At 70.6% G+C, this 57,671-nt stretch carries 50 protein-coding genes (2 of these 50 cut by a window edge); 34 read left to right on the top strand and 16 right to left on the bottom strand.

The features are described 5' to 3' along the window. On the top strand, nucleotides 1-81 hold the end of the coding sequence (locus ACFC96_RS30335; RefSeq protein WP_227294242.1) for a DUF3040 domain-containing protein. It extends 339 nt beyond the left edge of the window; 81 of the gene's 420 nt are visible here — the last part of the coding sequence; the start codon falls outside the window, past its left edge; its stop codon occupies nucleotides 79-81. Nucleotides 82-282: 201 nt separating this feature from the next. Here the strand turns inward: ACFC96_RS30335 and ACFC96_RS30330 are convergent, their stop codons facing one another. The 4 genes from ACFC96_RS30330 to ACFC96_RS30315 all read right to left on the bottom strand — a co-directional run bounded on the left by ACFC96_RS30330 (nucleotide 283) and on the right by ACFC96_RS30315 (nucleotide 5,933). Next, on the bottom strand, nucleotides 283-2,700 hold the full coding sequence (locus tag ACFC96_RS30330; RefSeq protein ID WP_376615097.1) for a DUF3488 and DUF4129 domain-containing transglutaminase family protein: 2,418 nt from the start codon (nucleotides 2,698-2,700) through the stop codon (nucleotides 283-285). Between the two features lie 34 nt (nucleotides 2,701-2,734). Next, nucleotides 2,735-4,084, bottom strand: a complete 1,350-nt coding sequence (locus tag ACFC96_RS30325) for a DUF58 domain-containing protein (RefSeq protein ID WP_376615095.1) — start codon at nucleotides 4,082-4,084, stop codon at nucleotides 2,735-2,737. Then, nucleotides 4,084-5,103, bottom strand: coding sequence for an AAA family ATPase (locus ACFC96_RS30320; protein WP_376258696.1), 1,020 nt, complete (start codon nucleotides 5,101-5,103; stop codon nucleotides 4,084-4,086). The genes ACFC96_RS30325 and ACFC96_RS30320 overlap by 1 nt, the downstream gene beginning before the upstream one ends. A 218-nt stretch (nucleotides 5,104-5,321) precedes the next feature. Then, a complete protein-coding gene (locus ACFC96_RS30315) occupies nucleotides 5,322-5,933 on the bottom strand; it encodes a beta-class carbonic anhydrase (protein ID WP_376258694.1) in 612 nt (203 codons plus the stop codon). Nucleotides 5,934-6,188: 255 nt separating this feature from the next. Here ACFC96_RS30315 and rsmH point away from each other — a divergent pair, with 255 nt between their 5' ends. From rsmH to ACFC96_RS30235, 16 genes are all read left to right on the top strand, one after another. Then, entirely contained in the window at nucleotides 6,189-7,148 is a 960-nt protein-coding gene (gene rsmH / locus ACFC96_RS30310) for a 16S rRNA (cytosine(1402)-N(4))-methyltransferase RsmH (protein ID WP_376258692.1), read from the top strand. Between the two features lie 25 nt (nucleotides 7,149-7,173). Beyond that, entirely contained in the window at nucleotides 7,174-7,698 is a 525-nt protein-coding gene (locus ACFC96_RS30305) for a hypothetical protein (RefSeq protein WP_376615093.1), read from the top strand. A 4-nt stretch (nucleotides 7,699-7,702) separates the two neighbouring features. Continuing rightward, nucleotides 7,703-9,682, top strand: coding sequence for a peptidoglycan D,D-transpeptidase FtsI family protein (locus ACFC96_RS30300; protein ID WP_376615091.1), 1,980 nt, complete (start codon nucleotides 7,703-7,705; stop codon nucleotides 9,680-9,682). A 37-nt stretch (nucleotides 9,683-9,719) separates the two neighbouring features. After that, nucleotides 9,720-11,384, top strand: coding sequence for a UDP-N-acetylmuramoyl-L-alanyl-D-glutamate--2,6-diaminopimelate ligase (locus ACFC96_RS30295; protein WP_376615089.1), 1,665 nt, complete (start codon nucleotides 9,720-9,722; stop codon nucleotides 11,382-11,384). Between the two features lie 4 nt (nucleotides 11,385-11,388). Next, nucleotides 11,389-12,801 (top strand): UDP-N-acetylmuramoyl-tripeptide--D-alanyl-D-alanine ligase, encoded by a 1,413-nt coding sequence (murF, locus tag ACFC96_RS30290; protein WP_376258684.1) that lies wholly within the window; start codon nucleotides 11,389-11,391, stop codon nucleotides 12,799-12,801. Further along, a complete protein-coding gene (gene mraY, locus ACFC96_RS30285; RefSeq protein WP_376258682.1) occupies nucleotides 12,798-13,871 on the top strand; it encodes a phospho-N-acetylmuramoyl-pentapeptide-transferase in 1,074 nt (357 codons plus the stop codon). The genes murF and mraY overlap by 4 nt, the downstream gene beginning before the upstream one ends. After that, the gene (murD, locus tag ACFC96_RS30280; RefSeq protein WP_376615087.1) at nucleotides 13,853-15,301 is read left to right on the top strand and encodes a UDP-N-acetylmuramoyl-L-alanine--D-glutamate ligase; all 1,449 of its coding nucleotides are present in this window, start codon (nucleotides 13,853-13,855) and stop codon (nucleotides 15,299-15,301) included. The genes mraY and murD overlap by 19 nt, the downstream gene beginning before the upstream one ends. 87 nt (nucleotides 15,302-15,388) lie before the next feature. Then, nucleotides 15,389-16,702, top strand: coding sequence for a putative lipid II flippase FtsW (gene ftsW, locus ACFC96_RS30275; RefSeq protein WP_376258678.1), 1,314 nt, complete (start codon nucleotides 15,389-15,391; stop codon nucleotides 16,700-16,702). A 6-nt stretch (nucleotides 16,703-16,708) separates the two neighbouring features. After that, on the top strand, nucleotides 16,709-17,803 hold the full coding sequence (murG, locus tag ACFC96_RS30270; RefSeq protein ID WP_376258676.1) for an undecaprenyldiphospho-muramoylpentapeptide beta-N-acetylglucosaminyltransferase: 1,095 nt from the start codon (nucleotides 16,709-16,711) through the stop codon (nucleotides 17,801-17,803). Between the two features lie 139 nt (nucleotides 17,804-17,942). Next, the gene (locus tag ACFC96_RS30265; protein WP_376615085.1) at nucleotides 17,943-18,785 is read left to right on the top strand and encodes a cell division protein FtsQ/DivIB; all 843 of its coding nucleotides are present in this window, start codon (nucleotides 17,943-17,945) and stop codon (nucleotides 18,783-18,785) included. A gap of 285 nt (nucleotides 18,786-19,070) precedes the next feature. Beyond that, nucleotides 19,071-20,285 (top strand): cell division protein FtsZ, encoded by a 1,215-nt coding sequence (gene ftsZ, locus ACFC96_RS30260; RefSeq protein WP_376615083.1) that lies wholly within the window; start codon nucleotides 19,071-19,073, stop codon nucleotides 20,283-20,285. A gap of 35 nt (nucleotides 20,286-20,320) precedes the next feature. Then, the gene (gene pgeF, locus ACFC96_RS30255) at nucleotides 20,321-21,052 is read left to right on the top strand and encodes a peptidoglycan editing factor PgeF (protein ID WP_376258669.1); all 732 of its coding nucleotides are present in this window, start codon (nucleotides 20,321-20,323) and stop codon (nucleotides 21,050-21,052) included. Between the two features lie 6 nt (nucleotides 21,053-21,058). Continuing rightward, the gene (locus ACFC96_RS30250) at nucleotides 21,059-21,778 is read left to right on the top strand and encodes a YggS family pyridoxal phosphate-dependent enzyme (RefSeq protein ID WP_376615081.1); all 720 of its coding nucleotides are present in this window, start codon (nucleotides 21,059-21,061) and stop codon (nucleotides 21,776-21,778) included. A gap of 127 nt (nucleotides 21,779-21,905) precedes the next feature. Then, a complete protein-coding gene (locus ACFC96_RS30245; protein WP_376258665.1) occupies nucleotides 21,906-22,544 on the top strand; it encodes a cell division protein SepF in 639 nt (212 codons plus the stop codon). Between the two features lie 75 nt (nucleotides 22,545-22,619). Further along, on the top strand, nucleotides 22,620-22,904 hold the full coding sequence (locus ACFC96_RS30240; RefSeq protein WP_033318070.1) for a YggT family protein: 285 nt from the start codon (nucleotides 22,620-22,622) through the stop codon (nucleotides 22,902-22,904). A gap of 46 nt (nucleotides 22,905-22,950) precedes the next feature. Continuing rightward, nucleotides 22,951-24,126 (top strand): DivIVA domain-containing protein, encoded by a 1,176-nt coding sequence (locus tag ACFC96_RS30235; RefSeq protein ID WP_266565241.1) that lies wholly within the window; start codon nucleotides 22,951-22,953, stop codon nucleotides 24,124-24,126. 288 nt (nucleotides 24,127-24,414) lie between these two features. Here the strand turns inward: ACFC96_RS30235 and ileS are convergent, their stop codons facing one another. Further along, nucleotides 24,415-27,543 (bottom strand): isoleucine--tRNA ligase, encoded by a 3,129-nt coding sequence (gene ileS, locus ACFC96_RS30230; RefSeq protein WP_376615079.1) that lies wholly within the window; start codon nucleotides 27,541-27,543, stop codon nucleotides 24,415-24,417. A 383-nt stretch (nucleotides 27,544-27,926) separates the two neighbouring features. Then, a complete protein-coding gene (locus ACFC96_RS30225) occupies nucleotides 27,927-28,118 on the bottom strand; it encodes a DUF1059 domain-containing protein (RefSeq protein WP_266565245.1) in 192 nt (63 codons plus the stop codon). Between the two features lie 345 nt (nucleotides 28,119-28,463). Between ACFC96_RS30225 and ACFC96_RS30220 the strand changes: the two genes are divergently transcribed. From ACFC96_RS30220 to ACFC96_RS30195, 6 genes are all read left to right on the top strand, one after another. Then, entirely contained in the window at nucleotides 28,464-29,435 is a 972-nt protein-coding gene (locus tag ACFC96_RS30220) for a TraR/DksA family transcriptional regulator (RefSeq protein WP_376615077.1), read from the top strand. Between the two features lie 102 nt (nucleotides 29,436-29,537). After that, nucleotides 29,538-30,119, top strand: coding sequence for a signal peptidase II (lspA, locus tag ACFC96_RS30215; RefSeq protein ID WP_366119651.1), 582 nt, complete (start codon nucleotides 29,538-29,540; stop codon nucleotides 30,117-30,119). Between the two features lie 61 nt (nucleotides 30,120-30,180). Then, the gene (locus tag ACFC96_RS30210; protein WP_376258659.1) at nucleotides 30,181-31,122 is read left to right on the top strand and encodes an RluA family pseudouridine synthase; all 942 of its coding nucleotides are present in this window, start codon (nucleotides 30,181-30,183) and stop codon (nucleotides 31,120-31,122) included. A gap of 2 nt (nucleotides 31,123-31,124) precedes the next feature. Next, the gene (locus ACFC96_RS30205; RefSeq protein WP_376615075.1) at nucleotides 31,125-31,622 is read left to right on the top strand and encodes a GNAT family N-acetyltransferase; all 498 of its coding nucleotides are present in this window, start codon (nucleotides 31,125-31,127) and stop codon (nucleotides 31,620-31,622) included. A 166-nt stretch (nucleotides 31,623-31,788) separates the two neighbouring features. Then, entirely contained in the window at nucleotides 31,789-33,375 is a 1,587-nt protein-coding gene (locus ACFC96_RS30200) for a Na+/H+ antiporter (protein WP_376615074.1), read from the top strand. A 52-nt stretch (nucleotides 33,376-33,427) separates the two neighbouring features. Then, nucleotides 33,428-33,997, top strand: coding sequence for a dienelactone hydrolase family protein (locus tag ACFC96_RS30195; protein ID WP_376258654.1), 570 nt, complete (start codon nucleotides 33,428-33,430; stop codon nucleotides 33,995-33,997). Between the two features lie 18 nt (nucleotides 33,998-34,015). Here ACFC96_RS30195 and ACFC96_RS30190 read toward each other — a convergent pair whose 3' ends face one another. The 5 genes from ACFC96_RS30190 to ACFC96_RS30170 form a co-directional block, all read right to left on the bottom strand. Further along, nucleotides 34,016-35,014, bottom strand: a complete 999-nt coding sequence (locus ACFC96_RS30190) for a zinc metalloprotease (protein WP_376615072.1) — start codon at nucleotides 35,012-35,014, stop codon at nucleotides 34,016-34,018. Between the two features lie 318 nt (nucleotides 35,015-35,332). Beyond that, complete coding sequence (locus ACFC96_RS30185) at nucleotides 35,333-37,030, bottom strand: alkaline phosphatase D family protein (RefSeq protein ID WP_376615070.1); 1,698 nt, start codon at nucleotides 37,028-37,030, stop codon at nucleotides 35,333-35,335. 108 nt (nucleotides 37,031-37,138) lie between these two features. Next, nucleotides 37,139-37,948: a thioredoxin domain-containing protein gene (locus ACFC96_RS30180; RefSeq protein ID WP_376615068.1), complete on the bottom strand. Its 810-nt coding sequence runs from the start codon at nucleotides 37,946-37,948 to the stop codon at nucleotides 37,139-37,141. 61 nt (nucleotides 37,949-38,009) lie between these two features. Further along, nucleotides 38,010-38,696 carry a hypothetical protein gene (locus tag ACFC96_RS30175; RefSeq protein ID WP_376258647.1) on the bottom strand — a complete coding sequence of 229 codons (687 nt, stop codon included), beginning with the start codon at nucleotides 38,694-38,696 and terminating at the stop codon, nucleotides 38,010-38,012. An 83-nt stretch (nucleotides 38,697-38,779) separates the two neighbouring features. Beyond that, a complete protein-coding gene (locus ACFC96_RS30170; protein ID WP_376258645.1) occupies nucleotides 38,780-40,105 on the bottom strand; it encodes a DUF2252 domain-containing protein in 1,326 nt (441 codons plus the stop codon). A 283-nt stretch (nucleotides 40,106-40,388) separates the two neighbouring features. Here ACFC96_RS30170 and dnaE point away from each other — a divergent pair, with 283 nt between their 5' ends. Further along, nucleotides 40,389-43,928 carry a DNA polymerase III subunit alpha gene (gene dnaE / locus ACFC96_RS30165; RefSeq protein WP_376258644.1) on the top strand — a complete coding sequence of 1,180 codons (3,540 nt, stop codon included), beginning with the start codon at nucleotides 40,389-40,391 and terminating at the stop codon, nucleotides 43,926-43,928. A gap of 115 nt (nucleotides 43,929-44,043) precedes the next feature. Here dnaE and ACFC96_RS30160 read toward each other — a convergent pair whose 3' ends face one another. Then, nucleotides 44,044-44,223, bottom strand: a complete 180-nt coding sequence (locus ACFC96_RS30160) for a hypothetical protein (RefSeq protein WP_116502594.1) — start codon at nucleotides 44,221-44,223, stop codon at nucleotides 44,044-44,046. Between the two features lie 307 nt (nucleotides 44,224-44,530). On the opposite strand from ACFC96_RS30160, the gene ACFC96_RS30155 reads away from it, so the two are divergent. From ACFC96_RS30155 to ACFC96_RS30140, 4 genes are all read left to right on the top strand, one after another. Then, nucleotides 44,531-45,850, top strand: a complete 1,320-nt coding sequence (locus ACFC96_RS30155) for an NYN domain-containing protein (protein ID WP_376615066.1) — start codon at nucleotides 44,531-44,533, stop codon at nucleotides 45,848-45,850. Nucleotides 45,851-46,300: 450 nt separating this feature from the next. Next, on the top strand, nucleotides 46,301-47,323 hold the full coding sequence (locus ACFC96_RS30150) for an ABC transporter ATP-binding protein (RefSeq protein WP_376258639.1): 1,023 nt from the start codon (nucleotides 46,301-46,303) through the stop codon (nucleotides 47,321-47,323). Nucleotides 47,324-47,374: 51 nt separating this feature from the next. Continuing rightward, nucleotides 47,375-48,208: an ABC transporter permease gene (locus ACFC96_RS30145; protein WP_376258637.1), complete on the top strand. Its 834-nt coding sequence runs from the start codon at nucleotides 47,375-47,377 to the stop codon at nucleotides 48,206-48,208. 34 nt (nucleotides 48,209-48,242) lie between these two features. Beyond that, entirely contained in the window at nucleotides 48,243-48,893 is a 651-nt protein-coding gene (locus ACFC96_RS30140; protein ID WP_376615065.1) for an AAA family ATPase, read from the top strand. 146 nt (nucleotides 48,894-49,039) lie between these two features. Here the strand turns inward: ACFC96_RS30140 and ybaK are convergent, their stop codons facing one another. The 4 genes from ybaK to ACFC96_RS30120 form a co-directional block, all read right to left on the bottom strand. After that, nucleotides 49,040-49,540 (bottom strand): Cys-tRNA(Pro) deacylase, encoded by a 501-nt coding sequence (ybaK, locus tag ACFC96_RS30135; RefSeq protein WP_376258938.1) that lies wholly within the window; start codon nucleotides 49,538-49,540, stop codon nucleotides 49,040-49,042. Between the two features lie 36 nt (nucleotides 49,541-49,576). Next, nucleotides 49,577-50,359 (bottom strand): LON peptidase substrate-binding domain-containing protein, encoded by a 783-nt coding sequence (locus tag ACFC96_RS30130; protein ID WP_326713446.1) that lies wholly within the window; start codon nucleotides 50,357-50,359, stop codon nucleotides 49,577-49,579. 11 nt (nucleotides 50,360-50,370) lie between these two features. Continuing rightward, on the bottom strand, nucleotides 50,371-51,366 hold the full coding sequence (locus tag ACFC96_RS30125; protein ID WP_376615131.1) for a hypothetical protein: 996 nt from the start codon (nucleotides 51,364-51,366) through the stop codon (nucleotides 50,371-50,373). A 142-nt stretch (nucleotides 51,367-51,508) separates the two neighbouring features. After that, nucleotides 51,509-53,083 (bottom strand): oxidoreductase, encoded by a 1,575-nt coding sequence (locus ACFC96_RS30120; RefSeq protein WP_376615063.1) that lies wholly within the window; start codon nucleotides 53,081-53,083, stop codon nucleotides 51,509-51,511. A 217-nt stretch (nucleotides 53,084-53,300) separates the two neighbouring features. Here ACFC96_RS30120 and hisD point away from each other — a divergent pair, with 217 nt between their 5' ends. The 6 genes in view from hisD to priA are tightly spaced (at most 20 nt apart) and all read left to right on the top strand, a layout consistent with a single transcriptional unit that may run on beyond the window. Continuing rightward, nucleotides 53,301-54,623, top strand: coding sequence for a histidinol dehydrogenase (gene hisD / locus ACFC96_RS30115; protein WP_376615061.1), 1,323 nt, complete (start codon nucleotides 53,301-53,303; stop codon nucleotides 54,621-54,623). Further along, nucleotides 54,620-55,735 (top strand): histidinol-phosphate transaminase, encoded by a 1,116-nt coding sequence (locus ACFC96_RS30110; RefSeq protein ID WP_376615059.1) that lies wholly within the window; start codon nucleotides 54,620-54,622, stop codon nucleotides 55,733-55,735. The genes hisD and ACFC96_RS30110 overlap by 4 nt, the downstream gene beginning before the upstream one ends. Next, complete coding sequence (gene hisB, locus ACFC96_RS30105) at nucleotides 55,732-56,325, top strand: imidazoleglycerol-phosphate dehydratase HisB (protein WP_100592249.1); 594 nt, start codon at nucleotides 55,732-55,734, stop codon at nucleotides 56,323-56,325. The genes ACFC96_RS30110 and hisB overlap by 4 nt, the downstream gene beginning before the upstream one ends. 3 nt (nucleotides 56,326-56,328) lie before the next feature. Then, a complete protein-coding gene (locus tag ACFC96_RS30100; RefSeq protein WP_340460906.1) occupies nucleotides 56,329-56,493 on the top strand; it encodes a hypothetical protein in 165 nt (54 codons plus the stop codon). Nucleotides 56,494-56,513: 20 nt separating this feature from the next. Then, nucleotides 56,514-57,176 (top strand): imidazole glycerol phosphate synthase subunit HisH, encoded by a 663-nt coding sequence (gene hisH / locus ACFC96_RS30095; RefSeq protein WP_100592250.1) that lies wholly within the window; start codon nucleotides 56,514-56,516, stop codon nucleotides 57,174-57,176. Beyond that, nucleotides 57,176-57,671: the 5' portion of a bifunctional 1-(5-phosphoribosyl)-5-((5-phosphoribosylamino)methylideneamino)imidazole-4-carboxamide isomerase/phosphoribosylanthranilate isomerase PriA gene (gene priA, locus ACFC96_RS30090; RefSeq protein ID WP_376258627.1), read on the top strand. Its footprint extends 233 nt past the window's final position; the window shows 496 of its 729 coding nt (coding positions 1-496); its start codon is at nucleotides 57,176-57,178; its stop codon lies beyond the right edge, outside the window. Before hisH ends, priA begins: the two co-directional genes overlap by 1 nt.

Raw genomic sequence — 57,671 nt, 5'->3', positions numbered from 1 at the left:
AAGCACCGGTCGATGATGGACCGGATCGAGAAGCGCTGGCAGCGGCGCCGAGACGAACAGGGCGGCCAGGGCGGCCGTTGAGCCCCCGCCGGACGAGGTCCTCACGGGATCAGCAGTCCTTTGGGAAACAGATGTAGCCGAGGGGTGACCACTCACGGGTGGTCACCCCTCAGGCGTGTCCGCTCGTCTGCGTATCCGCGATCCGGCGCCTGCGCGGGCCGGCCTGTCCGCGCAGGCGTGGCCGCTTGTGCGGGAGGGGCGCGGCCCGCACCCTCCCCGCTGTCAGCCCTCCTGGCCGGAAGGCCGCCGCGCCCGCCGCAGGAGCGTCGGCGTCCGGGCCGTCCAGCGGGAGCCGAGCTCCGCCCAGTGCTGCGAAAGGCTCCACACCACTCGTACGGCCGAGCGCGGTGCGAGCGTCGCCCGCCACCGGCCCGGGCGGCTCGCCTTGGCGTGCAGGCCCTGCTCGAGGCGGCGCACATCGTCCCCGAGACCCGCCGTCGGCTGCGGCCTCGGCGCGTAGAGCACCTGCTCCACCGCGGCCGCCACCCGATGCACGGAGTCCGCGGCCGCCTGATCGAGCTCTCCGACGCGGACGATCCGCGCCGCCGCCTTCCGGGGCGTCTGTGAATCGTCCGGTGCGATGCCGTGGTCCCACGCCGTATCGGTCACTTCCAGCCATGCCGCGAGGGTGCGGGCCGCCGCGTCCCCGTCCGTGCGGCCGGACGAGCCGAGCCGCACGGCCCGTACCCGCCGCCGCCACAGCATCGGCGACAGCGGCACGAGCACCAGCAACAGCACGCCCAGCGTGACGAGGGCGATCGTGCCGAGGGGCGGGCCGTCGCCGCCGGACGCGCCGATCACCGCCGGCGCCGTGTTCGAGCAGCCTTCCAGCTTCCGCTCGGCCGCCGGGCAGTTGTCCGACGCGGAAGGCTGACCGGCCGACGGCTGGGACGAGGCGGCCTCGCTGGGCGCCGCCGGGTTGCTCGGGTTGCCCGCCGGGGTGTCGTCACGCGTGTAGTCGGGCGCCGTGCCGCGGTTCGGCGTCGGCTCGAAGCGGGTCCAGCCCACGCCCTCGAAGTACAGCTCGGGCCACGCGTGCGCGTCCCGCAGGCCGACCGACATCCGGCCGTCCGCCTGCGGAGAGCCCGGGGTGAAGCCCACCGCCACCCGCGCCGGGATCCCCAGCGTCCTGGCCATCGCGGCCATCGAGAAGGAGAAGTGGACGCAGAAGCCCTCCTTGTCCTTCAGGAAACGGGCGATGGCCGAGGAGCCGCTGCCGGGCCGGACCTCCGTGTTGTACGTGAAGCCGCCGCTCACGGCGAAGTAGTCCTGGAGTTTCACGGCCCGCTGGTAGTCATTCGCCGCGCCCTCGGTGACCCGCAGCGCCGTCTTCTCGACGATCTCCGGCAGCGACGACGGCACCTTGGTGAACTCCCGCCGCAGCTCGCTCGGCGCCGCGGGAGCGTTCGCCAGCTGCTCCGCCGTCGGCTGGACGATCAGGCTCTCGACGCTGTACCTCTTGCCGCGCGTGGTCTGCTCGTGGTCGCCGACGAGGGTCCGGCCCACCGGCTCGTACCGCCAGCGCCCCGAGATGTCGACCTTCGTCGCCGGGTAGGGGAGCGGCAGCCAGTCCTGGGCGTACCAGCCGGCCGCCGCGATGTTCGTGCGGATCTCCGTCCTGCGGACGTCCGCGCCGAGACCGCGGGGGCTCGGGAACGGCGAGGGCACGTCGATGATGCTGCGCTTGGCGGGCCGCCAGGTCGTCCCGTCGAACTCGTCGAGGGAGACGATCCGCAGATAGAGGTCCTGGGTGTCCTTCGAGTTCGTGCGGTACGACATCACCTCCCGGTCCTCCGGCTGGTTCAGGCTGTTCTGGAGGGAGACCAGGGGGTTCACGGCGGAGATGGTGCCGCCGCCCCCGGAGCCCACGCCCGCGCCCGTACCCGTCGGGCCGAGCAGGCCGCCGTTCAGCGCGGGCAGGGCGAGCGGCACCACCAGGGCGATGCCGAGCGCGAGCGCGCCGATGCGGCGGCCGGTGCGGATCGGGGCCACGGCGTCGGCCGTGCTCTCGGCCGGGCCGCCCGCGCGGCCCGGCGAGCGGGCCGTACCGCCGAAGACGCGTCCCCACTGCGAGAGCCGGTCCCGGCCCTCGGCGAGGAGCAGCATCAGATAGCCGCCGGCGGCGAGCAGGAACCAGAGCCAGTCCGCGGAGCCGTGGGAGAGGCCCGCCGCGACCGAGTACAGGGCGAGCAGCGGCAGCCCGGCGGGCGCCGCGCTGCGGAACGTCACCGCGAGCGCGTCCACCGCGAGGCCGATCACCAGGACGCCGCCCACCAGCATCAGCCGGATCCCGTCGGACAGCGGCGCGGGGATCGCGAACCGGCTCACGTCCTCGCCGCCCGCCTGGAGCAGTTCCCCGAAGTGACGGAACGCCTCCGGGCCCGGCAGCACCCCGCCGATCGCCTGCGCGTTCGCGAACAGCAGGGTGAGCAGCATCAGCGTCACGAGCGCCTGCACGGCCACCGTGAGCGGCCGCGCGAGAGGCACGCGCCGGGTCAGTGCGCCCACCCCGGCCTGGACGACCAGCAGGAACGCGGCCTGGAAGATCCAGGTCGCCAGATCGACCAGCGGCAGCAGAGCGCACGCCGCCATGAAAGTGGCCGCCGTCGCACACAGCGTCAGCCGAGCGCCTCCACTCATGAACGCGCCTTTCCCCCAGTGACATCACGCATGATCAAGAACCCCACCCCGTCACCGCCGGTCCGCTCTCCGCGCCGGTGGACGCCCGGTGGCGGTCGGCGTCGCGCCACAGGTCGGTCAGGGAGGCGCCGGGCGGGACCGCGAGGGCCGACCAGCCCGCCTCGCGCAGCATCCGCAGCCGCTCCTCGCAGCGCTCCGAAGGGGCACCGCGCGTCCAGGTCTCGCTGTCGAGCACGAAGGCGACGGCGCCGCCGGTGCGCTGCCGCATCCGGGCGGCGACCGCGGTCTGCTCCTCGTCGAGATCGCCGAAGAAGGCCACCAGCAGCCCCTCGTTCCCCCCGCGCAGCACGTCGTACGCGCGCGAGAGCCCCGAGCCGTCCGAGTGGTCGACGACGGCGAGCGTGTCCATCATCAGTCCTGCCGCGTCCGCCGACTCCTGGCTGGCACCGGCGAACCCGTCGGCCCCCTCGCCCGGCACCGAATTGCCCGTATCGGTCAACAGGCGTACGGAGAAGCCCCGTTCGAGCATGTGGAACAGCGTCGACGCCGTGCCCGACACCGCCCACTCGAAGGCCGAGTCGGGACCCGCGCCCCGGAAGGCGAGGCGCCGGGTGTCGAGGAGCACCGTGCAGCGGGCGCGCTGCGGCTGCTCCTCGCGGCGCACCATCAGCTCGCCGTAGCGCGCGGTCGAGCGCCAGTGCACGCGGCGCAGGTCGTCCCCGTAGCGGTACCCGCGCGGGATCACGTCGTCCTCGCCGGCCAGGGCCAGCGAGCGGTTCCGCCCGTCGCCGTATCCCTTGGCCTCGCCGGTCAGCCGCACCGCGGGCAGCGGCTCCACGCGCGGGACGACCGTGAGGGTGTCGTACGTGGAGAAGGAACGGGACAGCTCGCACAGGCCGAACGGGTCCGTCAGGCGCAGCTGGAGCGGGCCGAGCGGATAGCGGCCCCGCAGGTCCGAGCGCACGCGGTACGACACCTCGCGGCGCCCGCCCGCCTCCACCCGGTCCAGGACGAAGCGGGGGCGCGGCCCGAGCACGTACGGCACCCGGTCCTGGAGCATCAGCAGGCCCGTGGGCAGCCGCGAGACATTGTCCAAGCGGAGATGAACGCGGGCCTCGCTGCCCGCGGGCACGCGCGCGGGGGACAGCCGCCGGCTGCCCGCGACCCGGTAGCGCGTGCGGTAGAGCACGAACGCGCAGACCAGCGGCAGCACGGCGAGCAGCAGTCCGACCCGCAGGAGGTCGCTCTGCCCCAGGACGTACGCGCAGATCGCGGCCGCCACCCCGGCGGCCAGGAACGAACGTCCTCGGGTGGTCAGCCCCGAGAGCGCGACCCGAAGGCCGCCCTTGTCGTCGTCACCCCCGAAGCCTCCCCCCTCGGCCATCACAGCCTCCGGGCGCCGGGCGGCTGCTGGCCGTATATCGGGGACCCGTGGCCCGAGACGGCCGGGACCGACGTGTGCTGGAGGATCTCCAGGACGACCTGCTCGGACGTGCGCCGGTTCAGCTGGGCCTGCGCCGTGGGCAGCAGGCGGTGCGCGAGGACCTGCACGGCGAGCGCCTGCACGTCGTCGGGCAGCGCGTACTCACGCCCGCTCAGCGCCGCGGATGCCTTCGCCGCGCGCAGCAGATGCAGCGTGGCGCGCGGCGAGGCGCCGAGTCTGAGGTCGGGGTGGCTGCGTGTGGCGGCGACCAGGTCGACCGCGTACCGCCGCACCGAGTCGGCCACGTGGACCGAGCGGACGGCGTCGACGAGCTTCACGATGTCGTGGGCGTGCGCCACCGGCTGGAGGTCGTCCAGAGGGGAGGCCCCGCCGTGGATGTCGAGCATCTGCAGCTCGGCCTCCGGGCTCGGGTAGCCGATCGACACCCGGGCCATGAAGCGGTCGCGCTGCGCCTCGGGCAGCGGGTACGTGCCCTCCATCTCGACCGGGTTCTGCGTGGCCACCACCATGAAGGGGCTGGGCAGCTCGTACGTCTGCCCGTCGATGGTGACCTGGCGCTCCTCCATGGACTCCAGGAGCGCCGACTGCGTCTTCGGGGACGCGCGGTTGATCTCGTCGCCGATCACGATCTGCGCGAAGATCGCGCCCGGCTTGAACTCGAAGTCCCGCCGCTGCTGGTCCCAGATGGAGACACCGGTGATGTCCGACGGCAGCAGGTCGGGCGTGAACTGGATGCGACGCACCGAGCAGTCGATGGACTTGGCGAGCGCCTTCGCCAGCATGGTCTTGCCGACGCCCGGCACATCCTCGATGAGCAGGTGCCCCTCGGCCAGGAGCACCGTCAGCGAAAGCCGTACGACCTCCGGCTTGCCCTCGATCACACCCTCCACCGACCTGCGGACTCGCTCCACGGTGGTGGTCAGATCAGTGAGGCTCGCTCGATCGTCATAGGTCGTCACCCGGCCCTCCTCGGCCCGTACTTTCCGGGCCGACGCTCTTGGCTGCGGACCGGCCCACCCCGAAACACGGACACCACGCGCGAGCCGTTCCGTTCTCTCGCGCGGGGTGCCTCACCGCATTCTTGTTGCCGTTACCGGTTCGTGTCACTCGACTGTGGATAACTGGCAGCGATATGTCGGGGCTTACGACCTTTTGAGAGCATGGTCGAGTCCGTGACTCAGACGGGCCGGATCTCCCGCAGCCGACCCGACTTCACGTCGAAGACGAAGCCGCGTACGTCGTCGGTGTGCAGCAGGAAGGGCGAGGTGCGCACCTTCTGGATGGACTGGCGCACGTCCTGGTCGACATCGCGGAACCCCTCGACGGCCCAGGTCGGGCGCTGACCGACCTCCATCTCCAGGTCGTGCCGGAAGTCCTCGGAGAGTCCTTCCAGGCCACAGCCCGAGTGGTGGATCAGCACCACGCTGCGGGTGCCGAGCGCCCGCTGGCTGATGGTCAGCGAGCGGATGACGTCGTCGGTGACGACGCCGCCCGCGTTGCGGATGGTGTGGCAGTCGCCCAGCTCGAGGCCCAGGGCGGCGTGGAGGTCGAGTCGCGCGTCCATGCAGGCCACCACGGCCACCTGCAGGACGGGACGGGCGTCCATGCCCGGGTCGGTGAAAGCCTCGGCGTAGCGCTGGTTCGCCTCGACGAGGCGGTCGGTCACGGTGCCGTCGGCACCTATGGCGCTTTCGGACTCAGCAGGGAGGGATGCGGAAGTCGTCATAGCTATGACGGTAATGGTCACTCCTGGCGCAAGCCCGCTGTGAGAGCGGACAAAGAACGCCATCGGGGCTTGTTGTGAGGTAACCCACAGGGGCGGCTCCGGCTCGCCCGTACGGGTGAATTCTCCTGGTCCGCGGCATCGCGAGGGGGCGGCGCGCGGCGCGCAGGCCGGTTGATTGACCGGGCGACAGCGTGGACTAAAGTGACGCGGAAACCCCAGGAAACACCGAAGATCCCGGCACTTCACCGGACTCTTCACCACGTGCGCGACGGGCACCCCGGCGGTGCGTGGGCGCCGCGCCGGAACTGAGAGGGCCCCTTGAGCCAGACCCGACATGTCCCGGTGATGCTCCAGCGCTGCCTGGACCTGTTGGCCCCGGCCCTCGCCGAGCCGGGTGCGGTGGTCGTCGACTGCACGCTCGGCCTCGGCGGACACAGCGAAGCCCTCCTCTCCACGTTCCCCTCCTGCCGCCTCGTCGCTCTCGACCGCGACAAGGAGGCCCTGCGCCTGTCCGGTGAGCGCCTCGCCCCCTTCGGCGACCGCGCCACCCTCGTGCACGCCGTCTACGACGAACTCCCCGAGGTCCTCGACCGCCTCGGCATCCCGCGCGTCCAGGGCGTCCTCTTCGACCTGGGTGTCTCCTCCATGCAGCTCGACGAGGCCGACCGCGGCTTCGCCTACGCGCAGGACGCGCCGCTCGACATGCGTATGGACCAGACGACCGGAATGAGCGCCGCCGAGGTGCTCAACACGTACCCCCCGGGCGAACTGGTGCGGATCCTGCGCGCGTACGGCGAGGAGAAGCAGGCCAAGCGGATCGTCTCGGCGGTCGTGCGTGAGCGCGAGAAGGAGCCGTTCAGCAACAGCGCCCGGCTCGTGGAACTGATCCGCGACGCGCTGCCGCAGGCGGCCAAGCGCACGGGCGGCAACCCTGCCAAGCGCACCTTCCAGGCTCTGCGCATCGAGGTGAACGGTGAGCTCAGTGTCCTGGAGCGGGCCATTCCGGCCGCCGTGCAGGCGCTCGCCGTCGGCGGACGCATCGCCGTCCTGTCGTACCACTCGCTCGAGGACCGGCTCGTGAAGCAGGTGTTCGCGGCCGGCGCCGCGACGACCGCGCCGCCCGGACTCCCGGTCGTGCCCGAGCGCTACCAGCCACGGCTCAAGCTGCTCACGCGCGGCGCCGAACTCCCCACGGAGGAAGAGGTCGCCGAGAACCGCCGGGCGGCCCCGGCGCGGCTGCGGGGTGCGCAGCGCATCCGCGAGGAGGTCGCCGGGTGAGTTCCGGGCGCGCGAGGAGGGGTCGATGAGTCCCAGGCGCGAGCTGCGGGGGAGGGCCGCGCGACTCGCGCGGCTGCTGCCCTCGGGATCCGCGGGCGGCCAGGCGGCCCGCACACCGTTCGTGCTCCTCGTCGTGCTGCTGCTCGGCGGCGGGCTGATCACGCTCCTGATGCTGAACTCGGCGCTCAACGAAGGGTCGTTCAGGCTGAACGACCTCAAGAAGCAGACGACCGACCTCACCGATGAGGAGCAGGCGCTCCAGCGCGACGTCGACGCCTACGCGGCCCCCGACGCCCTCCAGCGCCGCGCCCGCGAGCTCGGCATGGTCCCCGGCGGTGACCCGGCCTTCCTCGACCCCGACGGCACCGTGCGCGGCGTCCCCGGCGCGGCAGTCGCGGCCCCCTCCGCACTGTGGCGGCCGACGCCGCCCTCGCCCGAGGCCGCCGGCCCGACCCCGAGTCCCTCGCCGACCCCGTCCGCGACCCCCAAGGTCACGCCGAATCCCACGTCCTCGCAGGTGACACCCGCGCCCTCGACCTCCGGCAGGTGACGGAATGACCGACAGGGAGCCCCCGCGACGCCGGGTCCCAGCCCCCGCGAGGCCCGCGAGGAACGGCCGCCCCGCCGCCTCCCGGCGCCCGAACCCCGGCCCCAGGCGCCCGCGTCCGGCCCCCGCCAAGGCGCCCGCCGCCCTGCGCCTCGGCAGTCCGCGCCCCCGGCTGCGCATGGTCAGCCTCGGTCTCACCCTCGTTCTCGTCGCCTTCGTCGTACGCCTGCTCCAGGTGCAGGCCGTCGACGCCAGCGCGTACGCGGCCAAGGCCGAACAGCACCGGTACGTCGAGCACGTCCTCGCGGCCGAGCGCGGCGGGATCACGGACCGCAGCGGGGTCGCGCTCGCCACCAGCGTGGACGCGTACGACATCACGGCCGACCCCACGATGTTCCGGCCGGCGGACACCGCGGCCGCCACGAACTCCACGGCGCCGGTGGTGCCGCGGGACGCGCCCGAGCAGGCCGCGGCGCTCCTCGCCCCGATCCTCGGCGCGGACGCCGACGTGCTCGCGAAGAAGCTGCGGACCCCCAGGACGCGCTACGTCCTGCTGGCACGCCGCCAGACCCCCCAGGTCTGGAGGCAGATCAAGGACCTCAAGAGCACGCTCTCCGAGAAGGCGGACCGGGAGAAGTCGGCGAGCGTCATCGCCGGAGTCTTCGCCGACCCCAGCAGCAAGCGCGTGTACCCGAACGGCGATCTGGCCGCCGGGATACTGGGCTGGGTCAACGCCGACGGCAAGGGCGGCGGCGGTATCGAGCAGCAGCTGAACAAGGATCTGGCGGGCAAGCCCGGCAAGATCAAGTACGCCCAGTCCGGCGGACGTCAGGTACCCACGGCCGGCAGCGACGAGCAGCCCGCCGTGCCCGGTTCACAGGTCGAGCTCACCATCGACCGCGACATCCAGTGGGCCGCGCAGAAGGCCATCACCGACCAGGTGAAGAAGTCAGGGGCGGACCGCGGCTACGTGATGGTGCAGGACACCAGGACCGGCGAGGTCCTGGCGATGGCCAACGCGCCGGGCTTCGACCCCAACGACCTCTCGCAGGCCAACGCCACCGCCATGGGCAACGCCGCGCTCCAGGACGCGTACGAGCCCGGCTCCACCGCGAAGGTCATGTCGATGGCAGCCGTCCTGGAGGAGAACGCGGCAACCCCCGACACGCATGTCACGGTGCCCAACCGACTGCACCGCGGCGACCGGCTCTTCCAGGACGATGTCGACCACCCCACCTGGCATCTCACGCTGAACGGCGTGCTCGCCAAGTCCAGCAACATCGGCACCATCCTGGCGGCGGGCCAGCTCGGCAAGACCCAGCCCCAGGCGAACCGGGTGCTCTCGTCGTACCTGCGCAAGTTCGGCATCGGCCGCCCCACCGGGCTCGGCTTCCCGGGCGAGACCCCGGGCATCCTGGCCCCCGCCGACAAGTGGTCGACCTCGCAGCAGTACACGATCCCTTTCGGCCAGGGTTTCTCCATCAACGCGATGCAGGCCGCCTCCGTCTACTCGACCATCGCCAACGGCGGCGTACGCGTGGAGCCCACCCTCGTCCGCGGCACCAAGGGACCCGACGGCAGGTTCACCCCGGCCCCAAGTCCCAAGAAGAACAGGGTCGTCAGCGCGAAAACGGCCAAGACGGTCGCGCAGATGCTCGAGTCCGTCGTGGACGACGAGGAGGGCACCGGCGCCAAGGCGCGCATCCCCGGGTACCGCGTCGCCGGCAAGACCGGCACCGCCAACCGAGTCGATCCGGCCACCGGCAGGTACAAGGGGTACACGTCGTCGTTCGCCGGTTTCGCCCCCGCCGACAAGCCCCGCGTCACCGTCTACTGCGCGATCCAGAACGCGACCAAGGGCGGCTACTTCGGCGGCCAGATCTGTGGCCCGATCTACAAGCAGGTCATGGAGTTCGCCCTCAAGACGCTCCAGGTGCCGCCCACCGGCGCCGAGCCCGCCCGGCTGCCCGTCAGCTTCCAGCCCTGATCCGAGCCCGAGCCCCGAGAGTGACCAGGTACAGCCCGTGACAACGATCACCCCGGACCCCGGGAACCAGCCCGCGCCACGCCCCTCGCTTCGCTCCATGGGGGGTGCGCCCGGTACGCTCACCGCCGTGCCACACGCTGATCAGTCCCTAAACACCCAGAAGGGCGTTCCCGTGACATATCCGGGACCGCCGCGACCGGTGCAGGTCACCGCGACACGACTTGCCGATCTCGCAGATCAGCTGGGTGTCCCCGCGCCCGAAGAGCCCTCGGCGTCGACGGGGAGCACCGGCATCACGCACGACTCGCGCGCCGTGCGCCCCGGCGACATCTACGCGGCCCTGCCCGGCGCCCGCTTCCACGGCGCCGACTTCGCCGCCCAGGCCGCGAGCCTCGGCGCCGTCGCGGCCCTCACCGACCCGTCGGGCGCCGAGCGCGTCGCGGCGGCCGGTCTGCCGGCCCTCGTCGTGGACGACCCACGCGGCCGGATGGGAGAGCTGGCGGCCACGATCTACGGCCACCCCGGCCGCGATCTGCTCCAGATCGGCATCACGGGCACGTCCGGCAAGACCACGACGGCCTACCTCATCGAGGGCGGGCTGCGCACGATGCACAGCACCGGACTCATCGGCACCGTCGAGATGCGCATCGGTGACGAGCGCATCAAGTCGGAGCGCACCACCCCCGAAGCCACCGACCTCCAGGCGCTGTTCGCGGTGATGCGCGAGCGCGGTGTGGACGCGGTCGCGATGGAGGTCTCCAGCCACGCCCTCGTGCTCGGCCGGGTCGACGGCTGCGTCTTCGACGTGGCGGTCTTCAACAACCTCAGCCCGGAACACATGGAGTTCCACTCCGACATGGAGGACTACTTCCGGGCCAAGGCGCAGCTCTTCACTCGTGCACGCAGCAAACAGGGCGTCGTGAACTACGACGACGAGTACGGCCGCCGGCTGATCGACGAGTCCGAAGTACCCGTCGTGACCTTCTCCGCCGAGGGCCACCCGGACGCCGACTGGCGCGCCGAGGACGTCGAGGTCGGCCCGTTCGACTCCACCTTCGTGGCCGTCGGCCCCAAGGGCGAGCGGATCACCGCCAAGTCCCCGCTGGCCGGGCCGTTCAACGTGGCCAACGCGCTCGCCGCGATCGTCGCCCTCGCCGTCGCGGGCATCGACCCGCACCAGGCCGCCGACGGTGTCGCCGCAGTGCCGGGCGTCCCCGGCCGCCTGGAGCGCGTCGACGAGGGCCAGCCCTATCTCGCCGTCGTCGACTACGCGCACAAGACCGACGCCGTCGAGTCCGTGCTGCGCGCGCTGCGCAAGGTGACGGAGAACAAGCTCCACATCGTGCTCGGCTGCGGCGGCGACCGTGACACGACCAAGCGGATGCCGATGGGCGCCGCCGCCGCCCGGCTCGCCGACACCGCCGTACTGACATCGGACAACCCGCGTTCCGAGGACCCCCTCGCGATCCTCGCCACGATGCTCGCGGGCGCCGCCGAGGTGCCTGCCCACGAGCGCGCCGAGGTGCAGGTCTTCGAGGACAGGGCGGCGGCCATCGCCGCCGTGGTCGCCCGCGCGCAGCCGGGCGACACCGTGCTCGTCGCGGGCAAGGGCCACGAGCAGGGCCAGGACATCGCCGGGGTGGTGCGTCCCTTCGACGACCGCCTGGTGCTTCGCGAAGCTATCCAGCAAACCCAGGGATGAAGTTGTGATCGCCCTCTCCCTCGCCGAGATCGCCACAGCCGTCGGCGGGCAGACGTACGACATACCGGATCCGTCGGTCCAGGTGACCGGACCGGTCGTCATCGACTCCCGGAAGGTGACGGACGGCAGTCTGTTCGCCGCCTTCGCCGGCGAGCGCGTCGACGGCCACGACTACGCGGCCGCCGTGGTGGACGCCGGAGCCGCCGCCGTACTCGCCTCACGCCCGGTCGGGGTGCCCGCCATCGTTGTCGACGACGTGCAGGCCGCCCTCGGCGCGCTGGCGCGCACCGTCGTCGAACGGCTCGGCGCCACCCTCGTCGCGCTCACCGGCTCCGCCGGCAAGACCAGCACCAAGGACCTGATCGCCCAGGTCCTGCGCCGCAAGGCGCCGACGGTCTTCACGCCGGGCTCGTTCAACAACGAGATCGGCCTGCCGCTGACCGCGCTGAGCGCCACCGACGACACCCGCTACCTCGTCCTGGAGATGGGCGCCCGCGGCAAGGGTCACATCCGGTACCTCACCGGTCTGACCCCGCCGAGGATCGGCGTCGTCCTCAACGTCGGCACCGCGCACATCGGCGAGTTCGGCGGCCGCGAGCAGATCGCCGAGGCCAAGGGCGAGCTGGTCGAGAGCCTGCCGGCCGACGGCACCGCGATCCTCAACGCGGACGACCCCCTGGTCCGCGCGATGGCCTCCCGCACCAAGGCGAGGGTGCTGCTCTTCGGAGAGGGCCCCGACGCCGAGGTACGCGCCGAGAATGTCCGTCTCACGGAGAACGGACAGCCTTCCTTCAGCCTTCGCACACCCTCCGGGTGCAGCGACGTGACCTTGCGCCTGTACGGTGAGCACCACGTGTCGAACGCGCTCGCCGCGGCCGCCGTCGCCCATGACCTTGGCATGTCCGTGGAGGAGATCGCCCTCGCGCTCTCCGAGGCGGGCACACTGTCCCGCTGGCGTATGGAGGTCACCGAGCGCCCGGACGGCGTGACGGTCGTCAACGACGCCTACAACGCGAACCCCGAGTCCATGCGAGCCGCTCTGCGAGCGCTTGCAGCGATGGGCAGAGGGCGCCGTACATGGGCGGTGCTCGGTCAGATGGCCGAGCTCGGGGACGAGGCGCTGGCCGAGCACGACGCGGTCGGACGGCTTGCCGTCCGACTCAACGTCAGCAAGCTCGTGGCAGTCGGGGGCAGGGAAGCGTCCTGGCTGCAACTGGGCGCCTATAACGAGGGTTCGTGGGGTGAGGAGTCGGTGCACGTGTCCGACGCACAGGCGGCTGTCGACCTGTTGCGCAGCGAGCTGCGCCCGGGTGACGTCGTGCTCGTGAAGGCCTCCAGGTCGGTGGGCCTGGAGAGCGTCGCGCAGGCGCTGCTCGCCGTCGACGGCGACAACGTGGGCGAGGTTGCTGCCCGATGATGAAGCAGATCCTCTTCGCGGGTGTGATCGGGCTCTTCCTGACCCTGATCGGGACGCCCCTGCTGATCAAGCTCCTTGCGCGCAAGGGCTATGGCCAGTACATCCGTGACGACGGCCCGCGCGAGCACCACGCCAAGCGCGGTACGCCGACGATGGGTGGTATCGCCTTCATCCTGGCGACGTTCATCGCGTACTTCATGAGCAAGATCATCACCGGTGCCACGCCGACCCTGTCGGGCCTGCTGGTGCTCGGTCTGATGGGCGGCATGGGCCTGGTCGGCTTCCTCGACGACTACATCAAGATCGTCAAGCGTCGCTCGCTCGGCCTGCGGGCCAAGGCGAAGATGGCCGGACAGCTGACCGTCGGTATCGCCTTCGCGGTGCTCTCACTCCAGTTCGCCGACAACCGCGGCAACACCCCTGCCTCCACGAAGCTCTCCTTCGTGCAGGACTTCGGCTGGACGATCGGCCCGGTCCTGTTCGTGGTCTGGGCGCTGTTCATGATCCTCGCGATGTCGAACGGCGTGAACCTCACGGACGGCCTCGACGGCCTCGCCACCGGCGCCTCCGTGATGGTCTTCGGCGCGTACACCTTCATCGGCGTCTGGCAGTTCCAGGAGTCCTGCGCCAACGCGCAGACCCTCACCAACCCCGCCGCCTGTTTCGAGGTCAGAGACCCACTCGACCTGGCGGTCGTCGCGTCGGCCCTGATGGGCGCCTGCTTCGGCTTCCTCTGGTGGAACACCTCGCCCGCGAAGATCTTCATGGGTGACACCGGCTCCCTCGCGCTCGGCGGCGCCCTCGCGGGTCTGGCCATCTGCTCCCGCACGGAGTTCCTGCTCGCCCTGCTCGGCGGCCTGTTCGTCCTGATCACCATGTCCGTGGTCATCCAGGTCGGCTCCTTCCGGCTCACCGGCAAGCGCGTCTTCCGCATGGCACCACTGCAACACCACTTCGAACTCAAGGGCTGGTCCGAAGTCCTTGTGGTGGTCCGCTTCTGGATCATCCAGGGCATGTGCGTGATCGTCGGACTCGGCCTCTTCTACGCGGGATGGGCAGCCGACAAGTGACCACTGCGTCCGACTGGCAGAACAAGCGGATCACCGTCGCCGGACTCGGCGTGAGCGGCATCAGCGCCGCCCGCGCCCTGGCCGGCCTCGGCGCGTCGGTCACGGTCGTGGACGGCGGCGACAGCGAGACGCACCGCGCCAGGGCGGCCGAGCTCGCGCAGCTCGGCGTCGCGGCCCGCCTCGGGGACGCCGACACGCTCCCCGAAGGCACCGAGCTCGTCGTCACGTCACCGGGCTGGAAGCCCTCGTCCCCGCTCTTCGCGGCGGCGGCCGAGGCGGGCGTGGACGTCGTCGGGGACGTGGAGATCGCCTGGCGCCTGCGCGGCCCCGGCGCCGCCCCCTGGCTCGCCATCACGGGCACCAACGGCAAGACCACCACCACACAGATGCTCGCGTCGATCCTGGAGGCGGCGGGCCTGCGCACGGCGGCCGTCGGCAACATCGGTACGCCGATCATCGACGTCGTGCTCGAAGGCGACGACGCCTACGACGTGTTCGCCGTCGAGCTCTCCTCGTACCAGCTCCACTGGGCGCCTTCGCTGCGCGCCCACTCCGCGACGGTCCTCAACCTCGCGCCCGACCACCTCGACTGGCACGGCTCCATGGAGGCGTACGCCGCCGACAAGGGCCGTATCTACGAGGGCAATCAGGTCGCCTGCGTCTACAACGCCGATGCCACCGACAAGCCGTCGACCGAGGACCTGGTCCGCGAGGCCGACGTCGAGGAGGGCTGCCGCGCGATCGGCTTCACCCTCGGCACGCCCGGCCCGTCCCAACTCGGCGTCGTGGACGGCATCCTGGTCGACCGGGCCTTCGTCGACAACCGGCACAAGAACGCCCAGGAACTCGCCGAGGTCGCGGACGTCAACCCGCCCGCCCCGCACAACATCGCCAACGCCCTCGCGGCCGCCGCCCTCGCGCGCGCCTTCGGCGTCGAGCCTGCCGCCGTACGCAACGGACTACGCGCCTTCACACCCGACGCGCACCGCATCGCGCACGTCGCCGACGTCGACGGCGTCGCGTACGTCGACGACTCCAAGGCGACCAACACCCATGCCGCGGAAGCCTCCTTGGCCGCCTACGAGTCGATCGTGTGGATCGCCGGAGGGCTCGCCAAGGGCGCGGTCTTCGACGAGCTCGTCACCAAGTCCGCGAAGCGGCTTCGCGGGGTCGTCCTGTTCGGCCAGGACCGCGCGCTGATCCGGGAAGCCCTCGCGCGACACGCCCCTGAAGTCCCGGTGGTCGACCTCGACCGGACCGACACTGGTGCGATGTCGCAGGCGGTCCAGGAGGCCGCGCGGCTCGCCCGGCCGGGGGACACCGTGCTGATGGCCCCGGCCTGTGCGTCGATGGACATGTTCACCAACTACAACAAGCGTGGCGACGCGTTCGCGGAAGCGGTCCGCGAACTCGGCTCCACGAGCGTCTGACGGGGGCCTTCGGGTGCCCGGTGACGCCGGGCACCCTCGGGAGGGGATCGTGGCAGCGTCATCGTCGTACAGCGGTGGGGTGCGCTGATGCCCGGCAGCAGCGCGCGGGCGGCCCGGCGGCCCCCGGCGGCGCGTCCCCCGAAGAAACCGGCCCGCCCGGCCCGCGTCAGCCCCGTACGACGCCTCTACACCCAGGCCCGCCGCGCCTGGGACCGCCCTCTGACCGCGTACTACCTCATCCTCGGCTCCAGCCTCCTGATCACCGTGCTCGGCCTGGTGATGGTCTACTCGGCCTCGATGATCACGGCGCTGCAGAACGGGCTGCCCAGTTCGTACTACTTCCGCAAGCAGTTCCTCGCGGCGACGATCGGCGGGGCCCTGCTGTTCGCGGCCATGCGGATGCCGGTGAAGCTGCACCGCGCGCTGGCCTACCCGCTGCTCGCCGTCAGCGTCTTCCTGATGGTCCTCGTGCAGGTGCCGGGGATAGGGGTCTCCATCGGAGGCAACCAGAACTGGATCTCGCTGGGCGGCCCCTTCATGCTCCAGCCCAGCGAGTTCGGGAAGCTGGCCCTCGTCCTGTGGGGCGCCGACCTCATGGCGCGCAAGCACGACAAGCGGCTGCTGACCCAGTGGAAACACATGCTGGTGCCGCTCGTCCCGGTGGCCTTCCTGCTGCTCGGACTGATCATGCTCGGCGGCGACATGGGCACGGCGATCCTGCTCACCGCCATCCTCTTCGGACTGCTCTGGCTGGCCGGGGCGCCCACCCGCCTGTTCGTCGGCGTGCTCTCCGTCGCGGCAGCCATCGGCGCCTTCCTCATCAAGACCAGCCCCAACCGCATGGCGCGCCTGTCCTGTCTCGGTTCCACCGACGCGGGCCCCGACGACATCTGCTGGCAGGGACTGCACGGCATCTACGCCCTCGCCTCGGGCGGATTCTTCGGATCCGGACTCGGGGCAAGTGTGGAAAAATGGGGCCAACTCCCCGAAGCGCACACCGACTTCATCTTCGCCATCACCGGTGAGGAACTGGGCCTTGCGGGGACGCTGTCGGTGCTCGCCCTGTACGCGGCTCTAGGCTATGCGGGTATCCGCGTGGCCGGACGCACGGAGGACCCCTTCGTGAGGTACGCCGCGGGTGGCGTGACCACCTGGATCACGGCCCAGGCCGTGGTCAACCTCGGTGCGGTGCTCGGTCTCCTGCCGATCGCCGGTGTCCCGCTCCCGCTGTTCTCGTACGGGGGGTCTGCGTTGCTGCCGACCATGTTCGCCGTAGGACTTCTGATCGCGTTCGCGCGGGACGAACCCGCGGCGCGGGCGGCCCTGGCCATGCGGCAGCCTCGGATGAGATGGAACACGATGCGACGGCGCGCCACGGCGCGTACGTCCGGAGAGCGGTGAATTTCGGTGCATGTCGTACTCGCCGGCGGGGGGACCGCCGGCCACATCGAGCCCGCGCTCGCCCTCGCGGACGCCCTGCGCAGGCAGGACCCGACCGTGGGCATCACGGCCCTCGGTACGGAGAAGGGGCTCGAGACGCGGCTCGTACCCGAGCGCGGATACGAACTCGCGCTGATCCCCGCCGTACCGCTGCCGCGCAAACCGACCCCTGAACTGATCACCGTCCCGGGCCGGCTGCGCGGCACCATCAAGGCCGCCGAGCAGGTCCTGGAGCGCACCAACGCGGACTGCGTCGTCGGCTTCGGCGGCTACGTCGCCCTGCCCGGTTACCTCGCGGCCAAGCGCCTCGGTGTGCCGATCGTCGTCCACGAGGCCAACGCCCGCCCCGGACTCGCCAACAAGATCGGTTCGCGCTACGCCGCGGGCGTCGCGGTCTCCACGCCCGACAGCAAGCTGCGCGGCGCCCGTTACGTCGGCATCCCGCTGCGCCGCACCATCGCCACGCTCGACCGGGCGCGCGTACGGCCCGAGGCGCGCGCCGCCTTCGGCCTCGACCCGAACCTTCCGACGCTGCTCGTCTCCGGCGGTTCCCAGGGCGCGCGCCGCCTCAACGAGGTCGTCCAGCGGGTCGCTCCGCTGCTCCAGCAGTCCGGCATCCAGATCCTGCACGTCGTCGGCCCCAAGAACGAACTGCCGCACGTCCAGCAGATGCCGGGGATGCCCCCGTACATCCCGGTACCGTACGTGGACCGGATGGACCTCGCGTACGCCGCGGCCGACATGATGCTCTGCCGCGCGGGCGCGATGACCGTCGCCGAACTCTCCGCCGTCGGGCTCCCCGCCGCCTACGTCCCGCTGCCCATCGGCAACGGCGAACAGCGGCTCAACGCCCAACCGGTGGTCAAGGCCGGCGGCGGACTGCTGGTCGACGACGCGGAACTGACGCCCGAGTGGATCATGGGCAATGTCCTGCCCGTGCTCGGCGACCCGCACCGGCTGTACGAGATGTCCCGCGCCGCCTCCGAGTTCGGCCGCCGGGACGCCGACGAGCTGCTCGTCGGCATGGTGCGTGAGGCGATCGCCTCACGCCACCGCCAATAACACACCGGCGAGTGAGGCGAAGGGGCGTGCCGGTGTCGAGAGGTCGAGCGCGCGCGGGTCCGAAGGGCTGAGCGCGCCCGGGCCCCCGACACCGGCCGAGGCGCCCCCGAGGTGAACCGAGCCAGGACAGGGAGTGCGCGTGGCCGGACCGACGACCGCAGACCGCGGTGAGCGGCACAAGTCGAAGTCCGGCCCGCCCCGGCCTCCACGTGGCCTCCGCCTGCGCCTGCCGCGCCCGCGCGTCCTGATCGTGACCGGGGTCGCGCTCCTGCTCGGCGCCGCCGCCGGCTGGCTCCTGTACGGCTCTCAGTGGCTGAGGGTGGAGCGCGTCACGACCTCGGGGACCAGGATTCTGACGCCCGCTCAAGTGCGCGCGGCCGCCGCCGTTCCGGTCGGCGCCCCGCTGATTTCCGTCGACACGGATGACATCGAGGACCGACTTCGCCGGAAATTGCCCCGGATCGACTCGGTCGAGGCCGTGCGTTCCTGGCCGCACGGAATCGGATTGAAAGTGACCGAACGCGAGCCGGTCCTGATTGTCGAAAACGGCACAAACGGTAAAAACGGCGAAAGTCGCGAAGGTGACCCCAAGGCGGGCAAGTTCGTCGAAATTGACGCCAAGGGTGTCCGTTTCGCGACCGTTCAGAAGGCCCCCCGTGGCGTTCCCCGACTGGAATTGACGCCGAATCAGTCGGGCGCCGCCGCAAGTCTCCGACGCTTCGGCCCCGACCGTCTGGTGCGCGAGGCGGTCCGCGTCGCGGGCGATCTGCCCCCGGCCGTGGCCCGTGACACCCGCGCGGTCAGGGTCCGTTCGTACGACGACGTGTCCCTGGAGCTGAGCGGTGGCCGCACCGTCGCATGGGGGAGCGGCGAGAAGGGCGACACCAAGGCGACCACCCTCACCGCCCTCATGAAAGCCGCCCCGAAGGCACGGCACTTCGACGTAAGTGTCCCCACCGCCCCTGCGTCATCGGGGAGTTGACGCACATCAGCGCAGGCCAGCACCCTGGTTGGGCACTGCTACGGCTGATCACATAGGGTGAAAAGAAAAACGGGAGGTTCGGCGTGTTCGTTGAACGTGCGCCACTTGTCGACTTAGTGTCCTGTTCGGAAGAGTCCAGGGAACAGGCACACTGGTAACCCTAAACTTCAGCGTTAGGGTTCGGGTCGGCAGACAAGTAGTCCGGGCCGCCCCAATTCGGCATCAGTCGTCGCAACGTACCAATGCGAGGCGGCGACACGTAACTCGAGGCGAGAGGCCTTCGACGTGGCAGCACCGCAGAACTACCTCGCAGTCATCAAAGTCATCGGTGTCGGCGGCGGTGGTGTCAATGCCATCAACCGGATGATCGAGGTCGGTCTCAAGGGCGTCGAGTTCATCGCCATCAACACCGACGCGCAAGCCCTGTTGATGAGCGACGCGGACGTCAAGCTCGACGTCGGCCGTGAACTCACCCGCGGACTCGGCGCCGGAGCCAATCCGGCCGTCGGACGCAAGGCGGCCGAGGATCACCGCGAGGAGATCGAGGAGGTCCTCAAGGGGGCCGACATGGTCTTCGTCACCGCCGGCGAAGGCGGTGGCACCGGCACCGGCGGCGCACCTGTCGTCGCCAACATCGCGCGCTCGCTGGGTGCCCTGACGATCGGTGTGGTCACCCGGCCGTTCACCTTCGAGGGCCGGCGCCGCGCGAACCAGGCGGAGGACGGCATCGCCGAGCTCCGCGAAGAGGTCGACACCCTCATCGTCATCCCCAACGACCGTCTCCTGTCCATCTCGGACCGGCAGGTCTCCGTCCTCGACGCCTTCAAGTCGGCCGACCAGGTCCTCCTGTCCGGTGTCCAGGGCATCACCGACCTGATCACCACCCCCGGCCTGATCAACCTCGACTTCGCCGACGTCAAGTCGGTCATGTCCGAGGCCGGTTCGGCGCTCATGGGCATCGGCTCGGCCCGCGGCGACGACCGCGCGGTGGCCGCCGCGGAGATGGCGATCTCCTCGCCGCTCCTCGAGGCCTCCATCGACGGCGCACGCGGCGTGCTGCTCTCCATCTCCGGCGGCTCCGACCTCGGTCTCTTCGAGATCAACGAGGCGGCGCAGCTGGTCAGTGAGGCCGCGCACCCCGAGGCCAACATCATCTTCGGTGCCGTCATCGACGACGCCCTGGGTGACGAGGTGCGGGTCACCGTCATCGCGGCCGGCTTCGACGGCGGACAGCCGCCGTCCAAGCGGGACAACGTGATCGGCGGCGCGTCCGCCAAGCGCGAGGAGCCGGCGCCGCGAGCCACCACCGAGGCCCGTCCGTCCTTCGGCAGCCTCGGCAGCGTCACCCCGCGCGACGAGCCGAAGGTTGTGGAGCCCGTCGAGGTCGCCCCGGCGAACGAGATGCCGTCCGCCCCGGTCGCCCAGCCCCAGATTCCGCCGGCCCGTCCCTACCAGGACAGCCAGGTCGAAGAGCTGGACGTGCCGGACTTCCTGAAGTGACCGGCACAAGTGACCTGCAGAAGTGACCTCCTGAAGTGATAGGACAGCGCGACCACGTGAGCGGCGCCCACTTCGCCTTCACCGACCGGTGGGGCGGGGTGAGCGCCGCTCCGTACGAGGAGCTCAACCTCGGCGGCGCGGTCGGCGACGACCCGGCCGCCGTCCACGCCAACCGCAGCAGCGCGGCGCGGTCGCTCGGCCTCGATCCGGCGCACGTGGTCTGGATGAACCAGGTGCACGGCCCGGACGTTGCGGTGGTGGACGCACCCTGGGGTCCGGCCGCCGACATCCCCTCCGTCGACGCGATCGTCACCACACGGCGCGGACTCGCTCTCGCGGTGCTCACCGCGGACTGCACACCGGTCCTGCTCGCCGACCCCGTCGCCGGAATCGCCGCCGCCGCCCACGCCGGACGTCCCGGCATGGTCGCCGGAGTCGTCCCCGCGGCGGTCGAGGCGATGGTGGGGCTCGGCGCCGAACCCGCCCGCATCGTGGCCCGCACCGGCCCCGCCGTCTGCGGGAAGTGCTACGAGGTGCCGGACGTGATGCGCGCCGAGGTGGCCGCCGTGGAACCCGCGGCGTACGCCGAAACCAGCTGGGGCACCCCCGCCGTCGATGTGACCGCCGGAGTGCATGCCCAGTTGGAGCGGCTCGGGGTGCGTGACCGGCAGCAGTCGCCGGTGTGCACCCTGGAGTCGCACGACCACTTCTCGTACCGCCGCGACCGCACCACCGGTCGGCTCGCTGGCTATGTCTGGCTGGACTGATGGGACATGACGGACCGTAAGGCTCAACTCGCAGCAAATCTGGCACGGGTGGAGGAACGCATCGCTTCGGCGTGCGCCGCCGCCGGCCGTGAGCGCGAGGAAGTGACCCTGATCGTGGTCACCAAGACGTACCCCGCGAGCGATGTGCGGATCTTGTCGGAACTCGGTGTGCGCGATGTCGCCGAGAACCGCGACCAGGACGCGGCGCCCAAGGCCGCGGAATGTGCGGATCTGCCGCTCCGGTGGCACTTTGTCGGGCAGTTGCAGACCAACAAGGTTCGCTCCGTGGTCGGTTATGCCGACGTCGTGCAGTCCGTCGACCGGTCGAAGCTCGTCACGTCACTGTCGACGGCGGCCGTGCGCGCCGAGCGTGAACTCGGCTGTCTGATCCAGGTCGCGCTCGACGCCGGGGAGAACGGGCGGGGCGAGCGCGGCGGCGTAGGGCCGGGCGGAATCGAGGAGTTGGCCGCAATTGTGGCGGACTCTCCCGGTCTGCGCCTTGACGGTCTGATGACGGTCGCTCCGCTCACCGGTCCGTACGCGGATCGCCAACGGGCGGCGTTCGAGCGGCTGATGGATTTGTCGACTGACCTGCGCCGGGCTCATCCGGCTGCGAACATGGTGTCAGCAGGGATGAGTGCGGACCTCGAACAGGCCGTGGCGGCCGGAGCGACACATGTGCGCGTCGGTACGGCGGTACTCGGAGTCCGACCCAGGCTCGGGTAACGTCGCCAAGAAGTCGGACCACAGCAGAAAATATGGTCATTCTCGCTGATGGGCGGGGAGATCGCGTGGATCGCAGGCACTTTGGTTGACGTCAGCCGATCCACCACAGAGCGGAGGACTCAGAGCAATGGCCGGCGCGATGCGCAAGATGGCGGTCTACCTCGGCCTCGTGGAGGACGATGGGTACGACGGCCGGGGGTTCGACCCCGACGACGACTTCGAGCCTGAGCTGGACCCCGAACCCGAGCGGGACCGCAGGCGCCACGAATCGTCGCATCAGTCGCACAACACCCATCAGCCACATCAGTCCCAACGGGACGAATCGGTACGAGTGGTGCAGCCTCCCGCCCAGCGCGAACCGGCTCCGCTGCCCGTGGAATCCGGACGTCCGGCGCGAATCGCCCCCGTGGCATCCATCACACCTGAACGCCAGAGCCTGGAGAAGAACGCACCGGTGATCATGCCCAAGGTTGTGTCCGAGCGGGAGCCCTACCGCATCACGACGCTGCACCCCCGGACGTACAACGAGGCCCGTACCATCGGGGAACACTTCCGTGAGGGCACTCCGGTGATCATGAATCTGACGGAGATGGACGACACCGATGCGAAGCGACTTGTCGACTTTGCCGCCGGTCTCGTCTTCGGTCTGCACGGCAGCATTGAGCGGGTGACGCAGAAGGTGTTCCTGTTGTCGCCTGCTAACGTCGATGTCACGGCAGAGGACAAGGCCCGCATCGCAGAGGGCGGGTTCTTCAACCAGAGCTGAGACGCAGCACCGGTGAAGTGCCGGTGCAGTAACTAGCCACGAAGCACGAGACACAGGGGAGAGGGAACCGCGGACATGAGCGTGGTTTTGGATGTTGTCTACATCGCGCTGATGTGTTTCCTCATCGTGCTGATCTTCAGGCTGGTCATGGACTACGTCTTCCAGTTCGCCCGCTCGTGGCAACCCGGCAAGGCGATGGTGGTCGTACTTGAGGCCACCTACACTGTCACTGATCCACCGCTCAAGCTTCTGCGGCGGTTCATTCCGCCGCTGCGTCTCGGGGGCGTGGCGCTCGACCTGTCCTTCTTCGTACTGATGATCATCGTCTACATCCTGATCTCCGTCGTGAGCCGGCTGTGAACGATACGGTCTTGCCGAATGCCGACGACTACGTTGAGGTGAAGAGATGCCGTTGACCCCCGAGGACGTGCGGAACAAGCAGTTCACGACCGTCCGCCTCCGAGAAGGCTATGACGAGGACGAGGTCGATGCCTTCCTCGATGAGGTCGAAGGCGAACTGACTCGCCTTCTCCGAGAGAACGAGGACCTGCGCGCGAAGCTCGCCGCAGCCACCCGCGCCGCTGCGCAGAACCAGCAGCAGGGCGGCATGCGCAAGCCTCCGGAACCGCAGGACCAGCGCGGTCCCGGGGCGCCGGTGCCCGCCGCAATATCGGGTCCGCAGCCGGTGCAGCCGCAGCAGCAGATGGGTGGCCCCATGGGCGGCCCGCCCCAGCTGCCCAGCGGTGCTCCGCAGCTGCCCGCAGGCCCCGGTGGACATGGTCCGCAGGGTCCCGGTCCGCAGGGCCCCGGCCCGATGGGCCAGGGTCCGATGGGCCAGGGTCACCCCGGCCAGAACCAGCTCGGTCAGGGCCAGATGGGCCAGGGCCAGATGCAGCAGCAGATGGGCGGCCCGATGGGCGGTCCCATGGGTGGCCCCATGGGCGGTCACGGTCCACAGATGCCGCAGCCCGGTCAGGGACCCGGTGGCGACAGCGCCGCCCGTGTCCTCTCCCTTGCGCAGCAGACCGCCGACCAGGCGATCGCGGAGGCCCGTTCCGAGGCCAACAAGATCGTCGGTGAGGCCCGCAGCCGCGCCGAGGGCCTCGAGCGTGACGCCCGTGCCAAGGCCGACGCCCTGGAGCGGGACGCGCAGGAGAAGCACCGCGTCGCGATGGGCTCCCTCGAGTCCGCCCGCGCCACGCTGGAGCGCAAGGTCGAGGACCTGCGTGGCTTCGAGCGCGAGTACCGCACGCGGCTGAAGTCCTACCTCGAGTCGCAGCTGCGTCAGCTGGAGACCCAGGCCGACGACTCGCTGGCTCCCCCGCGGACGCCGGCGACCGCGTCGCTGCCGCCGTCGCCCGCGCCTTCCATGGCGTCGGCCGGTGCGGGTGCCCCGTCCTACGGTGGCAACCAGACCATGGGCGGCAACCAGCCGCCGGCCGGTCCGTCCTACGGCGGTCAGCAGCAGATGTCGCCGGCGATGACCCAGCCGATGGCGCCGGTGCGGCCGCAGGGTCCCGCGCCGATGCAGCAGGCTCCGTCGCCGATGCGCGGTTTCCTCATCGACGAGGACGACAACTGACGGGCGTGACCACGCCTTAGGCGTCGGCAGCGTTCAAGGGCCGGGCCCCCGGATTTCCGGGGGCCCGGCCCTTTGCCGTGGTCAGAGTGCAGAAGTCGCCGTGGGCCGGCGGTGGATACCGCGGTGGGCCAGGGGCGGACGGCGGTGGGCCGGCGGCGGCAGCGCTGCGGGACAGGCACGGATGCTGCCTCGGACGTGGTGCAGAAACGTTCATCTGTGCGTGAGTACGAAACGCCGAAGGCCCGGTCCCGCCAAGATCTTTGGCGGGACCGGGCCTTCGGTCGTGGGCTACGCCTTGCGGAGGCGGAACGCGAGGGCGAGAGGCTCGTCCGTGAACGTCTCGCCGTAGGTGTCGTCGGCCTCGCCCTGGGCGAAGTCCGTGGCGAGGACCTCGTCCGCGATCAGCGTGGCGTGCTCGGACAGGGCCGTGACGACCGCGGGCTCCGTGGACGTCCACCGCAGGGCGATCCGGTCCGCGACGTCCAGGCCGCTGTTCTTACGGGCCTCCTGGATCAGGCGGATCGCATCACGGGCCAGACCCGCCTGACGCAGTTCCTCCGTGATCTCCAGGTCGAGCGCGACCGTCGCGCCGGAGTCCGAGGCGACGGACCAGCCCTCGCGCGGGGTCTCCGTGATGATGACCTCATCGGGCGCCAGCGTGATCGTCTCGCCGTCCACCTCGACCGACGCCGTGCCCTCGCGCAGGCCGAGCGAGAGCGCGGCGGCGTCCGCCTCGGCGACCGCCTTCGCGACCGCCTGGACGCCCTTGCCGAACCGCTTGCCCAGGGCGCGGAAGTTCGCCTTGGCGGTCGTGTCGACCAGTGAGCCGCCGACCTCGGAGAGCGACGCCAGCGAGGAGACGTTGAGCTCCTCGGTGATCTGCGCGTGCAGCTCCGGGTTGAGCGTCTCGAAGCCCGCGGCCGCGACGAGCGCGCGGGACAGCGGCTGACGCGTCTTGACACCCGACTCCGCGCGCGTGGCGCGGCCCAGCTCGACCAGGCGCCGGACGAGGACCATCTGCCGGGACAGGTCCGGGTCGACGGCGGAGAGGTCCGCCTCCGGCCACGTGGACAGGTGGACCGACTCGGGGGCGCCCGGGGTGACGGGAACCACCAGGTCCTGCCAGACCCGCTCCGTGATGAACGGGGTCAGCGGCGCCATCAGGCGCGTGACCGTCTCGATGACCTCGTGCAGGGTGCGCAGGGCCGCCTTGTCGCCCTGCCAGAAGCGGCGGCGCGAGCGGCGCACGTACCAGTTCGACAGATCGTCGACGAACGAGGAGAGCAGCTTGCCGGCGCGCTGGGTGTCGTACGCCTCCAGGGACTGCGTCACCTGGTCGGTGAGCGCGTGCAGTTCGGAGAGCAGCCAGCGGTCGAGCACGGTGCGGTCGGCGGGGGCCGGGTCGGCCTCGCTGGGCGACCAGTCCGACGTACGGGCGTACAGGGCCTGGAAGGCGACCGTGTTCCAGTACGTCAGGAGGGTCTTGCGGACCACTTCCTGGATCGTGCCGTGGCCGACGCGGCGCGCGGACCACGGGGAGCCGCCGGCGGCCATGAACCAGCGCACCGCGTCCGCGCCGTGCTGGTCCATCAGCGGGATCGGCTGGAGGGTGTTCCCCAGGTGCTTGGACATCTTGCGGCCGTCCTCGGCGAGGATGTGGCCGAGGCACACGACGTTCTCGTAGGACGACTTGTCGAAGACGAGCGTGCCGACCGCCATGAGGGTGTAGAACCACCCGCGGGTCTGGTCGATGGCCTCCGAGATGAACTGCGCCGGGTACCGGCTCTCGAAGAGCTCCTTGTTCTTGTACGGGTAGCCCCACTGTGCGAACGGCATCGAACCCGAGTCGTACCAGGCGTCGATGACCTCGGGCACGCGCGTGGCCGTCTTCTCGCACTGGGGGCACGCGAAGGTGACCTCGTCGATGAAGGGGCGGTGCGGGTCGAGGTTCGCCAGGTCGGTGCCGGTCAGCTCGCCGAGCTCGGCCAGCGAGCCGACGCAGGTGAGGTGGTCGTCCTCACAGCGCCACAGCGGGAGCGGGGTGCCCCAGTAGCGGCTGCGGGAGAGGGCCCAGTCGATGTTGTTGTTCAGCCAGTCGCCGAAGCGGCCGTGCTTCACGCTCGAAGGGAACCAGTTGGTCTTCTCGTTCTCCTGGAGAAGGCGGTCCTTGATCTCCGTGGTGCGGATGTACCAGGACGGCTGCGCGTAGTAGAGCAGCGCCGTGTGGCAGCGCCAGCAGTGCGGGTAGCTGTGCTCGTACGGGACGTGCAGGAAGAGCAGGCCGCGGTCCTTGAGGTCCTCGGTGAGCTTTTCGTCCGCCTTCTTGAAGAAGACACCGCCCACGAGCGGGACGTCCTCCTCGAAGGTGCCGTCGGGACGGACCGGGTTCACCACCGGCAGGCCGTACGCCTTGCAGACCTTGAGGTCGTCCTCACCGAACGCGGGGGACTGGTGGACGAGACCGGTGCCGTCCTCGGTCGTGACGTACGCGGCGTTGACCACGTAGTGGGCCTCGGCCGGGAACTCCACGAGCTCGAAGGGACGTTGGTACTTCCAGCGCTCCATCTCGGCGCCGGTGAAGGACTCGCCGGTCTTCTCCCAGCCCTCGCCGAGCGCCTTCTCGACGAGGGGCTCGGCGACGACGACCTTCTCGTTGCCGTCCGTCGCGACGACGTAGCGGACGTCGGGGTGCGCGGCGACCGCCGTGTTCGAGACGAGCGTCCAGGGGGTCGTCGTCCAGACGAGGAGCGAGGCCTCGCCGGCCAGCGGACCGGAGGTGAGCGGGAAACGGACGTAGACGGAGGGGTCGGCGACCGTCTCGTAGCCCTGCGCCAGCTCGTGGTCCGAGAGTCCGGTGCCGCAGCGGGGGCACCAGGGGGCGACGCGGTGGTCCTGGGTCAGCAGGCCCTTGTTGAAGATCTCCTTGAGCGACCACCAGACGGACTCGATGTACTCGGGGTCCATGGTGCGGTACGCGTCGTCGAGGTCGACCCAGTAACCCATGCGGGTCGTCAGGTCGGTGAAGGCGTCGGTGTGGCGGGTCACGGACTCGCGGCACATGGCGTTGAACTCGGCGATGCCGAACGCCTCGATGTCCTTCTTGCCGTTGAAGCCGAGCTCCGTCTCGACCGCCAGCTCCACGGGCAGACCGTGGCAGTCCCAGCCGGCCTTGCGGGCCACGTGGTAGCCGCGCATGGTGCGAAAGCGCGGGAAGACGTCCTTGAAGACGCGGGCCTCGATGTGGTGGGCGCCCGGCATGCCGTTGGCCGTGGGCGGGCCCTCGTAGAACACCCACTCGGGGCGTCCCTCGGACTGCTCCAAGGTCTTGGCAAAGATCTTCTGCTCGCGCCAGAAGTCGAGCACGGCGTGCTCGAGGGCGGGCAGGTCGACCTGGGCGGGCACCTGGCGGTACGTCATCGATCTTCCTCCGGCGGACACTGTTTCTTCCGTCTCCGTCGGAGGGACGAGAGCTTCGTCTGTGACGTACGCCGTGTGCGGCGCGCTCCCGCGGTACCACCCTCCTTGGCCCTCCGGGGCGCTGAATGCTCCGGTGAGCCCCCTCATTGGGGTCGCGATGCCGGTTCTACTCGCCCCGCGAGCGGGGTTTTCTTCCGGCGGCTCCGGGGTGATCTTCGCGTCGCGCTCGCCCCCGGGCTTCCACCGTCCCCGGGTCGCTCATGGCTGCGTACGCCGCTACTCGGCCCCATCCACGCTTCTCGCTCCGCCCAGTGTACGGGGCCCGGGCGCACGCGGCCGACCGGTTTTCGGGTGGGCGACGGCAGGGCCCCGGGCGGCAGGTGTCAGACGTGCTGAGGGGTCTCGTCCTTGAGTCCGCTGCGGATCATGTTCCGCAGCTCGGGGGTGTCGGTGTGACCGTGGACGGACACGGCGTGCTCGGCCGCGGCGCGGACCACCTCGTCCTCCTCGCCCGTGATGGCGAGCGTGCAGTTCGTCTCGCTCGGCATGTCACGGCAGTCGACTACTTTGCGCATGATGATGCACCTTCTCATCTTCTGCCCCAGTTTATTCCTCCGGAGTGCCACGAGACGGGCTCGTCCAGGGCTTTCGCCGGGCCGGTCACGGCCGTGTGGACTGACCCGAATGGCGACATGGGGCGCGGCGGATCCTCGGGCCCGGGGCCTCGGCGGATTACCCGGCGGGGAGCTGGGCACAACGCTTGCAGGTCTGCCGCGCGGGACGCGCGGGGCGGGCGCATCGGGAGGTGTGCCCCGTTGCCGCGGGTCAGAAGTCGATTTATCGTCCCAGCACGATTCGCGTGCAAGATCACAAAATGTGAAGGGGCCGCGGCCATGGTGGCGAAAAAGAGTCCGGCGGGGGTGCGAGAGGTATCCGCCGGCGTGAAGGCCGCGGCCGAGGAGGCGGTGCCCGCCACGGCGGCGGCCAAGGCGGCCCCGGCCGCGAAGAAGCCCGCTGCCGGGAAGAAGGGCACCGCGACGGAGACGGCCGCCAAGAAGAGCACGGCGGCCACGAAGGCCACTACGAAGAGGGCAGGTACGAAGACCGCGGCCGCCAAGAAGACGGCGAAGGCCGCGAAGACGGCCGCCGGGCCCGTGACCAAGGCGACCAAGGCCACCAACAACACGAGGACCGCCAAGTCGAAGAAGGCCGCGAAGCCCACCACGAGGACGACGTCCACGCAGACCTCCGCGGAAGCGGAGAGCGCCGCCGCCGAGAAGGGCGCGGCCGGGAGAACGGGCGCCAGGAAGAGCGCGGTCAAGAAGGCCACCGGCCACAAGACCGCGGAGAAGAAGACGGTCGCGTCCGCGGCCGATGGCGCGGCGTCGGCCGCGGAGAAGACGGGAGCCACGACTGTGGTTGCGAAGAAGACCCCTGGCACGGCCACGCCGAAGGAGTCCCACGCGGTGCCGAAGGCGAGGGTCGCGGCCGCGCCGGACGAGCTCGCGGTACGGCCGGGCGAGGACCCCTGGACCCCGGCGGAGGTCGAGGAGGCGCGGGCGGAGCTCCAGAGCGAGGCGCTGCGCCTGAACAGCGAGATCGAGTCGTCGGAGAAGTCCCTCGCCGGGCTCATGCGGGACTCCGGGGACGGAGCCGGCGACGACGAGGCGGACACCGGCACGAAGAACATCACGCGGGAGCACGAGCTGTCGCTGGCGGCGAACGCCAGGGAGATGCTCCAGCAGACCGAGCGCGCCCTGGAGCGGCTCGACGCGGGGACGTACGGCATCTGCGAGACCTGCGGGAACCCCATCGGCAAGGCGCGGATGCAGGCCTTCCCGCGGGCGACCCTGTGCGTCGAGTGCAAGCAGAAGCAGGAGCGCCGTTCCTGACCCCGCCGCGCGCGACGCCACACAGTCGCTCCTGGGCTGCTGAGGGCGTACATGTGTGCCGTACTCTCGTCCTCAGTCAGGTACCTAGGTTGAGGGACTCACGTGGCAGAGGCGGAGCGCGTCATCGGTACTCCGGACACCCCGGATGCGGGGGCAGACGGGCCGGACAACGGCGGGGAGGCCCAGGAGCGGCCCAAGGGCAAGCGGAAGATCGCCGTGCTGTTCGCGGTGGCCGCCCTCGCGTACGCCCTCGACCTGGTCAGCAAGATGATCGTGGTCGCGAGGCTGGAGCACCACGAGCCGATCGAGCTCCTCGGTGACTGGCTGCGGCTCGAGGCGATCAGGAACGCGGGCGCCGCGTTCGGCATCGGCGAGGCCTTCACGATCATCTTCACCGTGATCGCCGCGGCCGTGATCGTCGTGATCGCCCGGCTCGCCCGCAAGCTCTACAGCCTGCCCTGGGCGATCGCCCTGGGGCTGCTGCTCGGCGGCGCGCTCGGCAATCTCACCGACCGGATCTTCCGTTCGCCCGGCGTCTTCGAAGGCGCTGTGGTCGACTTCATCGCGCCGAAGGACTTCGCGGTGTTCAACCTCGCCGACTCGGCGATCGTGTGCGGCGGCATCCTGATCGTGCTCCTCTCGTTCCGGGGGCTCGACCCGGACGGGACCGTCCACAAGGACTGAGGGACCAGGGGCTTCACCCCGCGCGGTCCGGAGCGTCGGCGGGCTCCTGCATACTCAATGGGTGAGCACGTTTCCCGAGATCCGAACCCTGCCCGTGCCCGACGGCCTGGAGGGCGAGCGCGTAGACGCCGCCATCTCCCGCATGTTCGGCTTCTCCCGCACCAAGGCCGCCGAGCTCGCCGCGGCGGGGAAGGTCGCGGTGGACGGCTCTGTGGTCGGCAAGTCCGAGCGCGTGCACGGCGGGGCCTGGCTCGAGGTGGAGATGCCGCAGGCGCCCGCCCCGGTGCAGATCGTCGCCGAGCCCGTCGAGGGCATGGAGATCGTCCATGACGACGACGACATCGTCGTGATCATGAAGCCCGTGGGCGTCGCCGCACACCCCAGCCCCGGCTGGACCGGGACGACCGTGATCGGTGGCCTCGCCGCCGCCGGGTACCGGATCTCCACGTCCGGCGCCGCCGAGCGCCAGGGCATCGTCCACCGGCTCGACGTCGGCACCTCCGGCCTCATGGTCGTCGCCAAGTCGGAGCGCGCGTACACGACGCTGAAGCGGCAGTTCAAGGAGCGCGTCGTCGACAAGCGCTACCACTCGCTGGTCCAGGGGCACCCGGACCCGATGAGCGGCACGATCGACGCCCCCATCGGGCGCCACCCGAACCACGACTACAAGTGGGCCGTGACCGCCGAGGGCAAGCCCTCCGTCACCCACTACGACCTCATCGAGGCGTTCCGCGCCGCCAGCCTGCTCGACATCAAGCTGGAGACGGGGCGTACGCACCAGATCCGTGTGCACATGTCGGCCCACCGGCACCCCTGCGTCGGCGATCTGACGTACGGCGCCGACCCGACGCTCGCCAAGCGGCTCGGCCTCACGCGCCAGTGGCTGCACGCCGTGCGGCTCGGCTTCGAGCACCCGGCCGACGGCGAGTGGGTGGAGTTCTCCAGCCAGTACCCCGATGATCTGCAGACGGCCCTGGACCGCGTCCGGGCGGAAAGCTCGTGACCGTGCCGCAGCCCTCTTCCCCGTACGTGGTGCGGGTCGCCGACAGCGAGTCCGACCGCACGGCGTGCTTCGCGGTGCGCCAGGAGGTCTTCGTCGTCGAGCAGCGGGTTCCTCAGGAACTCGAGTACGACGAGTACGACGACGGGGCCGGCACGGTGCACGTGCTGGCGCTGCGCGCCGACGGTGAGCCGCTCGGCACGGGGCGGCTGCTGACGGGCGCCGCCGCCGTGGCGAAGAACGGCGGGGACGCCGGGGTCGGCGCGCTCGGGCGGCTCGCGGTGGCGAAGGCCGCCCGCGGGCTCGGCGTGGGCGCGGCCCTCGTGCGGGCCATCGAGGACGCCGCGGCGGAGCGTGGGCTCGTCGCCGTGGACCTGCACGCCCAGACGCATGCCCTGGGGTTCTACGAGCGCCTCGGCTATGCCGTGTACGGACCGGAGTTCCCCGACGCGGGGATTGCGCACCGCGCGATGCGCAAGACGCTGGGGCAGCCGCAGGTCTGAGCGCGGAGCACGGCCGGTGGCGGGCCTGACTCGCGTCTCGACGGGCCGGTCCGGCGTCCGCGCGGCGCCGACCCGCGCCACAAATCACCACAGAGCGATGTGCGTGGCACGCTGGGGACTTGATCGTCCGATGGCTTGACCGCCGCTACTCGCCGGGGTGCGCACCGTGGATCAGTTGGCCCTGCTGTTCGTGCTCTTGCTCGGGGCCGTGCTGAGCGTGCCCCTCGGAGACCGGCTCGGGCTGCCCGCGCCCGTCCTGATGACGCTGCTCGGCATCAGTCTGGCGCTCCTCCCGGTCGTGCCGAACGTCGAGGTCCCGCCCGACCTGATCCTCCCGATCCTCCTGCCGCCCCTGCTCTACGCGGCCGTGAAGCGCACGTCATGGCGTCAGTTCGCGGCGAACAAGAAACCGATCTTCCTGCTCGCCGTGGCCCTGGTCTTCGTCACCACAGGGGCCGTCGCGTTCGTCGCCAGCGCCATCGTGCCGGGCCTGCCGATCGCCGCCGCCGTCGCGCTCGGGGCCCTCGTCGCGCCCCCCGACCCCGTCGCCGCGACCGCCGTGGCCGGTCAACTCGGCCTGCCCCGGCGCCTGGTGTCGACCCTGGAGGGCGAGGGCCTGTTCAACGACGTCACCGCGATCGTGCTCTACCACGTGGCCATCGCCGCGGTGGTGAGCGGCGGCTTCTCCTGGCCGGAGGCCGTCGTCTCGCTCCTGCTGTCCGCGGTCGTCGCGCTCGCCGTCGGGCTCGTGATCGGCTGGACCGCCAACAAGCTGATGGACTTCCTCGACGACTCCACGCTCCAGATCGGCCTCACGCTCCTGATGCCGTACGCCTCGTACGTGCTGGCCGAGGAGCTGCACGGCTCCGGTGTGCTCGCCGTACTCGTCACGGCGCTGTTCCTCGCCGAGTACGCCTTCGACGCGGACGACGTCATGACCCGGCTGACCGGCCGCGCCTTCTGGGACATCGTCGACACACTCGTCACCGGCGTCGCCTTCGGTCTCATCGGCCTCGAACTGCACAACGCGATCAGGACCGCGGCCGGCCGATGGGGCGAGATGCTCGGCTGGGCCGGCACGGTCGTGGCGGTCGTCGTCTTCGTCCGCCTGCTGTGGCTGCTTCCGGCGACCTGGCTGACGCGGCGTCTGCATGTGCGGCGGGACGTCGACGAGGACATCCCGATCTCCTGGCGCGAGACCGTGATCATGTGGTGGGCGGGAATGCGCGGGGTCGCCTCCGTCGCCCTGGCCCTCGCCATCCCGTTCACCATGGACGACAACTCGCCGTTCCCCGACCGCGACGAGATCGTCTTCATCGCGTTCGGCGTCATCATGGGCACCCTCGTGCTCCAGGGGCTGAGCCTGCCCTGGCTGGTGAAGAAGCTGGGGGTCAAGGCGGACGCAGAGGCCGAGAAGGAGTTCGAGCAGCAGCTCGCGCTCCGCGCGGCCAGGGCCGCCAAGCGACGGCTGAAGGAGATCGAGGAGGTCGAGGAGCTGCCCGACGACCTCTCCGACCAGATGGCGCGCAGGGCCTACGACATCGGACTGCGCATCGACCCCGAACTGGGCAGCGAGGAACGCAAGGAGGCGCACGCCAAGCGCGTCTCGCGAATCAAGCGCGTGCGCCGCATCCAGAACGAGATGCTCTCGGCCGCCCGTCACGAGGTGCTCGCGGCGCGCAGCGAGCCGGGCGCCGACCCCGAGATCGTGGACCGCGTACTGCGCCACCTCGACGTGCGCAGCCTGCGCTGAGGAGCACGGCCGCTGACGGGCGCGGGCGCCCCCGGATGGCACCATGGGCCACATGGACATCATGCTTTTCCACTCGACGTACGGCCTGCGTCCCGCCGTCCGTGACGCGGCCGACCGGCTCCGGGCCGCCGGACACGAGGTGTGGACCCCGGACCTCTTCGAGGGCCGCACCTTCGACACCGTCGAGGACGGCATGGCCTTCAACGAGGAGACCGGCAAGGACGAGCTGCTCAAGCGCGCCATCCTCGCCGCCGCCCCCTACTCCGAGCGCGGGCTCGTCTACGCCGGTTTCTCCCTGGGCGCCTCGATCGCGCAGACCCTGGCCCTCGGCGACGAGAAGGCGCGCGGCCTGCTGCTCCTGCACGGCACCTCGGACATCGCCGAGAACGCGTCCGTGGACGAACTGCCCGTCCAGCTGCACGTGGCCGAGCCCGACCCGTTCGAGACCGACGACTGGCTGAGCGCCTGGTACCTCCAGATGGGCCGGACCGGCGCCGACGTGGAGGTCTACCGCTACCCGGGCGCCGGTCACCTCTACACCGACCCCGAACTGCCGGACTACGACGCGGAGGCGGCCGAGGCCACCTGGCGGGTGGCGCTCGGCTTCCTCGATTCGCTGTAGGGCCCGTCCCGCGGTCCGCTAGCCCGCGCGGTACGCCGTCCAGCTGTCCTTCATCCGCTGCACCTGGCCCGCGGTGAACTGGTACATGCAGGAGTCGTACGTGTAGTCCATGAAGTTGTGGATCGGGTCGACACCCGTCTTGTTGGTGCAGGTGTCGCGCCCGGTCGGGCACTCGAACGCGGCGCTCTTCTCGGCCGGGGTGTCGGAGACGTAGTCACCGTTGCCGTTACAGCCGCCCTGGAACGTGTGGTACAGCCCCATCCAGTGGCCGATCTCGTGGGTGCCCGTGTCGCCCTGGTTGTAGTTGGTGGCCGAGCCGCCCGGCAGCGAGGTGTCGAGGACGACCACGCCGTCGTCGGACGGGTTCGACTTGTACGAGGACGGGAAGGTCGCCCAGCCGAGCAGGTCCTGGCCGAGGTTGGCCGTGTAGAAGTTGAGCGCGTTCGCACCGCCCTTGCGGAGCGAGGATTTCATGGACTTCTCGGCGGCCGAGCCCGGCGTGATGCCGTTGTACCAGGCGGCGTTGTCCGTGTAGTCGGTGCCGGCCAGCGTGAACGTGAAGCCCGAGTCGTTGTTGCCGGTGCCCTGGCCGCTGTAGGCCGCGTTCAGGACGTCGATCTGCTGGGCGATGTCGTTCGACGTGAGGTTGCCGGTCGCGCCGTCGTGGATGACGTGGACGTAGACCGGGATCGTGGTCGACGCGGCGGCGAGGCCTCTGGAGAGTGTGCCGTCGGCGCGCATCCTGTCGAGTCTGCGCTGCATGTCCGCGTCCATGGACTTGGCCCTGGCCGCGCTGACCTCGTTCGGCTCCTGCGCGTGGGCGGCGCCGGTGGGCTTCTTCTCGCGTGCCACGGCGTTGCCGCTGTCGGCGCACTTCTCCGCGGCGACCGACGCCTTGGCGGTCGCCGCGCTGCCCGACGGGGCGGACAGCGGGGCGATGGCCAGGGTTCCGGCCACCAGCGCGGTGCCGATCAGCCGACGGCGCATCAGCGGAGATATTCGGGCAAGCGTGGTCATGCGGACTCCTCGCGGACGGGTGGGGAGAGGGACTTCCTCGCCGCCGCGGGGAGATTACGTGGCCATGTCATCTCCTGAAGAGCGAAGTTCTGGCCCAATCAATTGCCGCTCTTCCTCCGGCAATTCGGGGCAACGGGAAGAAATTTTGGTGTGGCGTCCGGAGTTTGAGATCCGTACGTAACGGGAGCGGTTACCGCGACGGGTGGTGTGTCCGCATTCGATCCGCGGACGGCACCACCCGCCGTAGTGCTGTGATCTGTTCTTAACGCGCCGACGAGTGGCTGGAATTGGACCCTCGTCCGCCACCCGGAGGCCGGGTCAGCGCACCGGCGCGTTCACCCGCTCGACCTTCTGCGTGCCGTCGAGCGTGCGGTAGGAGCGGGCCCACGAGGTCGTCGCGGCCGGATCCCTGCGGTCGGAGACGACGTAGTAGTCCATCTGCGAGCGCTCGGCGGTGACGTCGAGGACGCCGTAGCCGTGCGCGTCCATGTCCAGCCACTTCACATGGCGGTTGGCCGCCTTGACGGCGCCCTCCGCCACCGTCGAGATGGTGTTCGGAGCCACGTGCAGGATGTCGTCGAGGTTGTCGGAGGTCACCGACGTGACGACGAACTCCGTGGCCGCGGACGGGGAGAGCGGATACGTTCCGGCCGTCACCGGCACGTCGTTCGCCCAGGCCATGTGGATGTCGCCGGTGAGGAAGACCGTGTTGCGGATCGCCTTGTCCCGCAGGTGCCCGATCAGCTCCTTGCGGTCGTGCGTGTAGCCGTCCCACTGGTCGACATTGATCGCGAGGCCGCCGGTCGGCAGGCCGAGCAACTCGGCGAGCGGCTCCAGCAGATGGGCCGGCAGCGAGCCGAAGGCGACCGGTGAGATCATCACCGAGGTGCCGACGAGCTTCCACGAGGCGTCGGACGCGGCCAGGCCCTCCTTGAGCCAGTCGAGCTGGGCGCGCCCGGTGATGGAGCGCTCGGGGGAGTCCACGTCGCCGTTGCCGACGGCCGACTGCCGGGAGCGGAACGAGCGCAGGTCGAGCAGGTGCAGATCGGCCAGCTTGCCGAAGCGCAGACGGCGGTAGACCGTGCCTGCGGTGGACGGGCGCACCGGCATCCACTCGAAGTAGGCCTGCTGGGCGGCCTGCCGGCGCGCCGCCCAGTCGCCCTCGGTGCCGGGTGTGTGGTTCTCCGCGCCGCCCGACCAGGCGTCGTTGGCGAACTCGTGGTCGTCCCAGATGGCGATCAGCGGGTGCGTGGCGTGCACGGCCATCACGTCGGCGTCGGTCTTGTGCAGGCCGTGGCGCACGCGGTAGTCGGCGAGGGTGAGGATCTCGTGCCGCGGCTCGTGCTGACGTACGACGTACTTGGCCTCGGGGTACTCGCCGGTCTTGTACTCGTAGATGTAGTCGCCGAGATGGAGCACCGCGTCCAGGTCGGTGCGGGCGGCGAGATGGCGGTACGCGGAGAAGTAGCCGGCCTCCCAGTTGGCGCACGAGACCACGCCGAACCGGATGCCCGCGGCCTGCGCGTCGAGCGCGGGCGCCGTGCGCGTACGGCCCACGGGGGAGACGGCGCCCTGGGGGCCCTGCGCGCAGAAGCGGAAGTAGTAGACGCTCGCCGGGAGCAGGCCCCTCACATCGGCCTTGACGGTGTGGTCGGCGGACGCCCGCGCCGTGATGGTGCCGTGGGCGACCACCTGACGGAAGTCCTTGTCCTGGGCGACCTCCCAGCGGACGTCCGTGTCGGGGCCCGTTCCGGAGCCGGGAACCGCGTCGGGGACGGGCGTCACGCGCGTCCACAGAAGGATGCCGTCGGGCAGCGGGTCGCCCGACGCGACGCCGTGCAGGAAGGCGGGCCCGTCGGCCGCGTGCGCGGGGGGCGCGGTGGCGAGCGGGGCGAGGGCGGCGGCCCCGGCCGTGGCGGCGGCGGCCTTCACGACCGAACGGCGGCGCGGGGCAAGGGAGTCGGCCGTATCGGCGGCGGCGCCGAGGGGGCTGTCTATGTTGAGTCGACTGGTCACGAGTGATCACATTACTGACCAGTAAAAGCAAAGTGTGGGCGAACTCCAAAGAGTTCGCCCACACTTCGACGGCGCGTCAGCCGGCCGGGTCATCAGCCGGCAGGACCGTCAGGCCTTGAGGGCCATGTCGATCGCGGTCGTGTAGTCGGCCACGTTCATCGGGGCGTTCCCATCGGGCCCGGTGAGCGTCTTGCCGTCCATCTTGAGGGTCGGCGTGCCCTTGACGTCGCTGGCGTCGAACTTCTTCGACATGGTCAGCGCCCACTTGTCGTAGGTGCCGTCCTTGACGTCCTTCTGGAACGCCTTGTTGTTCTTGAGGGCGTCGACGGTGTTCGCCACCTTGATCAGGTAGGCGTCCTTCTTGAACTTGTCGTCCGTCTCCTCGGGGTGGTTGGCCTTCGAGTACAGGGCGGTCTTGTACTGGAGGAACGCCTCCGGGCTGACATTCAGCGCGGCGCCCAGGGCGCTGAGGGCGTTCTTGGAGCCCTCGCCGTTGTCGCTGTTGTCGATGAACGTCGCGCCGATGTACTGGATCTTGTACTTGCCGGCCTCGACGTCCTTGTCGACGTTCGAGCCGACGGTCTGCTCGAAGGTGGCGCAGATCGGGCAGCGCGGGTCCTCGTACATCTGGAGGGTCTTCTTCGCGCTGTCCTTGCCGACGACGACCGTGGTCCCGTTCTTGCCCGACGTGTTCGCGGGCGCGACCAGCTTGTCGTCCTTCGCGGCCTCCCAGTAGCTGGGCTTGTTGGCCTGCATCACGGCGTAACCGATGCCGCCGGCGATCGCCAGGACGGCGACGATGGCACCGGCGACGGTCACCTGCCGCTTCGTCTTCTCCTTCTTGGCCTGCCGCTCGCGCTCGACGCGAAGGCGCTCGCGGGCGGCCGTCTTCGCGGCCTGGCTGTTCCTCTGGCTCATGATCGTTCTCCGTGTGGGTTCTGCGAGGTGTTCGGGGGGACTGCTGTGCCGTGCCCGGGCCTCAGGCGGCCAGGGCCACGCACGGCGGTCCGCGCCGTCCCACGGAGTGCGCCCACAGCTGCGTACGGGCGGCCCGCACCCGGCGCGAGGGGCGCCGCGGCAGGCGGCGTACGGGCTCCAGGTGGGCCCGCACCGCGGCGAAGGCGATCAGCAGCGGCCGGAAGGTGAAACCGGCGACCGCGCGCAGCAGCTGGGCCAGTGCCTGTTCGCCGCGGCGCAGCCAGGCGGCGGCGAGGAGGCCCACGGCGACATGCGCGCCGAGGAGCAGCCAGGCGGCGGCCGGGTCGGTGTGCGCGAGGAGGGCGGCCGCCCTGTCGGTGTGGCCGCCGGCCATGCGGGCCAGCGGCGTACCGACGCCGCCGCACAGGACGTCGAGGCCGACCGCGCGCAGCGGCCCGGCGACGGGCCCGCCCGCCGCGCCGTAACAGACGTGCTGGCCCGTGGTGAACACCGTGTCGGCGGCCAGCTCCAGTGGCACGAGCAGGGCAGCGATCCGGCCGAAGCTCCGCTCGCGCCCCGCCAGCGCGTACGCGAGGACGAAGACGGCGAAGGCCGTGGCCGCCACCGTCACCACCGGAAGGGGGACCCGGGACAGCAGGACGTGCGACGCGGCGGAGAGCGTCACGACGAGCGCCGTGAAGAGCGCCGCGCGCACGGCTCTGAGCTGGGTCCCGGATATGTCGTCCATCGCGGAGGAGTGTGCCACGCGTTCCTGTAAGGGACCCCTAAAGGGTCGCTGTGCGTTATGGGAGCGTTGTCGGCCCCGGTGGCCTACAGGCCGGGGATCCGGCCGTTGCGGAAGAGGTCCACGAAGATCTGGTGGTCCGCACGCGCGCGTGCCCCGTAGTCGTGCGCGAAATCGACCAGCAGACCCGCGAAGCCGTCCTCGTCCGCCGCGATGGCCGCGTCGATGGCCCGCTCCGTGGAGAACGGCACGAGGGACTGCCCGGACAGGTCGTCGGCCGCCGCGTGCATCGTCGCCGTGGCCCGGCCGAGGTCGGCGACGACCGCGGCGATCTCGTCCAGGTCGTCGATGTCCGACCAGTCGAGGTCCACCGCGTACGGCGAGACCTCGGCGACCAGCTGCCCCGAGCCGTCCAGCTCGGTCCAGCCCAGCCACGGGTCCGCGTGTGCCTGGAGGGCGCGCTGCGAGATCACCGTGCGGTGGCCCTCGTGCTGGAAGTAGTCGCGGATCGTCGCGTCGGTGATGTGCCGCGACACGGCCGGCGTCTGCGCCTGCTTGAGATAGATCACGACATCGTTCTCCAGGGCGTCGCTGTTGCCCTCCAGGAGGATGTTGTACGAAGGCAGGCCCGCGGAGCCGATGCCGATGCCGCGCCGCCCCACGACGTCCTTCACGCGGTACGAGTCGGGGCGGGCCAGGGACGACTCGGGAAGCGTCTCCAGATACCCGTCGAAGGCCGCGAGGACCTTGTAGCGCGTGGCCGCGTCGAGCTCGATGGAACCGCCGCCTGGTGCGAAGCGGCGCTCGAAGTCACGGATCTCCGTCATCGAGTCGAGCAGCCCGAAGCGCGTCAGGGAGCGGGCGTCGCGCAGCGCGTCCAGGAGCGGACCGTCGGCGGTGTCCAGGGTGAAGGGCGGCACCTCGTCGCTCTTCGCGCCCGTCGCCAGCGCGTGGATGCGCTCGCGGTACGCGCCCGCGTACGTGCCCACCAGTTCGGTGATCTGCTCGTCGCTGAGCGCCTTGGAGTAGCCGATCAGTGCCACGGAGGCGGCGAAACGCTTGAGGTCCCAGGTGAAGGGGCCGACGTACGCCTCGTCGAAGTCGTTCACATTGAAGATCAGCCGGCCCGTGGAGTCCATGTACGTGCCGAAGTTCTCCGCGTGCAGATCGCCGTGGATCCACACCCGGCCCGTGCGGTCGTCCAGGTACGGGCCGCCGTGCCGCTCGCGCTCCAGGTCCGCGTAGAACAGGCATGCCGTGCCGCGGTAGAACGCGAACGCGGACGAGGCCATCTTCCGGAACTTGACCCGGAACGCCGCCGGGTCGGCGGCCAGGAGCTCGCCGAACGCCGTGTCGAAGACGGTGAGGATCTGCTCGCCGCGCTGTTCAGCGGTGGGCTGCGGGACCGACATCGCGGGGTGCCTCCTGGTGCGGGCCGTGCCGTCGGGGGTGACGGCGGATGATGACCGTGGATCGTGCCATGGGGGACAGCTGTCCTGCTCTGTCCAACGCCCGACCGTACCCCCGAGTGCCCGTCGGCCCGCCACTTGACCTCCGCCCCTCGGCGGGGCGCTGCCGCCGCAGAGTCCATCTCATATGTCAGTGGCCCCCCGTAGACTTCCAAGCTGTCCGTACGACTGCCCGCAGCCTGTCGCCGGTCCGTATCTTTCCGTTTTTCCGTTGGAGGCCGAACCCGTGTCAAAGCCGCCGTTCACGCACCTGCACGTCCACACCCAGTACTCGCTGCTGGACGGTGCCGCGCGGCTCAAGGACATGTTCAACGCCTGCAATGAAATGGGCATGACGCACATCGCCATGTCCGACCACGGCAACCTCCACGGGGCGTACGACTTCTTCCACACGGCGAAGAAGTCCGGGGTCGTCCCGATCATCGGGATCGAGGCGTACGTCGCCCCCGAGTCCCGGCGCAACAAGCGCAAGGTCCAGTGGGGCCAGCCGCACCAGAAGCGGGACGACGTGTCCGGTTCGGGTGGTTACACCCACAAGACGATCTGGGCGGCGAACAGCACGGGCCTGCACAACCTCTTCAAGCTGTCCTCGGACGCGTACGCCGAGGGCTGGCTGCAGAAGTGGCCACGCATGGACAAGGAGACGATCTCCCAGTGGTCGGAGGGGCTCATCGCCTCGACCGGCTGCCCTTCGGGCGAGCTCCAGACGCGCCTGCGCCTCGGCCAGTTCGACGAGGCCCTGAAGTCGGCCGCCGAGTACCAGGACATCTTCGGCAAGGACCGGTACTTCCTGGAGCTGATGGACCACGGCATCGAGATCGAGCGCCGGGTCCGCGACGGACTCCTGGAGATCGGCAAGAAGCTCGGCATCCCGCCCCTGGTGACGAACGACTCGCACTACACGTACGCGCACGAGGCGACCGCGCACGACGCCCTGCTGTGCATCCAGACCGGCAAGAACCTCTCGGACCCGGACCGCTTCCGCTTCGACGGCACGGGCTACTACCTCAAGACGACCGACGAGATGTACGCGATCGACTCCTCGGACGCCTGGCAGGAGGGCTGCGCCAACACGCTCCTGGTCGCCGAGCAGATCGACACCACCGGCATGTTCGAGAAGCGCGACCTCATGCCGAAGTTCGACATCCCGGCGGGCTTCACCGAGGTCACCTGGTTCCAGGAGGAGGTCCGGGTCGGCATGGAGCGCCGCTACCCGGGCGGCGTCCCCGAGGACCGGCAGAAGCAGGCCGAGTACGAGATGGACATCATCATCCAGATGGGGTTCCCGGGGTACTTCCTGGTCGTCGCCGACTTCATCATGTGGGCCAAGAACAACGGCATCGCGGTCGGCCCCGGCCGAGGCTCCGCGGCCGGTTCGATCGTCGCGTACGCCATGGGCATCACCGACCTCGACCCGATCACGCACGGCCTGATCTTCGAGCGGTTCCTGAACCCCGAGCGCGTCTCCATGCCCGATGTCGACATCGACTTCGACGAGCGCAGGCGCGTCGAAGTGATCAGGTACGTGACCGAGAAGTACGGCGCCGACAAGGTCGCCATGATCGGCACCTACGGAAAGATCAAGGCCAAGAACGCGATCAAGGACTCCGCGCGCGTCCTCGGCTACCCGTACGCGATGGGCGACCGCCTCACCAAGGCGATGCCCGCCGACGTCCTCGGCAAGGGCATCGACCTGTCGGGCATCACCGACCCCGCCCACCCGCGCTACAGCGAGGCGGGCGAGATCCGGGGGATGTACGAGAACGAGCCGGACGTCAAGAAGGTCATCGACACCGCCAAGGGCGTCGAGGGCCTGGTCCGGCAGATGGGCGTGCACGCCGCCGGCGTCATCATGTCCAGCGAGCCCATCGTCGACCACGCCCCGATCTGGGTCCGGCACACGGACGGCGTGACCATCACGCAGTGGGACTACCCGCAGTGCGAGTCGCTCGGCCTGCTGAAGATGGACTTCCTCGGCCTGCGCAACCTCACGATCATGGACGACGCCGTCAAGATGGTGAAGGCCAACAAGGGCATCGACCTGGAGATGCTCTCCCTGCCGCTGGACGACCCCAAGACGTACGAGATGCTCTGCCGCGGCGACACCCTCGGCGTGTTCCAGTTCGACGGTGGCCCGATGCGTTCGCTGCTGCGCCAGATGCAGCCCGACAACTTCGAGGACATTTCCGCCGTCTCGGCCCTGTACCGGCCGGGCCCGATGGGAATGAACTCGCACACGAACTACGCGGAGCGCAAGAACGGGCGCCAGGAGATCACCCCGATCCACCCGGAGCTCGAAGAGCCGCTGAAGGAGACCCTGGGTCTCACCTACGGCCTCATCGTGTACCAGGAGCAGGTGCAGAAGGCCGCCCAGATCATCGCCGGTTACTCGCTCGGCGAGGCCGACATCCTGCGCCGCGTGATGGGCAAGAAGAAGCCCGAGGAACTGGAGAAGAACTTCGTCCTCTTCCAGGCCGGTGCCAAGAAGAAGGGCTTCTCCGACGCGGCGATCCAGGCCCTGTGGGACGTTCTGGTGCCGTTCGCCGGATACGCGTTCAACAAGGCGCACTCCTCCGCGTACGGCCTCGTCACCTACTGGACCGCCTACCTCAAGGCGAACTACCCGGCCGAGTACATGGCCGCGCTGCTCACGTCGGTGAAGGACGACAAGGACAAGTCCGCGGTCTATCTGAACGAATGCCGGCGCATGGGCATCAAGGTTCTCCCGCCGAATGTGAACGAGTCGGAACACAACTTCGCCGCCCAGGGCGACGACGTGATTCTCTTCGGCCTCTCCGCCGTCCGTAACGTCGGTACGAACGTGGTCGAGTCGATCATCCGCAGCCGCAAGGCGAAGGGGAAGTACGCCTCCTTCCCCGACTACCTCGACAAGGTCGAGGCCGCCGCCTGCAACAAGCGCACCACGGAATCGCTCATCAAGGCAGGCGCGTTCGACACGATGGGGCACACCCGCAAGGGCCTCACCGCACAGTACGAGCCGATGATCGACAACGTCGTGCAGGTCAAGCGCAAGGAGGCCGAGGGCCAGTTCGACCTCTTCGGCGGCATGGGGGAGGAGGACAGCAGCGAGCCGGGCTTCGGGCTCGACGTCGAATTCTCCGAGGACGAGTGGGAGAAGACCTATCTCCTCGCCCAGGAGCGCGAGATGCTCGGTCTCTACGTCTCCGACCACCCGCTGTTCGGCCTCGAACACGTACTGTCCGACAAGGCCGACGCCGGCATCGGGCAGCTCACCGGCGGCGACTACTCGGACGGCTCGATCGTCACCATCGGCGGCATCATCTCGGGCCTCCAGCGCAAGATGACCAAGCAGGGCAACGCCTGGGCCATCGCGACCGTCGAGGATCTCGCCGGCTCCATCGAGTGCATGTTCTTCCCGGCGACGTATCAGCTGGTGTCGACCCAACTCGTCGAGGACGCGGTCGTGTTCGTCAAGGGCCGCCTCGACAAGCGCGAGGACGTGCCGCGCCTCGTCGCGATGGAACTCATGGTCCCCGACCTGTCGAACGCCGGGACCAACGCGCCCGTGACGATCACCATCCCCACGGTGAAGGTGACCCCGCCGATGGTCAGCAGGCTCGGTGAGATCCTCAGCCACCACAAGGGCAACAGCGAGGTGCGGATCAAGCTCCAAGGGGCCCGTAAGACAACGGTGCTGCGGCTCGACCGGCATCGCGTGCAGCCCGACCCCGCGCTCTTCGGCGACCTGAAGGTGCTGCTCGGGCCGTCCTGCCTGGCGGGCTGACGCGGGCCGAGAGGCCCTGAGGCCATGGTCATTACGTGCGTGAGGGGCGCTCCCGGATTCCTCCGGGAGCGCCCCTCACCGTGTGCCCAAAGGGCCACGTGCCTTACGGAAGGCGTCAGTTGTGGCCGAAGCGGCGCTGGTGCTTACGGGCAACATCCGCGGGCGTGCCCTGAGCCTGCGACTGCATCTCCGACTGTGCTTCCATACCGGCCGACTTGGCCTGCTCGGAAGCCTGCTCGGAGGCGGAGGCGCGGCTGCGCTGGTCGCCCTGCTTGCGGTTCTTGTTCTTGGCCATGGTGACTGCCTCCTGAGGGGGGTCTAGGGGCCAGGGCCGGATTCAGATTCACATATGCTGACGAGGCACGCATTTCAGAGAATTACCGTGCGTTATAAGCGCTGTCAGGGCGTTGTCCGGAGCGCGACGGGAGTTCTGTGAGCGGGCCGCTTCGGGAATTCGTCCGATCCGCCACGCCGAAGATCGAGTTCGGGCCGTTAACCCCCGTGCGGTCGGGCAGACTCGAAGGAAACCCGAGGCGAACCCGCGATCTTCGACACCGTGGGACCTCCGGACGCCGGTAATTCAGCGAAAGAGGGTGGATCGCGTGGACCGTTGCATCGTCCTGGTGGACGCCGGTTACCTGCTCGGGGCCGCCGCGAGTCTCCTCGCGGGGGAGCCGTCCCGGTCCCGGATCACCGTCGATCATGTCGCCCTCGTCCAAGGGCTGCGTGAGCGCGCCGAATCCGACACCGAGCGGCCACTTCTGCGGATCTACTGGTTCGACGGGGCGCCGGACCGGGTGCCCCAGCCCGAGCACCGCCGGCTGCGCGTGATGCCCCGCGTGACCGTGCGGCTCGGTGCGCTCACCCGTAGCGACGGGCGCTGGGCGCAGAAGGGGGTCGACGCGGCGATGCACGCCGAGCTGACCGAACTCGCCCGAAACCGCGCCTGCTCCGACATCGTGCTCGTCACCGGCGACGGCGATCTGCTGCCCGGCATGATGGCCGCGAAGGAGCACGGGGTCGCCGTGCACCTGTGGGCCGTGCAGGCCGCCGACGGCGACTACAACCAGTCCGAGGACCTCGTCGCCGAAGCGGATGAGCGGCGTGTGCTCGACCGGGCCTGGATCACCAAGGCCGTGCGGGCCAAGGAAGTCGGCGGGATCTGTGCGCCGCAGCCCGCTCCGCGGCCGGAGATCGCGGCGATCCTGTCCGCGCCGCTCCCCGAGTCGGCCCTTGCCTCCGCGGCGGGGCACTCCGCGGATCTCGCCGATGTGCCGGGAGCCGGCGGTGCCCCCGGCGGCGGGCAGGGGGGCGCGCCGGTCGCCGACGGTATCGATCATGGGGTGGCCGCGCGCGAGGGTCACGGTGGGGCGACCGAGGACGAGCGGGGCGGCGCGGGGAAGGGGGTCCCCACGCCCAAGGACCTTGCCGCCCTGCGCGGGCCCGGCGCCGCTCCCGGGCTCGGGGTGCATCCGCATGTCCATCCCGGGCAGCAGCCCGCCAACGCCACCTTGCGGTGGTCGTCCGACAAGGGGTGGGTCGAGCGGCCCGGGGTCGTGGGGGAGTCCGCGGACGCGGCGTCCCTGCCGACGTTGGCCCAGCTGACCACCGCTGAGCAGCGGTGGGCCGACCGCGAGGAGGACATCACCACCGTCGGGGGTGACCCCTTCGAGGTGGGGCAGGTGTTCGCCCGGCGGTGGATGGAACGGCTGGGGGACCAGGTTCAGCTGCAGAAGCTGTCCACCATGTATCCGCGGGTGCCGCATCGTATCGACGGGGAGCTGCTGCGGTATGCCGCGCGGTTCGGGCTGCTCGCCCACAAGGACGATCAGATCGACGAGCACGATCGGTATGCGATCCGGGCCGGGTTCTGGCGCGAGGTCGATGTGCGGAGCGCTGCGGAGCGGGTGACTGCGGAGTAGTCGGGGGCGGGCGGCTTGCCCCGGGATGGCCTTCTTGCCCGGGGTGGTGTTCTTGGTCGGGTGCCGGGTGCCGGGTGCCGGGTGCCGGGTGCCGGGCGCTGGGTGCTGGGTGCCGGGTGGTCCTTGTCGCGTGGGGGCTGTTTTCGGTTTTGCTCGCGCTCGTCGTGGGTGCCGGGCCGGGCCGGTATGTCCGTCCTCGCTTGGATGGTCTGGCGTCGGAATTCGTGCGCGTCAGTAGTGTGTGCCGGCTCCGGGCGGACATACCGGCCCGGCCCCTTCCGTTCAGGCGCGGATGCGGGGCGTTCGGTTGTGGGTGCGCGGTGCGTGTCGGTTTCGGGTGGGGACGGCGGGCCGGTGTCTTCCGTGCGGGCGGGGGAAGCGGCCCGTTTTCGGTGGCATGTCCCTACCCGGGCGTCGTCCGGAGGGTTCGACCCCGTACTCTCGTCCTTCGTGAGTACGCGCACGGCACAGGCGGCCCCCAGAGGGCGACGGGGGGATGTGGTGTGCGTCGTGCGGGATCTCGTGCGGACGTATCCCGCCACCCGCGGGCGTCGCGGAGCGCCCGGGAGCGCTGCGGTCCGGGCCACCGACGGGGTGTCCCTCGAGATCCGGCGCGGGGAGATCTTCGGGCTGCTCGGGCCCAACGGTGCCGGCAAGTCCACCCTCGTACGGCAGCTGACCGGGCTGATGCGGCCCGACAGCGGGAGCGTCGGGATTCTCGGGCACGACATCGTGCGTCACCCTGAGCGGGCCTCGCGGATTCTGGCGTATCTGGGGCAGGAGTCGAGCGCTCTGGACGAGCTGACCGTGTCGCTCGCCGCCGAGACCACCGGGCGGCTGCGGGGGCTCGATCTGCGTACGGCCCGGGCCGAGCGGGACGCCGTGGTGGAGGAGCTGGGGCTCGGGGCGATTGCGTCGCGGCCCCTGAAGAAGCTTTCCGGTGGGCAGCGGCGGCTCGCCTGCTTCGCTGCCGCGCTTGTGGGGGAGCGGCCGCTGTTGGTGCTCGATGAGCCGACCACAGGGATGGACCCTGTCGCCCGGCGGGCCGTCTGGGCCGCCGTCGACCGGCGGCGTGCCGAGAACGGCGCCACCGTCGTGCTGGTCACCCACAACGTCATCGAGGCCGAGACCGTGCTCGATCGCGTCGCCGTGCTCGACCGCGGGCGCGTGATCGCCTGCGACACCCCGGCCGGGCTGAAGGAGAAGGTCGCCGGCGAGGTGCGCGTGGAGCTCGTGTGGCGGGAGCGGGCTCCCCTGGACGTGCCTGCCGTCGCCGCGCTGCGCGACAGTGCCGCCGAGTCGGGGCGCCGCTGGTCGCTGCGGCTCGGCCCGGACGAGGCGCGGGCCGCCGTCGCCGCCGTCACCGGCGGCCCCGCGTTCGCCGCACTGGACGACTTCTCCCTGACCACGCCGAGCCTGGAAGATGTGTACCTGGCGCTCGGTGGCGAGGCCAAGGGGTTGGTGAAGTCGTGAACACGGCGCCCCCCGTATCCGACGGAACAGTCACGACAGGAGTCGCGCACCGTGAGTGTCGTACCCGCTGAGGTCCTTCAGGGCGGCGCCCGGGCGGGCGCGAGCGGGCTGAGCGCCGAGGGTGACGCCGTCGGTGAGCTCGCCCCGAGGGCCCGGCTGCTGCCGTCCCTCGCCGCCGTGTACCGGGCGCAGCTCTCGAGGGCGCGCGTCGCCAGGATCCCGCTGCTCTTCGTCGCCACCTTCCAGTCCGTCGGCATCATGATTCTGATGCGGGGCGTCGTGGACGGGGGCCCGGAGGCGCAGGCTGTCGTGGCCGGGTCGAGCGTTCTGGTCGTCGCGTTCGTCGCGCTCAATCTGCTCGCTCAGTACTTCGGGCAGTTGCGGGCCGCCGGCGGGCTCGACCACTACGCGACGCTGCCCGTGCCGCCCGCCGCCGTGGTGCTGGGCGCCGCCGGCGCGTACGCCTCCTTCACCGTGCCCGGGACCGTGGTCACCGCCGTCGTCGGCTGTGTCATGTTCCAGCTTCCGCTCGCGCACCTGTGGGTGCTCGCCGCCGTCATCCCGCTCGCCGGTGCCGCGCTCTCCGGGCTCGGCGCCGCGCTCGGACTGCTCGCCCCGCGGCCCGAACTGGCCACGCTGCTCGGCCAGTTGGGCATGTCCGCGGCACTCCTGCTCGGCGTTCTGCCGGCCGACCGCATGCCGGACGTCATCCAGTACGCGCGCGATCTGCTGCCGTCGACGTACGGCGTCGAGGCCTTCGCCCGCACCTTCGGGGCGCATCCGGACTGGGGCGTCGTGCTCCTCGATCTGGGTGTCTGCGCGGGTGTCGGCGTCGCCTCGCTGGCCCTCGCCACCTGGGCGTACCGCCGGGCAGCCGTCCGGTGACGCGCGTGTCGCGGGGGCCTGGCACGATGGCAGGGTGACCGCACCGCTGACGCCACGACCCCAGCAACCCCAGCACGACCCCTGGCAGGCCTCCGGGCCCGCGGGCGCTGTGCCGTCTCAAGCTCACGAGCACCAGGAGGACGGGCCAGGGATGAGGACCGAGTTGCGGGAGGCCGCCGTCGTCACGGTCGCGCTGGCCGTGTGCGGGCTGCTTCTGGGCGCGCTGTGGGTGTGGCTCGCGCCGCAGGTGCCGCTCATCGCGGACGCCCAGGCCGTCTACCTCAAGGACACCGAGGGCGAGCAGGCCGTCGGCGTCGACGGAACGTTCACCCTGCTGGGCCTCGCGTTCGGCGTGGTCAGCGCCGTCGCCGTGTTCCTGTGGCGCAAGCGCGGCGGCGTGCCGCTCGTGGTCGCCCTGGCCGTCGGCGGACTGCTCGGCGGGCTCCTCGCCTGGCGCTTCGGGATCTGGCTCGGCCCCACGCAGGACGTGGCGGCCCACGCCAAGGAGGTCGGCAAGGGCGTCACGTTCGCCGCGCCGCTCGAACTCAAGGCGAAGGGCGCGCTCCTCGCCTGGCCGCTCGCCGCGATGATCGTGCACCTCGGCCTGACCGGCCTTTTCGGGCCCCGCGATCCCGACCCGTACTTCGACACCCACTACCCGCAGGACACCCCTCCGGCACCCTGAGGGCGGTTCTCAGGCGGGCCTGCGCCCGTGATTGGCCTTGTGCTTCCTGATCCGCCACTTGCGCTTGCGCGTCCTCTTCGACATGTCCTCGGTACTTAGCCGAGGACCTGTCGTGCGTCGAGAGGTGGCGGCGATTCCGGTCGGGGTCAGGCGCGGCCGATGGGGGCCAGCACCGCTGACGTGAGCGTCGCCAGGTCCGTGGGAGCCAGCTCCACCTCCAGGCCGCGGCGGCCCGCCGAGACGCAGATGGTGTCGTGCGCCCGCGCCGAGTCGTCCAGGACCGTACGCAGCTTCTTGCGCTGGCCCAGCGGGGAGATGCCGCCCCGCACATAGCCCGTGGTGCGCTCCGCCGCCGCCGGATCGGCCATCGCGGCCCGCTTGCCGCCGACGGCCGTCGCCAGGGCCTTCAGGTCGAGCTGGCCCGCCACCGGCACGACGGCGACCGTCAGCTCGCCGTCCACGTCGGCGACGAGCGTCTTGAACACCCGGTCGGGGGAGACGCCCATCGCTTCCGCCGCCTCGTCCCCGTACGAGGGGTGGGCCGGGTCGTGCTCGTACGCGTGCGTGGTGAAGGGTGTACCCGCCGCGGTGAGCGCCACGGTCGCGGGTGTTCCCCCGGACTGCTGCTTCTTGGACTTCTTCGCCAACGTCCTCATGCCTTACGTCAGTCGGGACCGGCCACGTCAGTTGAGGCTGGTCGCCTGCCGGGTCAGGTCGCCGGCCGGCAAGGACGGCAGATTACGGATGATCGCCGTCTCGGCGCGAAGGAGTTTCAGCTCGTCGCGCAGGCGTGACGCCGTGTCCGGGGCCTGGAGGAGGCGCTGCTTGGTCGGCACGTCGAGGACGGCCGCCGCGGCCACCAGGTACGACACGACGGACGGGTCGTCCGGCAGGTCGGCGCCCGTCGCCAGGGAGCGCTCACGGGCGCCCGCGAGCCGCTTCTGGTAGGAGCGGAAGGCGCGCAGCACCCCTTCGGCGAGGGCGCCCGCCTCGTCGCCGGACTCCTCGGGCAGCTCCTCGACCTCGGCGGTCAGATAGGCCCCCGACGCGTCGACCGAGTGGATCTTCACGCGGGTCGTGCCGGTGGCGAGCACCTCGAAGCTGCCGTCGGCGCGCTCCCGGATCGTCGCGGCGTCAGCGATGCAGCCCACGCCGTGCAGGGCCTTGATCGGGTCGTCGCCGAAGCCGGCCGCGGGGCCCGCCTCGGCGGCGGTCTTCGCCGCCTGGTCCGGCATGCCGGGGGCGCTGGGCGCGACCTCGTGGCCGTCGCGGATCGCCACGACGGCGAACCGGCGCGGCTCGTCGGAGTCGGCGGGGTCGCCGGAGGCCTCGGAACCCCCGGAGGAGGTCTTCAGCAGGTCGCGCATCATGGCGCGATAGCGCTCCTCGAACACGTTCAGCGGGAGCACGAGTCCCGGGAACAGCACCGAGTTGAGCGGAAAGAGCGGAAGCCGGACGGTGGTCACGACGGTCAAGCCTAATGGGAGCCGGAGGTGAGGGATCCGCGGCCGGTTCCGCGGCCGCCGAGCGGACGGGCCGCGGCCACCTCGATCCGTACGCCGTCACGCAGTTCCAGGAACTGTCCGAGCGGGTCGTCCGAGATCCGGTCCCAGGGGAACGACGACGCGTAGGGACCGGTCAGCCGCAGTTGTTCCAGGGCGTCGGACCAGCGTTCCAGGCGGACCAGGACGTACGTGAGGAGGTTGCGGACCTCTGCGGGCCAGGGGTCGTCGGCGGCGTACTCGCGGGACAGGGCGATCGCCAGGTCGGCGGCCTCGTCCAGGCGCTCGCGGGGCACCTTCGCGGCCGGTCCCGGGCCCTCCTCGCTCGTCAGGTACGCGAACGCGGCCCGCACCGGCAGCGCCTGCACCAGGGATCCCGGCAGGGTGTCCTGGGCCGCGCGCTCGGCGAAGTCGAAGCACTCGCGATGTGAGCCGTACCAGGCGGCCGACAGGTACTGGAGCGCCGACACGTGGCAGCCGTAGTGGTGCGGGGAGCGCCTTATGGCCTCGGCCCAGAGCCTCTCGAAGACGGTGTGCGAGGCGTTCGTGCCGCGCGCGTGGTCAAGGGCGACCCGCCAGGGCACCGGGTCGCCGGGGTCGCCCTCGGCGGCGGCGGTGATCAGTGGCGTCACCGCGCGCAGCAGCTCGGCGCGGGCGGGGGACTCCCAGCCGCGTGCGACTTCCAGCTCGGCCTTGACGAGGAGGGCGTCCGGGTCGTGGGGCGCCGCGAAGCGCCAGTCGTCGAACCACTCGCTGCGGGACCTGGCGAAGGCGGCGAGCCGGGTGACGTAGCGGTCCCGGTTCTCCCACTCGCCGGCCTCGCGGGTGGCGGCGAGCAGCTTGGCGGCCGCCTCGTACTCGCCCCGGCCCGCGGCGACGAGTGCGGGCGCGAGACGTTCGTCGGGGACGTCCAGGAGGACGTCGTCGTCGGCGGGGAGTCCGGCCGCGAGACCCGAGGTGTGGCGGACCATCCGCGCGGTGCGGATGAGGGCGCGCAGCAGTGCCAAGGTGTGGACCCCGCTCCCCGTCGCTCTGTTGATGGTTGCGCTGGGATGACGGCTGAAATGCGCCCGTGGTTGCCCGCGGTCCGGCAAAAAATGCGCGGGCGCCCGGTCAGTTTCTGCGGAGCAGGCGGGTGGCCCCCGCGGCGACCGTCGTGGCGAGGATCCAGCCGAGCAGGATCAGCACGGTAGCGGCCCACTGCCAGCCGCCCTGGAGCTGCCAGTAGCCGTCCTGGCCCAGGTCGATGACCGGCAGGATGAGGTCGAGCGAGAACAGGGCCGGACTCCAGTGCGGTGCCTCACCCGGTTTGATGGCCGGATGCGACGCGTGGGAGAAGGCGAGCGTGCTCGCCGCCCACAGCACGGCCATCCACACCGCGGCCCGCCCCGGCCGGTACCCGTAGGCGACCGTCCAGTCCTGGACGTACCCCCAGATCTTCGCGGCCGGCGGCAGCGTCTCGCGGCGCCGGCGCTGCTTGGCGAGCAGCACCTCCCGCGCGTCGGCGTCCTCGCCGCTGTTGCGCAGCACGGTCGCGAGCTTCTCGTACGGCTCCGGGCTGTACTCCGGTGTCGCGGCCGACAGCCACTCGAGGCGCCGCGCCAGCGGGAACGGGCCGAAGGGGATGAGGTTCTCGTACGTGAAGCCGCCCACGCGCAGGCCGCCGGGGCCCGGCCAGCTCGCCGCCCTGTCGATCAGGTTGACGACCTTCGCGCCGGACAGGACGACCCGCCCGCGCTGCGGCCGCTCGCACAAAAAGCGCAGCTCGGGCGTCTGGATGCGGCGCAGCGACACCTCCTGGTCGGGCTCCAGGTGGAAGCGTGCCTGGTCGAGGTCGACGGCGTCGCCGAACCGGCCGTCGTCGAGCCGCACCCCGCCCTGGCACTCGAAGCGCTGCACACGGGTGCCGCGGGCCGGTGTCGTGCCGCTGGTCTGGAGCGGATTGCCGACACCGGCGGGGGTCAGGTAGAGGGAGCGCTCCACCGTGAGCTGCGGCGCGTTGAGCGCGCGGCTCCCGTACGCGTTGGAGAGCCGACTGCCGCGCAGGCTGAGCGAGACGCCGATCTGGGCGGCGCGCAGGCTGAGCTCCCCGTGCGTCTCCAGCATCTCGGCCTGGAGGTCCTGTCCGACGGACATCCCGTCCGCCATGATCGACTTACCGCGCCGGTCGCGGTACACGACGGCCTGGTTGAGCAGCAGGTCCGTGCCGATGTGCGCGTCGGTGAGGCGGACACCGCTGTGGAAGCGGCAGCGCGGCAGATGCAGATCGCCCTCCGTGTGGACGCGGGCGCCCTCCAGGCGGGGGATCGAGCAGTCGACCAGGCGCAGGGTGGTGAACCGGGCCTCGGGAACCAGGATCTCCTTCTCGAAGCGGCACTGCTTCAGCTCGACGTACGGCACGACGCCGCCGCCCGAGACGTCGAGCGCGTCGGTGATCTGTACGCCCGTGAGCTTGAGCGACGCGACACGCCCGGCCAGCGCGGGAGGCCCGTCGAGCAGCAGCCAGGCCACGGTGCGCGCCCGCACGCTGCGGTCGGGCCCCCATGCCTGCCCGCCGTGGGGGTCGTCCACGTCCGGATCGCCCGAGCTCAGGTCGTAGACACTGCCGTTGCGGAAGGCCTGCCACATGCCGATCTCGGTGCCCGTGAGACCGTCCGGCGGGTCACCGATGCCCGTACCGTCGACCACGACTTGTCTTCCTCCCCGTAAGCCCCCGGATCCTCACGAAGCCCCGCACGTCCCGGGACGACTCCGCTACTCGTGGGTTTAGTACAACTGTTCATGCCCGCTGAGTGACGGCCTGAACGCTCCTGGTGAAGGTCTTCGTCCGGACTTGCGCGGTGATCCGTATCAGCCATTGATACGGACGTCGGGCGCTGATGTGACGTCTGCGAGAATTGAGCACGTGATCTCCCGAATCGATCTGCGCGGCGACGCCCTCCCCGAGGGCCCCGCACTGCGCGACCTGCTGCCCCGAGCCGACTTCGACGTTCAGGCCGCCCTCGAGAAGGTGCGTCCGATCTGCGAGGCCGTGCATCATCGTGGCGACGCGGCGCTGATCGACTACGCGGAGCAGTTCGACGGGGTGAAGCTGGAATCCGTACGGGTTCCCGCCAAGGCCCTCCAGGACGCCCTGGAGCAGCTGGACCACGCCGTCCGCGCGGCCCTGGAGGAGTCGATCCGCCGGGCCCGCATCGTCCACCGCGAGCAGCGCCGCACCACCCACACCACCCAGGTCGTCCCCGGCGGCTCGGTCACCGAGAAGTGGGTGCCCGTCGAGCGCGTCGGCCTGTACGCGCCGGGCGGCCGCTCGGTCTACCCGTCCTCCGTGATCATGAACGTGGTGCCCGCGCAGGAGGCCGGGGTCGAGTCGATCGCCCTCGCCTCGCCGGCCCAGGCAGAGTTCGGGGGCCTCCCGCACCCGACGATCCTGGCCGCGTGCGCGCTGCTCGGCGTCGACGAGGTGTACGCCGCGGGCGGCGCCACGGCCGTCGCGATGTTCGCGCACGGCACCGAGTCCTGCGCCCCGGCGAACATGGTCACCGGCCCCGGGAACATCTGGGTCGCCGCGGCCAAGCGCTACTTCACCGGGCTCATCGGCATCGACGCCGAGGCGGGCCCGACCGAGATCGCGGTCCTCGCGGACGCCACCGCCGACCCGGCACACGTCGCGTCCGACCTGATCAGCCAGGCCGAGCACGACCCGCTCGCCGCCGCGGTCCTCGTCACCGACTCGGTGGAGCTCGCGGACGCCGTCGAGAAGGAGCTGGAGCCGCAGGTCGCGGCCACCAAGCACATCGACGACCGGATCGTCCCCGCCCTGCGCGGCAGGCAGTCCGCGATCGTCCTGGTCGACGGGGTCGACGAGGGCCTGCGCGTCGTCGACGCGTACGGCGCCGAGCACCTGGAGATCCAGACCGCCGACGCCGCCGCGGTCGCCCAGCGCGTGAAGAACGCCGGCGCGATCTTCGTCGGCCCCTGGGCGCCGGTCTCCCTCGGCGACTACGCGGCGGGCTCCAACCATGTGCTGCCCACCGGCGGCTGCGCCTGCCACTCGTCCGGTCTGTCCGTCCAGTCCTTCCTGCGCGGCATCCACATCGTCGACTACACGCGCGACGCCCTCGCCGACGTGGCCCACCACGTGATCACGCTCGCCGAGGCGGAGGACCTGCCCGCGCACGGCGCGGCGATCAAGGCAAGGTTCGAATGGAAGGTTCCCGGCCAGTGACCGGCATCGACGATCTGCCCGTGCGGGACGAGCTGCGCGGCAAGTCCCCCTACGGCGCCCCCCAGCTCGACGTACCCGTACGCCTGAACACCAACGAGAACCCCTACCCGCTGCCCGAACCGCTCGTCGAGCGGATCGCGGAGCGCGTGCGCGAGGCCGCCCGCGACCTCAACCGCTACCCCGACCGGGACGCGGTCCAGCTGCGCACCGAGCTCGCCGGCTACCTCACGCGCACCGGCGGCCACCACGTCGGCATCGAGAACGTCTGGGCCGCCAACGGCTCGAACGAGGTCATCCAGCAGCTCCTGCAGACCTTCGGCGGCCCCGGCCGCAGCGCCATCGGCTTCGAGCCCTCGTACTCGATGCACGCCCTCATCGCGCGCGGCACCGGCACCGGCTGGATCTCCGGACCGCGCAGCGCGGACTTCACCATCGACGTGGAAGCGTCCGTGAAGGCCATCGCCGAGAACCGCCCGGACGTCGTCTTCATCACGACGCCCAACAACCCCACGGGCAGCGCCGTCCCGCCCGAGACGGTCCTCGCCCTGTACGAGGCCGCGCAGGACGCCAAGCCGTCCATGGTCGTCGTCGACGAGGCCTACATCGAGTTCAGCCACGGGAAGTCCCTTCTCCCACTGCTCGAAGGCCGGCCGAACCTCGTCATCTCGCGCACGATGTCGAAGGCCTTCGGCGCGGCGGGCCTGCGTCTGGGCTACCTGGCCGCCGCCCCCGCCGTCGTCGACGCCGTCCAGCTGGTGCGCCTGCCGTACCACCTGTCGGCCGTCACCCAGGCCACGGCCCTCGCCGCCCTGGAGCACACCGACACGCTCCTCGGATACGTCGAGCAGCTGAAGGACGAACGCGACCGTCTGGTGACCGAGTTGCGGGCGGCCGGCTACGAAGTGACCGACTCGGACGCCAACTTCGTGCAGTTCGGCCGGTTCGAAGGCGAAGGCGCCGCGCACGCGGTGTGGCAGAAGATCCTCGACCGGGGCGTCCTGGTCCGGGACAACGGCGTACCCGGGTGGCTGCGTGTCTCCACGGGCACCCCGGACGAGAACGACGCGTTCCTCGATGCGGTACGCGCAATCAAGAAGGAGCGGAACGCATGAGTCGCGTAGGCAGGGTGGAGCGGACCACCAAGGAGACCTCGGTCCTCGTCGAGATCGACCTCGACGGCACCGGCAAGGTCGAGGTGTCCACCGGCGTGGGCTTCTACGACCACATGCTCGACCAGCTCGGCCGCCACGGCCTCTTCGACCTCACCGTCAAGACCGAGGGCGACCTGCACATCGACACGCACCACACCATCGAGGACACCGCCCTCGCGCTCGGCGCCGCCTTCAAGCAGGCGCTCGGCGACAAGGTCGGCATCTACCGCTTCGGCAACTGCACCGTCCCGCTGGACGAGTCGCTCGCCCAGGTCACGGTCGACCTCTCCGGCCGCCCCTACCTGGTGCACACCGAGCCCGAGAACATGGCCCCCATGATCGGCTCCTACGACACGACGATGACCCGGCACATCCTGGAGTCGTTCGTCGCGCAGGCCCAGATCGCGCTGCACGTCCACGTCCCGTACGGGCGCAACGCGCACCACATCGTGGAGTGCCAGTTCAAGGCGCTGGCCCGCGCGCTGCGTTACGCGTCCGAGCGCGACCCGCGTGCCGCGGGCATCCTTCCGTCCACGAAGGGCGCTCTCTGACCCATGAACGGCCTCAACACCGTCCTGATCGTTGTCGGTCTCTTCCTGATCGGCGGCGTCATCTCCTTCGTCAAGCAGGGCTTGCCCAAGAGCCTGATCGCGCTGCTCTCCGTCGCCGCGGCCATGTGTCTGGTCGCCGGTGTCCTGCGGCTCGACTACTGGAACTGAGGGGCAGGGAGCAGCCAGCCATGACTTCAGCCAAGCCCGCCGGCACAGCCGGCAAGAAGGTCGTCGTCTTCGACTACGGGTTCGGCAACGTCCGTTCCGCCGAGCGGGCCCTGGCCCGCGCGGGCGCGGACGTCGAGATCACCCGCGACTTCGACACCGCACTCAACGCCGACGGTCTCCTCGTCCCCGGCGTCGGCGCCTTCGCCGCCTGCATGAAGGGCCTCAAGGAGGCGCGCGGCGACTGGATCATCGACCGTCGCCTGGCCGGCGGCCGCCCCGTGATGGGCATCTGCGTCGGAATGCAGATCCTCTTCGCGCGCGGCATCGAGCACGGCGTCGAGGCCGAGGGCCTCGACGAGTGGCCGGGCACGGTGGAGCCCCTCAAGGCCGAGATCGTCCCGCACATGGGCTGGAACACGGTCCGCCCGCCGCAGGACACCGAGCTCTTCGCCGGTCTCGACAGCGACGCCCGCTTCTACTTCGTGCACTCCTACGCCGTGCAGCAGTGGGACTTCGAGGTCGGCAACGTCCACATGCGCCCGCCGAAGGTCACCTGGGCGACGCACGGCGAGCCGTTCATCGCCGCCGTCGAGAACGGCGCACTGTGGGCGACGCAGTTCCACCCCGAGAAGTCCGGCGACGCCGGCGCCCAGCTCCTCACGAATTGGATCGGAACCCTCTGATGTCCCGCACGCTCGAACTCCTTCCCGCCGTCGACGTCCGCGACGGCCAGGCCGTACGTCTCGTGCACGGCGAGTCCGGCACCGAGACCTCCTACGGTTCCCCGCTCGAGGCAGCCCTCGCGTGGCAGCGCTCCGGCGCCGAGTGGCTGCACCTCGTGGACCTGGACGCCGCGTTCGGCACGGGCGACAACCGCGCCCTGATCGCCGAGGTCGCGCGAGCCATGGACATCAAGGTGGAGCTGTCCGGCGGCATCCGCGACGACGACACGCTCGCCGCCGCGCTCGCCACCGGCTGCACCCGCGTCAACCTCGGCACCGCCGCTCTGGAGACCCCGGAGTGGGTCGCCAAGGTCATTTCCGAGCACGGCGACAAGATCGCGGTGGGCCTCGACGTGCGCGGCACCACGCTGCGCGGCCGCGGCTGGACCCGTGACGGCGGCGACCTCTACGAGACGCTCGCGCGCCTCGACTCCGAGGGCTGCGCCCGCTACGTCG

It is taken from the genome of Streptomyces sp. NPDC055955, from assembly GCF_042270245.1.
In the GTDB taxonomy this organism is placed as follows: domain Bacteria; phylum Actinomycetota; class Actinomycetes; order Streptomycetales; family Streptomycetaceae; genus Streptomyces.
The sequence above is the reverse complement of the archived record's forward strand: the minus strand, read 5'-3'. Positions and strand labels throughout refer to the sequence as shown.

Excerpts from the sequence above, each read along its gene's own strand:
- ACFC96_RS30190 (WP_376615072.1), bottom strand. The coding sequence starts at position 35,014 with ATGACCACGCTTGCCCGAATATCTCCGCTGATGCGCCGTCGGCTGATC.
- murD (WP_376615087.1), top strand. The coding sequence starts at position 13,853 with ATGGGCAGCCGACAAGTGACCACTGCGTCCGACTGGCAGAACAAGCGG.
- ACFC96_RS30180 (WP_376615068.1), bottom strand. The coding sequence starts at position 37,948 with ATGAGCCAGAGGAACAGCCAGGCCGCGAAGACGGCCGCCCGCGAGCGC.
- ACFC96_RS30315 (WP_376258694.1), bottom strand. The coding sequence starts at position 5,933 with ATGGCGTTCTTTGTCCGCTCTCACAGCGGGCTTGCGCCAGGAGTGACC.
- ACFC96_RS30175 (WP_376258647.1), bottom strand. The coding sequence starts at position 38,696 with ATGGACGACATATCCGGGACCCAGCTCAGAGCCGTGCGCGCGGCGCTC.
- ACFC96_RS30160 (WP_116502594.1), bottom strand. The coding sequence starts at position 44,223 with ATGGCCAAGAACAAGAACCGCAAGCAGGGCGACCAGCGCAGCCGCGCC.
- ACFC96_RS30235 (WP_266565241.1), top strand. The coding sequence starts at position 22,951 with ATGCCGTTGACCCCCGAGGACGTGCGGAACAAGCAGTTCACGACCGTC.
- ftsW (WP_376258678.1), top strand. The coding sequence starts at position 15,389 with ATGCCCGGCAGCAGCGCGCGGGCGGCCCGGCGGCCCCCGGCGGCGCGT.
- ACFC96_RS30245 (WP_376258665.1), top strand. The coding sequence starts at position 21,906 with ATGGCCGGCGCGATGCGCAAGATGGCGGTCTACCTCGGCCTCGTGGAG.
- mraY (WP_376258682.1), top strand. The coding sequence starts at position 12,798 with ATGATGAAGCAGATCCTCTTCGCGGGTGTGATCGGGCTCTTCCTGACC.
- ACFC96_RS30225 (WP_266565245.1), bottom strand. The coding sequence starts at position 28,118 with ATGCGCAAAGTAGTCGACTGCCGTGACATGCCGAGCGAGACGAACTGC.
- ACFC96_RS30325 (WP_376615095.1), bottom strand. The coding sequence starts at position 4,084 with ATGGCCGAGGGGGGAGGCTTCGGGGGTGACGACGACAAGGGCGGCCTT.
- ACFC96_RS30250 (WP_376615081.1), top strand. The coding sequence starts at position 21,059 with ATGACGGACCGTAAGGCTCAACTCGCAGCAAATCTGGCACGGGTGGAG.
- ACFC96_RS30330 (WP_376615097.1), bottom strand. The coding sequence starts at position 2,700 with ATGAGTGGAGGCGCTCGGCTGACGCTGTGTGCGACGGCGGCCACTTTC.
- ACFC96_RS30240 (WP_033318070.1), top strand. The coding sequence starts at position 22,620 with ATGAGCGTGGTTTTGGATGTTGTCTACATCGCGCTGATGTGTTTCCTC.
- hisH (WP_100592250.1), top strand. The coding sequence starts at position 56,514 with ATGACTTCAGCCAAGCCCGCCGGCACAGCCGGCAAGAAGGTCGTCGTC.
- ACFC96_RS30100 (WP_340460906.1), top strand. The coding sequence starts at position 56,329 with ATGAACGGCCTCAACACCGTCCTGATCGTTGTCGGTCTCTTCCTGATC.
- hisB (WP_100592249.1), top strand. The coding sequence starts at position 55,732 with ATGAGTCGCGTAGGCAGGGTGGAGCGGACCACCAAGGAGACCTCGGTC.
- ACFC96_RS30125 (WP_376615131.1), bottom strand. The coding sequence starts at position 51,366 with ATGGTCCGCCACACCTCGGGTCTCGCGGCCGGACTCCCCGCCGACGAC.
- ACFC96_RS30170 (WP_376258645.1), bottom strand. The coding sequence starts at position 40,105 with ATGTCGGTCCCGCAGCCCACCGCTGAACAGCGCGGCGAGCAGATCCTC.
- ACFC96_RS30195 (WP_376258654.1), top strand. The coding sequence starts at position 33,428 with ATGGACATCATGCTTTTCCACTCGACGTACGGCCTGCGTCCCGCCGTC.
- ACFC96_RS30300 (WP_376615091.1), top strand. The coding sequence starts at position 7,703 with ATGACCGACAGGGAGCCCCCGCGACGCCGGGTCCCAGCCCCCGCGAGG.
- ileS (WP_376615079.1), bottom strand. The coding sequence starts at position 27,543 with ATGACGTACCGCCAGGTGCCCGCCCAGGTCGACCTGCCCGCCCTCGAG.
- ACFC96_RS30305 (WP_376615093.1), top strand. The coding sequence starts at position 7,174 with ATGAGTCCCAGGCGCGAGCTGCGGGGGAGGGCCGCGCGACTCGCGCGG.